The organism is Streptomyces sp. NPDC006134, from assembly GCF_040628835.1.
Taxonomy (GTDB): domain Bacteria; phylum Actinomycetota; class Actinomycetes; order Streptomycetales; family Streptomycetaceae; genus Streptomyces.
Map to the genome: position 1 here is coordinate 115,343 of NZ_JBEXTV010000010.1, position 49,653 is coordinate 164,995.

44 protein-coding genes (1 of these 44 running past the window's edge) are annotated in these 49,653 nt (G+C 71.8%); 37 read left to right on the top strand and 7 right to left on the bottom strand.

Features of this window, described 5'->3' with window-relative positions; translation table 11 throughout:
* Positions 1–400, bottom strand: the 5' portion of a protein-coding gene (locus ABZ340_RS09260) for a 3'-5' exonuclease (protein WP_358781122.1). The gene continues 326 nt to the left of window position 1, outside the view; the window shows 400 of its 726 coding nt (coding positions 1–400); the start codon lies at positions 398–400; its stop codon lies beyond the left edge, outside the window.
* A 179-nt stretch (positions 401–579) separates the two neighbouring features.
* Here ABZ340_RS09260 and ABZ340_RS09265 point away from each other — a divergent pair, with 179 nt between their 5' ends.
* The 4 genes from ABZ340_RS09265 to ABZ340_RS09280 all read left to right on the top strand — a co-directional run bounded on the left by ABZ340_RS09265 (position 580) and on the right by ABZ340_RS09280 (position 5,165).
* Positions 580–1,146 (top strand): DUF4365 domain-containing protein, encoded by a 567-nt coding sequence (locus tag ABZ340_RS09265; RefSeq protein ID WP_358781123.1) that lies wholly within the window; start codon positions 580–582, stop codon positions 1,144–1,146.
* Positions 1,143–2,396 carry a hypothetical protein gene (locus ABZ340_RS09270; protein ID WP_358781124.1) on the top strand — a complete coding sequence of 418 codons (1,254 nt, stop codon included), beginning with the start codon at positions 1,143–1,145 and terminating at the stop codon, positions 2,394–2,396. Before ABZ340_RS09265 ends, ABZ340_RS09270 begins: the two co-directional genes overlap by 4 nt.
* Positions 2,397–2,488: 92 nt before the next feature.
* A complete protein-coding gene (gene thrS, locus ABZ340_RS09275) occupies positions 2,489–4,468 on the top strand; it encodes a threonine--tRNA ligase (RefSeq protein WP_358781125.1) in 1,980 nt (659 codons plus the stop codon).
* Positions 4,469–4,607: 139 nt separating this feature from the next.
* Positions 4,608–5,165, top strand: a complete 558-nt coding sequence (locus ABZ340_RS09280; RefSeq protein ID WP_358781126.1) for an HIT domain-containing protein — start codon at positions 4,608–4,610, stop codon at positions 5,163–5,165.
* Between the two features lie 77 nt (positions 5,166–5,242).
* Here the strand turns inward: ABZ340_RS09280 and ABZ340_RS09285 are convergent, their stop codons facing one another.
* Complete coding sequence (locus tag ABZ340_RS09285) at positions 5,243–6,904, bottom strand: hypothetical protein (protein ID WP_358781127.1); 1,662 nt, start codon at positions 6,902–6,904, stop codon at positions 5,243–5,245.
* A gap of 376 nt (positions 6,905–7,280) precedes the next feature.
* Positions 7,281–9,479: an elongation factor G-like protein EF-G2 gene (locus tag ABZ340_RS09290; RefSeq protein WP_358781128.1), complete on the bottom strand. Its 2,199-nt coding sequence runs from the start codon at positions 9,477–9,479 to the stop codon at positions 7,281–7,283.
* 205 nt (positions 9,480–9,684) lie between these two features.
* Between ABZ340_RS09290 and pgsA the strand changes: the two genes are divergently transcribed.
* The 15 genes from pgsA to relA all read left to right on the top strand — a co-directional run bounded on the left by pgsA (position 9,685) and on the right by relA (position 25,318).
* Positions 9,685–10,419 carry a phosphatidylinositol phosphate synthase gene (pgsA, locus tag ABZ340_RS09295; protein ID WP_358781167.1) on the top strand — a complete coding sequence of 245 codons (735 nt, stop codon included), beginning with the start codon at positions 9,685–9,687 and terminating at the stop codon, positions 10,417–10,419.
* Complete coding sequence (locus ABZ340_RS09300; RefSeq protein ID WP_358781129.1) at positions 10,416–11,336, top strand: phosphatidylinositol mannoside acyltransferase; 921 nt, start codon at positions 10,416–10,418, stop codon at positions 11,334–11,336. The genes pgsA and ABZ340_RS09300 overlap by 4 nt, the downstream gene beginning before the upstream one ends.
* The gene (locus ABZ340_RS09305) at positions 11,333–12,496 is read left to right on the top strand and encodes a glycosyltransferase family 4 protein (RefSeq protein ID WP_358781130.1); all 1,164 of its coding nucleotides are present in this window, start codon (positions 11,333–11,335) and stop codon (positions 12,494–12,496) included. Before ABZ340_RS09300 ends, ABZ340_RS09305 begins: the two co-directional genes overlap by 4 nt.
* A 261-nt stretch (positions 12,497–12,757) precedes the next feature.
* Positions 12,758–13,300, top strand: coding sequence for a hypothetical protein (locus ABZ340_RS09310; protein ID WP_358781131.1), 543 nt, complete (start codon positions 12,758–12,760; stop codon positions 13,298–13,300).
* A 167-nt stretch (positions 13,301–13,467) separates the two neighbouring features.
* Positions 13,468–14,382 (top strand): pyridoxal 5'-phosphate synthase lyase subunit PdxS, encoded by a 915-nt coding sequence (pdxS, locus tag ABZ340_RS09315; RefSeq protein ID WP_029383096.1) that lies wholly within the window; start codon positions 13,468–13,470, stop codon positions 14,380–14,382.
* A 6-nt stretch (positions 14,383–14,388) separates the two neighbouring features.
* On the top strand, positions 14,389–15,000 hold the full coding sequence (pdxT, locus tag ABZ340_RS09320; protein ID WP_358781132.1) for a pyridoxal 5'-phosphate synthase glutaminase subunit PdxT: 612 nt from the start codon (positions 14,389–14,391) through the stop codon (positions 14,998–15,000).
* Between the two features lie 76 nt (positions 15,001–15,076).
* Positions 15,077–15,829, top strand: coding sequence for a YebC/PmpR family DNA-binding transcriptional regulator (locus ABZ340_RS09325; RefSeq protein ID WP_358781133.1), 753 nt, complete (start codon positions 15,077–15,079; stop codon positions 15,827–15,829).
* 114 nt (positions 15,830–15,943) lie between these two features.
* Positions 15,944–16,564 carry a crossover junction endodeoxyribonuclease RuvC gene (gene ruvC, locus ABZ340_RS09330; protein ID WP_358781134.1) on the top strand — a complete coding sequence of 207 codons (621 nt, stop codon included), beginning with the start codon at positions 15,944–15,946 and terminating at the stop codon, positions 16,562–16,564.
* Positions 16,561–17,166 (top strand): Holliday junction branch migration protein RuvA, encoded by a 606-nt coding sequence (gene ruvA / locus ABZ340_RS09335; RefSeq protein ID WP_358781135.1) that lies wholly within the window; start codon positions 16,561–16,563, stop codon positions 17,164–17,166. Before ruvC ends, ruvA begins: the two co-directional genes overlap by 4 nt.
* Before the next feature lie 27 nt (positions 17,167–17,193).
* On the top strand, positions 17,194–18,279 hold the full coding sequence (gene ruvB / locus ABZ340_RS09340) for a Holliday junction branch migration DNA helicase RuvB (RefSeq protein WP_358781136.1): 1,086 nt from the start codon (positions 17,194–17,196) through the stop codon (positions 18,277–18,279).
* A gap of 240 nt (positions 18,280–18,519) precedes the next feature.
* Positions 18,520–18,990 carry a preprotein translocase subunit YajC gene (gene yajC, locus ABZ340_RS09345; protein ID WP_358781137.1) on the top strand — a complete coding sequence of 157 codons (471 nt, stop codon included), beginning with the start codon at positions 18,520–18,522 and terminating at the stop codon, positions 18,988–18,990.
* A 132-nt stretch (positions 18,991–19,122) separates the two neighbouring features.
* On the top strand, positions 19,123–20,922 hold the full coding sequence (secD, locus tag ABZ340_RS09350; RefSeq protein ID WP_358781138.1) for a protein translocase subunit SecD: 1,800 nt from the start codon (positions 19,123–19,125) through the stop codon (positions 20,920–20,922).
* A 3-nt stretch (positions 20,923–20,925) separates the two neighbouring features.
* A complete protein-coding gene (secF, locus tag ABZ340_RS09355; RefSeq protein WP_358781139.1) occupies positions 20,926–22,062 on the top strand; it encodes a protein translocase subunit SecF in 1,137 nt (378 codons plus the stop codon).
* Positions 22,059–22,607 carry an adenine phosphoribosyltransferase gene (locus ABZ340_RS09360; RefSeq protein ID WP_358781140.1) on the top strand — a complete coding sequence of 183 codons (549 nt, stop codon included), beginning with the start codon at positions 22,059–22,061 and terminating at the stop codon, positions 22,605–22,607. The genes secF and ABZ340_RS09360 overlap by 4 nt, the downstream gene beginning before the upstream one ends.
* A 173-nt stretch (positions 22,608–22,780) precedes the next feature.
* On the top strand, positions 22,781–25,318 hold the full coding sequence (gene relA / locus ABZ340_RS09365; RefSeq protein ID WP_358781141.1) for a GTP pyrophosphokinase: 2,538 nt from the start codon (positions 22,781–22,783) through the stop codon (positions 25,316–25,318).
* Between the two features lie 76 nt (positions 25,319–25,394).
* On the opposite strand, the gene ABZ340_RS09370 is transcribed toward relA, so the two are convergent.
* Together ABZ340_RS09370 and ABZ340_RS09375 are read right to left on the bottom strand one after the other, a co-directional pair.
* Positions 25,395–26,624: a DUF349 domain-containing protein gene (locus ABZ340_RS09370; protein WP_358781142.1), complete on the bottom strand. Its 1,230-nt coding sequence runs from the start codon at positions 26,622–26,624 to the stop codon at positions 25,395–25,397.
* A gap of 134 nt (positions 26,625–26,758) precedes the next feature.
* On the bottom strand, positions 26,759–27,604 hold the full coding sequence (locus tag ABZ340_RS09375; RefSeq protein WP_358781143.1) for a peptidylprolyl isomerase: 846 nt from the start codon (positions 27,602–27,604) through the stop codon (positions 26,759–26,761).
* A gap of 181 nt (positions 27,605–27,785) precedes the next feature.
* Here ABZ340_RS09375 and ABZ340_RS09380 point away from each other — a divergent pair, with 181 nt between their 5' ends.
* From ABZ340_RS09380 to rpsD, 5 genes are all read left to right on the top strand, one after another.
* Complete coding sequence (locus ABZ340_RS09380; protein WP_358781144.1) at positions 27,786–28,499, top strand: MBL fold metallo-hydrolase; 714 nt, start codon at positions 27,786–27,788, stop codon at positions 28,497–28,499.
* A 13-nt stretch (positions 28,500–28,512) separates the two neighbouring features.
* Positions 28,513–29,775 (top strand): histidine--tRNA ligase, encoded by a 1,263-nt coding sequence (gene hisS, locus ABZ340_RS09385; RefSeq protein ID WP_358781145.1) that lies wholly within the window; start codon positions 28,513–28,515, stop codon positions 29,773–29,775.
* Between the two features lie 209 nt (positions 29,776–29,984).
* Entirely contained in the window at positions 29,985–30,647 is a 663-nt protein-coding gene (locus tag ABZ340_RS09390) for a vitamin K epoxide reductase family protein (protein ID WP_358781146.1), read from the top strand.
* Positions 30,648–30,690: 43 nt separating this feature from the next.
* Complete coding sequence (locus ABZ340_RS09395) at positions 30,691–32,049, top strand: replication-associated recombination protein A (RefSeq protein WP_358781147.1); 1,359 nt, start codon at positions 30,691–30,693, stop codon at positions 32,047–32,049.
* A gap of 334 nt (positions 32,050–32,383) precedes the next feature.
* A complete protein-coding gene (gene rpsD, locus ABZ340_RS09400) occupies positions 32,384–32,998 on the top strand; it encodes a 30S ribosomal protein S4 (protein WP_358781148.1) in 615 nt (204 codons plus the stop codon).
* Between the two features lie 34 nt (positions 32,999–33,032).
* Here the strand turns inward: rpsD and ABZ340_RS09405 are convergent, their stop codons facing one another.
* A complete protein-coding gene (locus ABZ340_RS09405; protein ID WP_358781149.1) occupies positions 33,033–35,240 on the bottom strand; it encodes a regulator in 2,208 nt (735 codons plus the stop codon).
* A gap of 163 nt (positions 35,241–35,403) precedes the next feature.
* Between ABZ340_RS09405 and ABZ340_RS09410 the strand changes: the two genes are divergently transcribed.
* The 6 genes from ABZ340_RS09410 (at position 35,404) to ABZ340_RS09435 (ending at position 42,138) form a co-directional block, all read left to right on the top strand.
* Positions 35,404–35,868 carry a DUF948 domain-containing protein gene (locus tag ABZ340_RS09410; protein WP_358781150.1) on the top strand — a complete coding sequence of 155 codons (465 nt, stop codon included), beginning with the start codon at positions 35,404–35,406 and terminating at the stop codon, positions 35,866–35,868.
* A gap of 7 nt (positions 35,869–35,875) precedes the next feature.
* Positions 35,876–36,268, top strand: a complete 393-nt coding sequence (locus tag ABZ340_RS09415; RefSeq protein WP_358781151.1) for a hypothetical protein — start codon at positions 35,876–35,878, stop codon at positions 36,266–36,268.
* Positions 36,268–38,940 carry an alanine--tRNA ligase gene (alaS, locus tag ABZ340_RS09420; protein ID WP_358781152.1) on the top strand — a complete coding sequence of 891 codons (2,673 nt, stop codon included), beginning with the start codon at positions 36,268–36,270 and terminating at the stop codon, positions 38,938–38,940. Before ABZ340_RS09415 ends, alaS begins: the two co-directional genes overlap by 1 nt.
* Positions 38,941–38,950: 10 nt before the next feature.
* Positions 38,951–39,415, top strand: a complete 465-nt coding sequence (ruvX, locus tag ABZ340_RS09425) for a Holliday junction resolvase RuvX (protein ID WP_358781153.1) — start codon at positions 38,951–38,953, stop codon at positions 39,413–39,415.
* A 123-nt stretch (positions 39,416–39,538) separates the two neighbouring features.
* On the top strand, positions 39,539–41,308 hold the full coding sequence (gene mltG / locus ABZ340_RS09430) for an endolytic transglycosylase MltG (protein ID WP_358781154.1): 1,770 nt from the start codon (positions 39,539–39,541) through the stop codon (positions 41,306–41,308).
* The gene (locus ABZ340_RS09435) at positions 41,308–42,138 is read left to right on the top strand and encodes a shikimate dehydrogenase (RefSeq protein WP_358781155.1); all 831 of its coding nucleotides are present in this window, start codon (positions 41,308–41,310) and stop codon (positions 42,136–42,138) included. Before mltG ends, ABZ340_RS09435 begins: the two co-directional genes overlap by 1 nt.
* Positions 42,139–42,220: 82 nt before the next feature.
* Here ABZ340_RS09435 and ABZ340_RS09440 read toward each other — a convergent pair whose 3' ends face one another.
* Positions 42,221–42,667: a serine/threonine protein kinase gene (locus ABZ340_RS09440; protein ID WP_358781156.1), complete on the bottom strand. Its 447-nt coding sequence runs from the start codon at positions 42,665–42,667 to the stop codon at positions 42,221–42,223.
* A 630-nt stretch (positions 42,668–43,297) separates the two neighbouring features.
* Here ABZ340_RS09440 and aroC point away from each other — a divergent pair.
* The 7 genes from aroC to nusB all read left to right on the top strand — a co-directional run bounded on the left by aroC (position 43,298) and on the right by nusB (position 49,550).
* A complete protein-coding gene (aroC, locus tag ABZ340_RS09445) occupies positions 43,298–44,482 on the top strand; it encodes a chorismate synthase (protein ID WP_358781157.1) in 1,185 nt (394 codons plus the stop codon).
* Positions 44,479–44,994 (top strand): shikimate kinase, encoded by a 516-nt coding sequence (locus ABZ340_RS09450; protein ID WP_358781158.1) that lies wholly within the window; start codon positions 44,479–44,481, stop codon positions 44,992–44,994. The genes aroC and ABZ340_RS09450 overlap by 4 nt, the downstream gene beginning before the upstream one ends.
* Positions 44,991–46,082, top strand: coding sequence for a 3-dehydroquinate synthase (gene aroB / locus ABZ340_RS09455; RefSeq protein ID WP_358781159.1), 1,092 nt, complete (start codon positions 44,991–44,993; stop codon positions 46,080–46,082). The genes ABZ340_RS09450 and aroB overlap by 4 nt, the downstream gene beginning before the upstream one ends.
* Before the next feature lie 160 nt (positions 46,083–46,242).
* On the top strand, positions 46,243–47,082 hold the full coding sequence (locus ABZ340_RS09460; RefSeq protein ID WP_358781160.1) for a Pro-rich N-terminal domain-containing protein: 840 nt from the start codon (positions 46,243–46,245) through the stop codon (positions 47,080–47,082).
* Positions 47,083–47,379: 297 nt separating this feature from the next.
* Positions 47,380–48,486 carry an aminopeptidase P family protein gene (locus tag ABZ340_RS09465; RefSeq protein WP_358781161.1) on the top strand — a complete coding sequence of 369 codons (1,107 nt, stop codon included), beginning with the start codon at positions 47,380–47,382 and terminating at the stop codon, positions 48,484–48,486.
* 60 nt (positions 48,487–48,546) lie between these two features.
* Complete coding sequence (gene efp, locus ABZ340_RS09470; RefSeq protein ID WP_358781162.1) at positions 48,547–49,113, top strand: elongation factor P; 567 nt, start codon at positions 48,547–48,549, stop codon at positions 49,111–49,113.
* Between the two features lie 2 nt (positions 49,114–49,115).
* Positions 49,116–49,550, top strand: a complete 435-nt coding sequence (gene nusB / locus ABZ340_RS09475) for a transcription antitermination factor NusB (protein WP_358781163.1) — start codon at positions 49,116–49,118, stop codon at positions 49,548–49,550.
* The last annotated feature ends 103 nt before the right edge of the window (positions 49,551–49,653 follow it).

Here is a 49,653-nt window from a genome sequence, read left to right on the forward strand (position 1 = left end):
CCAGGACGTGCAGCGGCGTCCGCTCGAACCAGCGGCTCAGCGGCGAGGCGCGGTGCCGGCGCAACTCCCGGTCCAGCAGCGTCAGATCGAACGGCGCGTTCATCACCACCAGCGGGCGGCCCGCCCCCGCCTGCTCGGCCAGCGTCTGCGCTATCTCGTACATCACCGGCGACGGCCAGCGGCCGTTGCGCTGCAGATGCTCCTCCGTCAGCCCGTGCACCGCCGTCGCCGCCTCCGGCACCGGCACGCCCGGGTTCACCAGCCACCGCGTCACCCGCGGCCGGATGCCCGGGGCGTCCTGGACGACGACGGCGGCCGACACGATCCGGTCCGTCTCGACGTCCACGCCCGTGGTCTCGGTGTCGAACGCGGCCAGGGGCCCCTCATACCAGCTCGCCATACCTGCACAACCCCTCGTTCACCTCTGGCAGTCGACGCCCCGTCCGCTGCCCGCTCCGGTGATACCCGGGCTGTTTGCGCCCTACGCCGGAAGGACACAACAGGAGTACGGGTTCCCGCAGTTCAGGGAACCGCGGCGCGTCCTCGCGCGTACTCACCTGTTGCGGAAGGCTGTTGGTCATGGCCATAGCGCAGCCCGAACGGGGCGGGCTGCTGCCCGAGCGCACGGCACTCACACGCGGCACCCTCGCCACCACCGCCTGCATGGAGACCCTGCAGGTCGGCTACCTGCACGCCGTCGCCGCGGCGGCCGGCTGCTCGCTCTCCCAGCCCTTCCCGGACAACGGCATCGACTGGCACGTCAGCCACAGCGCACCCGGGCACGAGATCGACGACGAGGTCACCATCAAGGTCCAGCTCAAGGCGACGTACCAGGTGGCGCCGGACCCGCCGGGCCCCTCCTTCTCCTTCACGCTCGACAACGAGCACCTGACCAAGCTCGCCCGCACCCCGGTGTCGGTGCACAAGATCCTCGTCGTGATGCTCGTACCGCGCTCGCGGGACGACTGGCTGCGCGCGAGCCACGACCGGCTCGACCTCAGGCACTGCTGCTACTGGACCAACCTCGCCGGACACCCGGTCACGGGCCGGCGGCGCACCACCGTGCGGATACCGACCTCACGCATCTTCGACGACCGGGCGCTGTGCGAGATCATGACGCGGGTCGGGACGGGAGGGAAACCGTGACGCACCGACCGCTGGAGGAGCCCGTACGGCCCGTCCGGCCGCACCCCGCCGACACCGCCTGGGACGGCCCCGAGCCCCGGCCCGGCGACGTCGACCCGGCCGTCCTCGCCGCCCTGCTGCACCGGCACGGCTGGCAGCGGCGCGGCGGCGCCGCCGGACGCTACGGCCGCTGGACCCCGCCCGGGCCGGGCGGCCGGGGCACCAGCCTGCTGGTGCCCGTCAGCCGCGCCTTCCCCGACAGCGACGACCTGCTCGGCGAGGCGCTGCACGCCCTGTCCCGCAGCGGCACACCCGGCGCGCGCGAGATCCTCCTCGCCCTGGCCCGGCCCAGCGACGAGGTCCGCTGGTGGCGGGAGGTGCCGACCGGACCCGGCGACGCCGCGCCCTGGAGCGTGGAGGAGCAGCTGCGCACCGCCGCGCGCCGGATGCTGCTCGCCGCGGCGCTCGCCACGCGCGCGCGGGCCGGCTACCACGGCGCCCGGCACCGCCGCGCCGCCGCCGCGCTGGCGGAGGACGTCCTGGTGGGGCACGCCCCCGGGGGCCGCCGCCTGACGGCGTTCGTGCCCGTCACCCCCGGCCGCCCCCTCGCCGTACGCCTCCACCAGGCGCTGTACGCCGCCCGCGAGGCCATCGACTACGAGCGGGCCACCGGCGGCATGGACGCCTTCGACGGGGCCGTCGAGGCGGGGGTGAGCCACGAGCTCACCGAGGCCCTCGTCGCCCTGGTCCAGGGAACCGAGGGCGCCCGCGTCGCCGTCGCCTGGGCACCGGCCGCCGGGGTCCCCGAGGGCTGCGCGCCCGGCGCCGAGCCCGTCGAGTTCTCGCCCGGCGACCTGCCCGTGCTGCGCGAGGCCGGGGCCCGCTACCTGCGGGCGGAACCGTCCGTGCCGGTGCGGATCACCGGCACGGTGGTACGGATGCGCCGGTCGGGGCCGGGCGGCGCGGGCACCGTACGGCTGCGGGTGCTCGCCGGCGCCGAGATCCCGCACGTACGGATGACGCTCGACGAGGAGGCGTACCGGATCGCCGGGCACGCGCACCTGGTGGGCCTGCCGGTGCGGGTGCACGGACGGCTGGAGAGCCGGGGCGGCTTCCGCCGGCTCACCGGGGCGAGCGGAGTGGTGCCGGTCCAGGTCGACGACGCCGAGCGGGACCGGCTGATGAAGGCGCTCCAGGAGAACCAGGAGAGCCTGGCCTTCTTCGAGGAGGCGTGCGAGGAGGAGGCCTGCGAGGAGGACCGGGGGGACTGATTTCGCCCAGGGGGGTCCGGGGTCGGTACGATCGCATGCGTGCGTGCGCTCCGGTATGGCGCCGCGAACCCACCTTCAGTCAGGAGAGACCGGTGTCAGACGTCCGTGTGATCATCCAACGCGATTCCGAGCGGGAAGAACGCGTGGTGACGACGGGCACTACGGCCGCCGAGCTCTTCGCCGGCGAGCGCTCGATCGTGGCCGCGCGCGTGGGCGGCGAGCTGAAGGACCTCTCCTACGAGGTCCGGGACGGCGAGACCGTCGAGGGCGTCGAGATCTCCTCCGAGGACGGTCTGAACATCCTGCGCCACTCCACCGCGCACGTCATGGCGCAGGCCGTGCAGGAGCTCTTCCCCGAGGCCAAGCTCGGCATCGGCCCGCCCATCAAGGACGGCTTCTACTACGACTTCGACGTCAAGGAGCCCTTCACCCCCGAGGACCTCAAGCGCATCGAGAAGAAGATGCAGGAGATCCAGAAGCGGGGCCAGCGCTTCTCCCGCCGCGTCACCACCGACGAGGCCGCCCGCGAGGAGCTGGCGGACGAGCCGTACAAGCTGGAGCTGATCGGCCTCAAGGGCAACGCCGCGCAGGCCGCCGACGGCGCCGACGCCGAGGTCGGTGCCGGTGAGCTGACGATCTACGACAACCTGGACGCCAAGACCGGCGAGCTGTGCTGGAAGGACCTGTGCCGCGGTCCGCACCTGCCGACCACCCGCGTCATCCCCGCCTTCAAGCTGATGCGCTCGGCCGCCGCCTACTGGCGCGGCAGCGAGAAGAACCCGCAGCTCCAGCGCATCTACGGCACCGCCTGGCCGTCCAAGGACGACCTGAAGGCGTACCTGGACTTCCTCGCCGAGGCCGAGAAGCGCGACCACCGCAAGCTCGGCGCCGAGCTGGATCTGTTCTCCTTCCCCGACGAGCTGGGCCCCGGCCTCGCGGTCTTCCACCCCAAGGGCGGGGTGATCCGCAAGGTCATGGAGGACTACTCGCGCCGTCGGCACGAGGTCTCCGGCTACGAGTTCGTGAACACCCCGCACATCTCGAAGGAGCACCTCTTCGAGATCTCCGGGCACCTGCCGCACTACGCGGAGGGCATGTTCCCGCCCATCCAGTTCGACGAGCAGAACTACCGCCTCAAGGCGATGAACTGCCCGATGCACAACCTGATCTTCAAGTCGCGCGGGCGTTCCTACCGTGAACTGCCGCTGCGCCTCTTCGAGTTCGGGACCGTGTACCGGTACGAGAAGTCGGGTGTCGTGCACGGCCTGACCCGCTCGCGCGGCTTCACCCAGGACGACTCGCACATCTACTGCACCAAGGAGCAGATGCCCGAGGAGCTGGACACGCTCCTCACCTTCGTCCTCGACCTGCTGCGCGACTACGGCCTGACCGAGTTCGAGCTGGAGCTGTCCACCCGCGACGACTCCGACAAGTTCATCGGCTCCGACGAGGACTGGGCGGAGGCCACCGAGGCGCTGCGCCAGGCCGCCGAGAAGCAGAACCTGCCGCTGGTCCCGGACCCGGGCGGCGCCGCCTACTACGGTCCGAAGATCTCCGTGCAGGCCAAGGACGCCATCGGCCGCTCCTGGCAGATGTCGACCATCCAGGTCGACTTCAACCAGCCCAAGCGGTTCAACCTGGAGTACACCGCCGCCGACGGCTCCCGGCAGCAGCCGGTCATGATCCACCGGGCGCTGTTCGGCTCCATCGAGCGGTTCTTCGGTGTGCTGCTGGAGCACTACGCGGGCGCCTTCCCGGCGTGGCTGGCGCCGGTCCAGGCGGTCGGCATCCCGATCGGGGACGCGCATGTCGAGTACCTGGAGAAGTGGGCCGCCGCCGCGAAGGAGAAGGGCCTGCGGGTCGAGGTCGACTCGTCCTCCGACCGGATGCAGAAGAAGATCAGGACGGCTCAGAAGCAGAAAATCCCGTTCATGATCATCGTGGGTGACGACGACATGAAGGCGGGTACGGTGTCGTTCCGCTACCGCGACGGTTCGCAGAAGAACGGCATTCCCCGTGACGAAGCGATCGCCGAGATCGTTGACGTGGTGGAGCGCCGCGTACAGGTGTGATGTGCTCCCCGCCGACGCGGGGGTGGTCCGAAGATCCGCAATGCCCACAGGCACAAGGTGCCGTGCTCCCCGCCGCTGCGGGGCAAGGCCCCCGAGAGTCACCTCGGGGGCCTTGCTCTGTCCCTCACCCGGACGCCATATGCTGCATGGCATGACGAGTGAGCCGGAGCAGCAGTTGGGAGTGGGGACGCAGGACGCGTTCCAGCGCCTGTGGACGCCCCACCGGATGGCCTACATCCAGGGGGAGAACAAGCCGAGCGGCCCCGGCGCCGACGACGGATGCCCTTTCTGCTCGATCCCGGCCAAGTCCGACGAGGACGGGCTGATCGTCAAGCGCGGCGAGCAGGTCTACGCGGTGCTCAACCTGTATCCGTACAACGGCGGACACCTGATGACCGTGCCCTACCGGCACGTCGCCGACTACACCGACCTGACCGCCGCGGAGACCGCCGAGCTCGCGGAGCTGACCAAGCAGGCGATGACGGCCCTGCGCACCGCTTCCGGCGCGCACGGCTTCAACATCGGCATGAACCAGGGCTCGGTGGCCGGCGCCGGTATCGCCGCCCATCTGCACCAGCACGTCGTCCCCCGCTGGGGCGGCGACACGAACTTCATGCCGGTCGTCGGTCACACGAAGGTGCTGCCGCAGCTGCTGGGGGACACCCGCACGATGCTGGCGCAGGCCTGGCCCTCCTGAACGGGCGGACGGTGCCCCCGCCGGTGATCACCGGCGGGGGCACCCTCCGTCCGTGATCGCCGGCGGAGACGCCGGGCTCACGCGTCGTACACGTCGGCCTTGCGCGGCGTCGGGTCCTGCACCGCCGTGCTGAGGGACGCCGACCGCGCCCCGAACTTCTCCGTGTCCACGCCGTTCTCCCGCAGCACCTTGATCGCCGCGGCGTGCACCACGCGCAGCACCGGCGTCGCGGCGCGCAGCGCGTCGTCGGCCATGAAGCGGTGCCGCCAGGGCTGGTCCGCCCAGGCGTGCCGCAGGCCGAACGGCTCGGGCAGGGCTATGGTGCCGCCGAGCCAGTTCAGCAGCGGGGGATACCAGGTGAGCGGGGCGCGCACGGCGAGCCGCACCACCTCGTTCGTGGGGACCAGGGGAAGCTTGACGGTACGGGTCTCCCAGGGCTTGAACGACTTGGTGACCTCCTTCGTCGGCGCCTCCGGCTTGGTGGTGAACAGCGAGTTCACCGGGCCCAGGGCGTGGCCGGTGACCTCGATGCGCAGCGTGGCGTGCAGCACGGTCACCGTGATCATCATGGTGATGACCAGCTGCCCGTCCCACAGGGTCCACTGCACGCCCAGGTAGTGCCGGTCACCGGCGCCGAACTGCTGCTTGTTGCAGATCTCCTGGATGGCGTGCGGCTTGACCTGGTACGCCTCGACGTCCGTGCCCTCCGGACGGGACACCGCCGACGCGTTCTCGCCGACCGGCGTCACGATCCAGTGCCGTATGGACGGGGCGGGGAAGCCGCCGGTGTTCAGCGGGCCGCGCTCCAGCATGCGCAGCTGGTCGTGGATGGACCGGATGACGTCCCAGCTGCGGAAGGGGTGGATCTCCCGGGTGGGGTCGGCCGGGACGAGCTCCTCGGCGAGCTGCCAGCTGCCCCAGCGCGTGCCCATGCCGAGTATGCCCTTGGGGCCGGCGTAGAAGACCGAGTTGGACTGCTGCTCGGCGCTCAGCTTGGCCAGGGACTGGCGCAGCTGCTCGGCCGAGGTCTCGCCGGGATTGCTGGGCACCGCCTCGGGGACCTTGGCGCCGACGCTGCTGCCGGACAGCAGGCCGTCCCAGCGCGCCCGCAGGTCCCTCGCCGTGCGTTCGCAGATCCACTTGGCCCAGAACCAGCCGACGACGGGCATGACGACCGCCGCGCGCCCGTACCAGCCCCAGAAGCCCGAGAAGGGCATGCGGAGCAGGAAGAGCACGGCGAGGGCGCCGACCGCGACGAGCAGGGCGGTGCCCAGGGCGCCGGCCCGCTTGTTGTCCGACTTGGACACGGTGGTGCGGATCTGGAACACCAGCAGCCACACCAGCAGCCCGGGCAGGAACAGCAGGCCGCACACCGCCATGACGGCGGTCAGCCGGTTGTCGCGTTCCCTGCGGATGCGGTTGGCGGCCAGGCAGTGCTCGACGACCACCTGCGGTTCGACGCCGAAGGACTGGATGAGGGGCTTGCGGCCGCCGCTCAGCATGCGGTCCGCGACCGCGCGGGAGAAGGCCTCACCGAGATTGGGACGGAAGATCGTGGCCCACTTGCGCCCCGGTTTGACGGCCGATTGGTGCCACTCGTTGTTCGCCTTGAGTATCTCCTCCACCGGGCTGTCCCGGTAGGCCGCCGACGCGAGGGCGAAGGTGGCCGCCTGCCCCTCGCCGCCCGTGCGCGGCACCTGAGGCCCGAAGAACTCCGCGTAACCGCTCTCAACGGTCATTCCCGCCCCCGATCGCCGCCATCTGTCGCTCTGCGGCCTTCCCGACTTCCTTGCTCCGCACACCTGTTGATCAGGTCATCAGGGTATCGGCAGTCACCGTCGCGCACCGGGGGACGGCCCAAGGCGCCCCTTTACGCGCGGGGCGCCTCCGGCGCGCGACGGCGGACGCGGTGGTCTGGTGGCGCCGGGGGCCGGGGGCCGGGGGCCGGGGTTCCGGGGCGCCGGTCCGGCGACGCCACGCCGGGCCGGCGGTGCCCCGCGGGTGCCGGGCCGGCGGTGCCCCGCGGGTGCCGGGCCGGCGGTGCCCCGCGGGTGCCGGGCCGGCGCACCTCGCTCGGTGCGCCGCCGGGCCCCGCCGCACAGGTCGAAGATCGCGCTAAGAGCCGCCGCGCGCCTCCCCGCGCACCCGTTCCGCGACCTGCGGCGGCATCGGTTCGTGCCGGGCGTAGCGCCGGATGAAGCGGGCGGTGCCGTGGGAGAGGGAGCGCAGATCGACGGCGTACCGGCCGATCTCGATCTCGGGGACCTCGGCCCGTACGAGGGTGCGCCCGCCCGCCACCTGTTCGGTGCCCAGCACCCGGCCGCGCCGCCCGGACAGGTCGCTCATGACGGCGCCCACGTAGTCGTCGCCGACCAGCACGCCCACCTCGGCCACGGGCTCCAGCAGATGGATCTTCGCGCCGGCCGCCGCCTCGCGCAGCGCCAGCGCCCCGGCCGTCTGGAAGGCGGCGTCGGAGGAGTCCACCGAGTGGGCCTTGCCGTCGAGCAGGGTCACGCGCACGTCGACGAGCGGGTGGCCCGCGGCGACGCCCTTGGCGGCCTGCGCCCGCACGCCCTTCTCGACGGACGGGATGAACTGGCGCGGCACCGCCCCGCCGACCACCTTGTCGACGAACTCGATGCCCGAGCCGCCCGGCAGCGGTTCCACCTCGATCTCGCAGATCGCGAACTGCCCGTGCCCGCCGGACTGCTTGACGTGCCGGCCGCGTCCGGCGGACCTGCCGGCGAACGTCTCCCGCAGGGACACCTTGTGCGGGACGACGTCGACCTGGACGCCGTACCGGGTGCGCAGCCGTTCCAGCGCGACGTCCGCGTGGGCCTCGCCCAGGCACCACAGCACGACCTGGTGGGTGTCCTGGTTCTGCTCCAGCCGCATCGTCGGGTCCTCGGCCACCAGGCGGGCCAGCCCCTGGGAGAGCTTGTCCTCGTCGGGTTTGCTGTGTGCCTGGATGGCCACCGGCAGCAGCGGGTCGGGCATCTCCCACGGCTCCATGAGCAGCGGCTCGTCCTTGGCCGACAGCGTGTCGCCGGTCTCCGCGCGGCTCAGCTTCGCGACGCAGGCAAGGTCGCCTGCGACGACGTGCGGCACCGGGTGCTGCTGCTTGCCGAACGGCATGGACAGCGCGCCGATCCGCTCGTCGACGTCGTGGTCCTCGTGGCCGCGGTCGGCCAGGCCGTGCCCGGAGACGTGGACCGTCTGGTCGGCGCGGAGCGTGCCGGAGAAGACGCGGATCAGGGACAGGCGGCCGACGTACGGGTCGGAGGAGGTCTTCACGACCTCGGCGACCAGCGTCTCGCCGGGGTCGCACGGCTTCAGCTCGCGCGGCCTGCCGTCCGGGGTGGTCACGCGGGGTGCCTCGCGCTCCAGCGGCGTCGGGAAGCCGCCGGTGATCAGCTCCAGCAGTTCCACCGTGCCGAGCCCCTGCCGGGCGCCCTCGGCGGCGGGGGCGGCGGCCAGGACGGGGAAGAACGCCCCGCGCGCGACGGCCCGCTCCAGGTCCCGGACCAGCGTCTCGAGGTCGACCTGCTCGCCGCCCAGGTACCGGTCCATGAGGGTCTCGTCCTCGCTCTCGGCGATGATCCCCTCGATCAGCCGGTTGCGGGCCTCCTCGATCAGCGGCAGCTGGTCCTCGCCCGGTTCGGACTCCTTGCGCTCCCCGGTCGAGTAGTCGAACAGCTTCTGCGTCAGCAGCCCGATCAGGCCCGTCACGGGCGCGTGCCCGTCGGGTCCCTGCGGGCCGCGCAGCGGCAGGTACAGCGGCAGGACGGCGTCGGGGTCGTCCGCGCCGAACGCCTCCGCGCAGATGCGGGTCATCTCCTCGAAATCCGCCCGCGCGGCCTCCAGGTGGGTGACGACGATCGCCCGGGGCATGCCGACGGCCGCGCACTCGTCCCACACCATGCGGGTCGGGCCGTCCACGCCGTCCGCGGCCGAGACGACGAACAGGGCCGCGTCCGCCGCGCGCAGACCGGCCCTGAGCTCCCCGACGAAGTCGGCGTACCCGGGGGTGTCGAGAATGTTGATCTTGATGCCGTCCCAGGCGACGGGCACCAGGGAGAGCTGCACCGAGCGGTGCTGGCGGTGCTCGATCTCGTCGTGGTCGGAGACGGTGCCGCCGTCCTCCACGCGGCCCGCCCGGTTCACCGCTCCCGCCGTGAGCGCGAGAGCCTCCACCAGGGTCGTCTTGCCCGCTCCGGAGTGGCCGACCAGCACCACGTTCCGTACGGACGCGGGGTGGTCGGCCGCCACTGCCCTGCCGGCGGCTCCGGGGTGGGTGTGCGCCTTGTCGCCCATAACCTTGCCTCCCGTGCACGGTGAGGTCGCTGGGGCGCGGACACGCGAGGGCCGCGTGCAGGGCGGCTCCGGCGACGCCCGCGGTTCTTCGAGCTTTCCACTCCCGTCACGCCCCGTCCATACGAACGACCCGGACCGGTCGCCCACCGGTGCCGTACCGGGGGTGCGGGTGCCCGGCCGTCGCCCACGCGCGCGCGTGGCTACGATGGGCCAGCCGGTGGCCAGCAAGGGCCACGCGGCCACACCGACCGTCGGGAAGGCCATGCTGAACAAGTACGCGCGTGCATTTTTCACGCGTGTCCTCACACCGTTCGCCGCGTTTCTCATCCGCCGGGGCGTGAGCCCGGACACGGTCACGCTCATCGGCACCGCCGGTGTGGTCGCGGGCGCGCTGGTCTTCTACCCCCGGGGCGAGTTCTTCTGGGGCACGGTCGTGATCACGCTCTTCGTCTTCTCCGACCTCGTCGACGGCAACATGGCGCGCCAGCTCGGCCGCTCCAGCCGCTGGGGCGCCTTCCTGGACTCCACGCTCGACCGGGTCGCCGACGGCGCGATCTTCGGCGGCTTCGCGCTCTGGTACGCCGGGGGCGGCGACGACGACGTGCTGTGCGCGGTGTCGATCTTCTGCCTGGCCAGCGGGCAGGTGGTGTCGTACACCAAGGCGCGCGGCGAGTCGATCGGCCTGCCGGTCGCCGTCAACGGGCTCGTGGAGCGTGCCGAGCGCCTGGTGATCTCGCTGGTCGCGGCGGGGCTCGCGGGTCTGCACGCGTTCGGCGTGCCGGGCATCCAGTACCTGCTGCCCGTCGCCCTGTGGATCGTCGCCGCCGGCAGCCTCGTCACGCTGGTCCAGCGGGTCGTCACGGTCCGCCGCGAGTCCGCCGAGGCGGAGGCCGCGGCCGCCGCGCAGCAGGAGAACCAGGGCAGCGAGGCGGCGAAGTGAAACCTCAGGAGCGGCTGACGGACGCGCTGTACGGCCTCGGCTGGAGCACGGTCAAGAAGCTCCCCGAGCCGGTCGCCGCGCGCCTGGGCCGCACCATCGCCGACCTCGCCTGGAAGCAGCGCGGCACGGGCGTGAGACGGCTGGAGAGCAACTACGCGCGCGTGGTGCCCGGCGCGAGCCCCGAGCAGCTCGCCGCGCTCTCGCGCGCGGGCATGCGCTCGTACCTGCGCTACTGGATGGAGTCCTTCCGGCTGCCCGTCTGGAGCGCCGAGCGCATCAAGGCGGGCTTCGCGCCGAAGGACGTGCACCACCTCACCGACGCCCTGGCCGAGGGGCGGGGCGTCGTCCTCGCCCTGCCGCACCTGGCCAACTGGGACCTCGCCGGAGCCTGGGTCACCACCGAGCTGGGCATCCCCTTCACCACCGTCGCCGAGCGGCTGAAGCCGGAGACGCTGTACGACCGGTTCGTCGCCTACCGCGAGGGCCTCGGCATGGAGGTCCTGCCGCACACCGGCGGCACCGCCTTCGGCGCGCTGGCCCGGCGGCTGCGCGGCGGCGGCCTGGTCTGCCTGGTGGCCGACCGCGACCTGTCCGCCTCCGGCGTGGAGGTGGAGTTCTTCGGCGAGACGGCCCGGATGCCCGCGGGGCCCGCGCTGCTCGCCCAGCAGACCGGGGCGGCGCTGCTCCCGGTCACCCTCTGGTACGACGACTCGCCCGTCATGCGGGGCCGCGTCCATCCGCCGGTCGAGGTGCCCGGATCGGGTACGCGGCGGGAGAAGACGTCCGTCATGACACAGGCGCTGGCCGACGCCTTCGCCACGGGGATCGCCGGGCATCCGCAGGACTGGCACATGCTGCAGCGCCTGTGGCTCGCGGACCTCGATCCCGCCGGGGCACCGGGGAAGGGCGCGTCGTGAGGATCGGCATCGTCTGCCCGTACTCCTGGGACGTGCCCGGAGGCGTCCAGTTCCACATCCGCGACCTCGCCGAGTACTTCATCCGCCTCGGCCACGAGGTCTCCGTCCTCGCCCCCGCCGACGACGACACCCCGCTGCCGCCGTACGTGGTCTCGGCCGGGCGCGCGGTGCCGGTGCCGTACAACGGCTCGGTGGCCCGGCTGAACTTCGGCTTCCTGTCGGCGGCCCGGGTGCGGCGCTGGCTGCACGACGGCGCCTTCGACGTCATCCACATCCACGAGCCGACCTCGCCGTCGCTGGGCCTGCTGACCTGCTGGGCCGCGCAGGGCCCGATCGTGGCGACCTTCCACACCTCCAACCCGCGCTCCCGCGCGATGATCGCCGCCTACGCGATCCTCCAGGCGGCGCTGGAGAAGATCAGCGCCCGCATCGCCGTGAGCGAGTACGCCCGCCGCACCCTCGTCGAGCACCTCGGCGGCGACGCGGTGGTGATCCCCAACGGCGTCGACGTCGACTTCTTCGCCAAGGCCGAGCCCAAGCCCGAGTGGCAGGGCGACACGATCGGCTTCATAGGCCGCATCGACGAGCCCCGCAAGGGCCTGCCCGTGCTGATGCGGGCCCTGCCGAAGATCCTCGCCGCCCGCCCGCAGACCCGGCTGCTGGTCGCCGGACGCGGGGACGAGGAGGAGGCCGTGGCAAGCCTGCCGAAGGAGCTGCGCCCGCGCGTGGAGTTCCTCGGCATGATCAGCGACGAGGACAAGGCCCGCCTGCTGCGCAGCATCGACCTGTACGTGGCCCCCAACACCGGCGGCGAGAGCTTCGGGATCATCCTGGTGGAGGCCATGTCCGCGGGCGCTCCCGTCCTCGCCTCCGACCTGGACGCCTTCGCCCAGGTCCTGGACCGGGGAGCGGCGGGCGAGCTGTTCCCCAACGAGGACGCCGACGCGCTGGCCGAGGCGGCCCTGCGGCTGCTGGAGGACCCGGTGCGGCGGGCCGAGCTGCGCGCGCGGGGCAGCGCCCACGTCCGGCGGTTCGACTGGTCGACCGTCGGCGCGGACATCCTGTCCGTGTACGAGACGGTGACGGCCGGCGCGGCGGCGGTGGCGACGGACGACCGGGCGACGGGGCTGCGGGCGCGGTTCGGCCTGGCGCGGGAGTGAGCCGAGGGGCCGTTCCGGCGGGACCGAGGTTTCCGGGTCGTCCGGCACCCGAGGACGGGGCCGTCGGGGCCGAAGCCGGGTCCGGGGGCGGCAATCCCCGGTGCCGGTCGTCTTGAGGGGCCTGGGTTCGTTTGGTGCCGGTCGTCCCGGGGGTTCTGGGCTCGTCCGGCGACGGTCGTCCCGAGGGGCCCGGGCTCGTCCCGCGACGGCCGCACCAGGGCCCCGCCGCCCCGGCGGAGCGCCCCGGTAGCCTTGCCGCCCGTGACCGCAACCCTGATCTGGACCTTCGTCGTCCTCGTCGCGATCGGCCTGTACCTGAGCTGGACGGCGGGCCGGCTGGACCGGCTGCACGCCCGGATCGACGCCGCCCGCGCCGCCCTCGACGCGCAGCTGCTGCGCCGGGCCTCCGTGGCCCAGGAGCTGGCCACCTCCGGGGTGCTCGACCCCGCCGCCTCGATCGTCCTGTACGAGGCCGCGCACGCGGCACGGCAGGCCGAGGAGGAGCAGCGGGAGGTCGCCGAGAGCGAGCTCAGCCAGGCCCTGCGGGCCGTGTTCGCCGACCTCCCGCAGGTGGAGGGCCTGCGCGAGGCGCCCGGGGGAGAGGAGGCGGCCCGCGAGCTGGCCGAGGCGGTACGGCGCGTGCCGATGGCGCGGCGCTTCCACAACGACGCCGTGGGGGCCGCCCGCAGGCTGCGCGAGCACCGCAAGGTGCGCTGGTTCCGGCTGGCCGGACACGCTCCCTTCCCGCTGGCCTTCGAGATGGACGACGAACCGCCGGCGGCCCTGGTGGACCGGGTGGCCTGATCACTTTCCACGGACGAGGCGTTCGCAGCCGCGGCTCCCGCAGGCACGGCTTTCCGCGGGGGCGACGCAAAAGGAGCCACCGGCTTCGCATTGGCCCTTGCTGTGGCCTGGTCCCCTCGCGTTTCCTCGGTGGTGCAGAAACCCTCTTCACTTCAGCGAGGTCATCCGTGTCCACCACGACCCCCAACTCCGCCCAGACCCCCGAGACCGGCACCGCACGCGTGAAGCGCGGCATGGCCGAGCAGCTCAAGGGCGGCGTGATCATGGACGTCGTCACGCCGGAGCAGGCGAAGATCGCCGAGGACGCGGGCGCCGTCGCCGTCATGGCCCTGGAGCGGGTCCCGGCCGACATCCGCAAGGACGGCGGTGTGGCCCGCATGTCCGACCCGGACATGATCGAGGGCATCATCGACGCGGTGTCGATCCCCGTGATGGCCAAGTCCCGCATCGGCCACTTCGTCGAGGCCCAGGTCCTGCAGTCCCTCGGCGTCGACTACATCGACGAGTCCGAGGTCCTCACCCCGGCCGACGAGGTCAACCACTCCGACAAGTGGGCCTTCACCACCCCCTTCGTCTGCGGCGCCACCAACCTCGGCGAGGCCCTGCGCCGCATCGCCGAGGGCGCGGCCATGATCCGCTCCAAGGGCGAGGCCGGCACCGGCAACGTCGTCGAGGCCGTGCGCCACCTGCGCCAGATCAAGAACGAGATCGCCCGCCTGCGCGGCTACGACAACAACGAGCTGTACGCCGCCGCCAAGGAGCTGCGCGCCCCGTACGAGCTGGTCAAGGAGGTCGCCGAGCTCGGCAAGCTCCCCGTGGTGCTCTTCTCCGCGGGCGGCGTGGCCACCCCGGCCGACGCCGCGCTGATGCGCCAGCTCGGCGCCGAGGGCGTCTTCGTCGGCTCCGGCATCTTCAAGTCCGGTGACCCGGCCAAGCGCGCCGCCGCCATCGTGAAGGCGACCACCTTCTACGACGACCCGAAGATCATCGCCGACGCCTCCCGCAACCTCGGCGAGGCCATGGTCGGCATCAACTGCGACACCCTGCCCGAGACCGAGCGCTACGCCAACCGCGGCTGGTAATCACCCATGTCCCACGAAGCCCCTGTCATCGGCGTCCTGGCCCTCCAGGGCGACGTACGGGAGCACCTCGTCGCCCTGGCCGCGGCCGACGCCGTGGCCAGGCCGGTGCGGCGCCCCGAAGAGCTCGCCGGGGTCGACGGCCTCGTCCTGCCCGGCGGCGAGTCCACCACCATCTCCAAGCTGGCCGTCCTCTTCGGCGTGATGGAGCCCCTCCGCGCGCGCGTGCGTGACGGCATGCCCGTCTACGGCACCTGCGCCGGCATGATCCTGCTCGCCGACAAGATCCTCGACCCGCGCGCGGGCCAGGAGACCGTCGGCGGCATCGACATGATCGTGCGGCGCAACGCCTTCGGCCGGCAGAACGAGTCCTTCGAGGCCGCGGTCGACGTCAAGGGCGTCGAGGGCGATCCTGTAGAGGGCGTCTTCATCCGGGCTCCGTGGGTCGAGTCCGTCGGCGCCGGGGCCGAGGTGCTCGCCGAGCACGACGGCCACATCGTCGCCGTCCGCCAGGGAAACGCGCTCGCCACGTCCTTCCACCCGGAGCTGACCGGCGACCACCGCGTGCACTCCCTGTTCGTCGACATGGTGCGCGCCGACCGCGCGGCGGAGTCCTTGTAGGATCTCCGGGGATGTCTCCCAGGCTCGACGCTGGGGGAGTTCGTACAGAGACGGGTAACGCGAAGGAGACAGGCAGATGTCCGGCCACTCTAAATGGGCCACGACGAAGCACAAGAAGGCCGTCATCGATGCCAAGCGCGGCAAGCTCTTCGCGAAGCTGATCAAGAACATCGAGGTCGCGGCCCGCATGGGCGGCCCCGACCCCGACGGCAACCCGACGCTGTACGACGCCATCCAGAAGGCGAAGAAGAGCTCGGTCCCGAACAAGAACATCGACTCCGCCGTCAAGCGCGGCGCGGGCCTGGAGGCCGGCGGCGCCGACTACGAGACGATCATGTACGAGGGCTACGGCCCGAACGGCGTCGCGGTGCTCATCGAGTGCCTCACCGACAACCGCAACCGTGCCGCCTCCGAGGTCCGCGTCGCCATGACCCGCAACGGCGGCTCCATGGCCGACCCGGGCTCGGTGTCGTACCTGTTCAACCGCAAGGGCGTGGTGATCGTCCCCAAGGGCGAGCTGACCGAGGACGACGTCCTCGCCGCCGTCCTGGACGCGGGCGCCGAGGAGGTCAACGACCTCGGCGAGACCTTCGAGGTCATCAGCGAGCCGACCGACCTGGTCGCGGTCCGCACCGCCCTGCAGGACGCCGGCATCGACTACGAGTCCGCCGACGCCAACTTCGTCCCGACCATGCAGGTCGAGCTGGACGAGGAGGGCGCCAAGAAGATCTTCAAGCTGATCGACGCGCTGGAGGACAGCGACGACGTGCAGAACGTCTTCGCCAACTTCGACGTCAGCGACGAGATCATGGAGAAGGTCGACGCCTGAGCCGACGACCGCCGCGACGGGCCGACGGGACACCCCCCGTCGGCCCGTCGCTTTGCGGGCGTTGTCGGTGGCACCCGATAGCCTGCAGGAACAGGCGATCGAAGGGAGGGGCGCGTGCGCGTACTGGGGGTGGACCCCGGGCTGACCCGCTGCGGGGTCGGCGTCGTCGAGGGCGTCGCGGGCCGGCCGCTCACCATGCTGGGCGTCGGCGTCGTGCGCACGCCCGCGGACGCGGACCTCGGCCACCGCCTCGTCGCCATAGAGCAGGGCATCGAGGAGTGGCTCGACGCGTACCGGCCGGAATTCGTCGCCGTGGAGCGCGTCTTCAGCCAGCACAACGTCCGCACGGTCATGGGCACCGCCCAGGCCAGCGCCGTCGCCCTGCTGTGCGCCTCCCGCCGCGGCATCCCCGTCGCCCTGCACACCCCCAGCGAGGTCAAGGCCGCCGTCACCGGCTCCGGGCGGGCCGACAAGGCCCAGGTCGGCGCCATGGTCACCCGTCTGCTGCGGCTCGCCGCGCCCCCGAAGCCCGCCGACGCCGCCGACGCCCTCGCGCTCGCCATCTGCCACATCTGGCGGGCCCCCGCCCAGAACCGGCTCCAGCAGGCCGTCGCCCGGCACACGGCCAAGGGCCCGGGGGTCTCCCGGGCCCCGCAGACCCCCTCCGCAACACGAGCCCCGGCAGCCCCGGCAGCATCGCAAGCCCCGCAAGCATCGAAAGGCCGTACGACATGATCGCCTTCGTCAGCGGCACGGTCGCCGCACTCGCCCCCGACGCCGCGGTGATCGAGGTCGGCGGCGTCGGCATGGCCCTCCAGTGCACGCCGAACACGCTCTCCGCCCTCCGGGTCGGCCGGCCCGCCAAGCTCGCCACCTCCCTCGTCGTACGGGAGGACTCCCTCACCCTGTACGGCTTCGCCGACGACGACGAGCGCCAGGTCTTCGAGCTGCTCCAGACCGCCAGCGGCGTCGGTCCCCGCCTCGCCCAGGCCATGCTGGCCGTCCACACCCCGGACGCCCTGCGCCGCGCCGTCGCCACCGGCGACGAGAAGGCGCTCACCGCCGTGCCCGGCATCGGCAAGAAGGGCGCCCAGAAGCTGCTGCTGGAGCTGAAGGACCGCCTGGGCGAGCCCGTCGGCGCCCCCGCCGTCGGCACCCCGGTCACCTCCGGCTGGCGCGACCAGCTGCACGCCGCCCTCATCGGCCTCGGGTACGCCACCCGCGAGGCCGACGAGGCCGTGGCCGCCGTGGCCCCGCAGGCCGAGGCCGCCGGGGGCACGCCCCAGGTGGGCCGGCTGCTGAAGGCGGCCCTGCAGACGCTCAACCGCGCCCGATAGCCGTACCGAGACCCCGAGGCATACGCAATGAACTGGGACGACACGACGGACACCGCCGCCGAGCGGCTGGTGGGCCCTGTCGCCGACCGCGAGGACCAGGCCGTCGAGGCCGCCCTGCGCCCCAAGGACCTGGACGAGTTCATCGGCCAGGAGAAGGTCCGCGAACAGCTCGACCTCGTCCTGCGCGCCGCACGCGCGCGCGGTGCCACCGCCGACCACGTGCTGCTCTCCGGCGCCCCCGGCCTCGGCAAGACCACCCTGTCCATGATCATCGCGGCCGAGATGGGTGCCCCCATCCGCATCACCTCCGGCCCCGCCATCCAGCACGCCGGCGACCTCGCCGCGATCCTGTCCTCCCTCCAGGAGGGCGAGGTCCTCTTCCTCGACGAGATCCACCGCATGTCCCGGCCCGCCGAGGAGATGCTGTACATGGCGATGGAGGACTTCCGCGTCGACGTCATCGTCGGCAAGGGCCCGGGCGCCACCGCCATCCCCCTCGAACTGCCGCCGTTCACCCTGGTCGGCGCCACCACCCGCGCGGGCCTGCTGCCGCCCCCGCTGCGCGACCGCTTCGGCTTCACCGCCCACATGGAGTTCTACGAGCCCGCCGAGCTGGAGCGGGTGGTCCACCGCTCCGCGAGCCTGCTCGACGTCGAGATCGACCCGGACGGCGCCGCCGAGATCGCCGGCCGCTCCCGCGGCACCCCCCGCATCGCCAACCGCCTGCTGCGCCGCGTCCGCGACTACGCCCAGGTCAAGGCCGACGGTGTGATCACCAAGGAGATCGCGGCGGCGGCCCTCGCGGTCTACGAGGTCGACGCGCGCGGCCTCGACCGCCTGGACCGCGCCGTGCTCCAGGCCCTGCTCAAGCTGTTCGGCGGCGGCCCGGTCGGCCTGTCGACCCTCGCCGTCGCGGTGGGGGAGGAGCGGGAGACCGTCGAGGAAGTGGCCGAACCCTTCCTCGTCCGGGAGGGCCTGCTGGCCCGCACCCCCCGCGGCCGGATCGCCACCCCGGCGGCGTGGGCGCATCTCGGCCTCACCCCGCCCGGCCCGCAGACCGGGGGCCCCGGGGGAACCGGAGGAAACGGACAACAGGACCTGTTCGGGACGTGAGGGCCGGGCAGGGCGACACGAGGACGCGGGCAGGACACCGCGAGGACGTCGTGAACGCGCCATGACGGCGCCGCGACGGCGAGCGCTTCGGCCGCAGCAGGAACTCCGGTGTCATGCTGAGCGTTGTTCCCTGCGCGCGGACTCGCTTAGACTCCGCCGATGCCGCCTCTGTCGGCAGCACACATACCCCCAACCATCAGGCCGCCCACCATCGCGGTCGTGTGAAGGAAGTACCGACCCGTGAGTCTCGTGACCCTCCTCCCGTTCATCGTGCTCATCGGGGCCATGTTCCTGATGACCCGGTCGGCCAAGAAGAAGCAGCAGCAGGCCATCGAGATGCGGAACCAGATGCAGCCCGGTTCCGGCGTCCGCACCATCGGGGGCATGTACGCCACGGTCAAGGAGGTCAACGAGGACACCGTCCTCCTCGACGCCGGCCCCGGCGTCGAGCTGCTCTTCGCCAAGAACTCGATCGGCGCCGTCCTGTCGGACGACGAGTACAACCGCATCGTCCACGGCATCGAGCACGACCTGAAGACCGATGCCGACATCGTCCCGGACGACGCTTCCTCCCTCACCGAGCCCGACGCCTCCGACGCCTCCGACGACAAGCCCGTCGACCTCGGCAAGAAGGACGCGGACGACGAGCCCGCCGAGGTGAAGACGGACGACGAGCCGAAGAAGACCGACGGCGACACCGAGGCGAAGTAACGGTGCCCCGGGGCGCGCGGACGTCGACCGCGCGCCCTCGGGCATGCACGGCTTCCACGGGATCCCGACACCATGCCATGGCCGCCCGCACACCGACCCGGCGTGCGGCGGCCCGAGAGGGAGTACGAGAAGGTGCCAGCACCTAGAAAGGGCCGGAGCGCGAGCGCCCAGAGCAAGCCGGGACGCTCGCTGGCCCTGATCCTGATCGCCATCGTGGCGCTCACCGGCGGTATGTTCGCCTCCGGGCACACCACTCCGCGTCTCGGCATCGACCTGGCCGGCGGTACGAGCATCACGCTCCGGGCGGTCCCCGAGGCCGGCCAGGAGTCCGCGATCAACAAGACCAACATGGACACCGCGGTCTCCATCATGGAGCGCCGTGTCAACGGTCTTGGCGTCTCGGAGGCCGAGGTCCAGACGCAGGGCGAAGACAACATCATCGTCAACATCCCCAAGGGCACGAACTCCGAGCAGGCCCGGGAACAGGTCGGCACCACCGCCAAGCTCTACTTCCGCCCGGTCCTCGCCACCGAGCTCTCCGGCCCCGCCCCGACGGCCAGCCCTTCGCCGAGCGCCTCCGAGAGCGCCGGGGACAAGGCGACGGACACGTCGGACAAGCCGGGCAAGGAGACGGCGACCTCGTCGCCGTCCGCCCCGGCCAGTCCCTCGGCGAGCCCCACCACCCAGGGCCGCGCGGTCACCGACGCCCTGAAGGCCGACCCGACCCCGTCCGGCAGCGGCTCCGCGAGCGCCGCCTCGTCCCCGTCCGGCAGCGCCTCCCCGTCCCCGAGCGGCAGCGCCTCCGGTGACGCGGACAGCAAGCTCCAGGCCGCGTACGCCGCCCTCGACTGCACCGACCCCGAGGCCCGCGCCAAGGCCGGCGACGGCTCCAAGCCGACCGACTCCATCGTGGCCTGCGGCAACTCGCAGGGCCAGTGGCAGAAGTACCTCCTCGGCCCCGCCGAGGTCGACGGCACGGACGTCGACAAGGCCCAGGCCGTCTTCAACACGCAGACCGCCGCCGGCTGGACCGTGACGATGGAGTTCACGGGCGACGGCACCAAGAAGTTCGCGAGCATCACCGGCAAGCTGGCGCAGAACCAGTCCCCGCAGAACCAGTTCGCCATCGTCCTGGACAACGACGTCGTCTCCAGCCCCTACGTCAACGAGGCGCTGACCGGCGGCAACGCCGAGATCTCGGGCAGCTTCACCCAGGAAGAGGCCCAGAGCCTGGCCAACATGCTGTCCTACGGCGCCCTGCCGCTGACCTTCAAGGAGGACAGCGTCACCACCGTCACCGCCGCCCTCGGCGGGGACCAGCTGCGGGCCGGCCTGATCGCGGGCGCCATCGGCCTCGCCCTCGTCGTGCTCTACCTGCTGGTCTACTACCGCGGCCTGTCCTTCATCGCCGTCGCCTCGCTGCTGGTCTCCGCGGCCCTCACCTACGTGATCATGTCGCTGCTCGGCCCGGCCATCGGCTTCGCGCTGAACCTCCCGGCCGTCTGCGGCGCCATCGTCGCCATCGGCATCACCGCGGACTCGTTCATCGTGTACTTCGAACGCGTCCGCGACGAGATCCGCGAGGGCCGCTCGCTGCGCCCCGCCGTCGAGCGGGCCTGGCCGCGCGCCCGGCGCACCATCCTGGTCTCCGACTTCGTGTCGTTCCTCGCCGCCGCGGTCCTCTTCATCGTCACCGTCGGCAAGGTGCAGGGCTTCGCGTTCACGCTCGGCCTGACCACCCTCCTCGACGTCGTGGTGGTGTTCCTCTTCACCAAGCCGCTGCTGACGCTGATGGCCCGCCGGAAGTTCTTCGCGAGCGGCCACAAGTGGTCCGGCCTCGATCCGAAGAGCCTCGGCGCCAAGCCGCCGCTGCGCCGCACCCGCCGTCCCGCCCGCCCGGCCGCCGGCCCCGTCGACCCGAAGGAGGCGTGAGAGATGTCGAAGCTCGGCAACCTCGGCGCCCGGCTCCACCGTGGCGAGATCGGCTACGACTTCGTCAAGAACCGCAAGATCTGGTACGGCATCTCGATCCTGATCACCATCACGGCCATCGTCGGCCTGACGGTGCGCGGCCTGAACATGGGCATCGAGTTCCAGGGCGGCGCCGTCTTCACCACGCCGAAGAACACCGGCGTCTCCGTGGCGCAGGCGGAGGAGCACGCGGAGGAGGCGTCCGGCCACGACGCCATCGTCCAGAAGCTCGGCGACGGCAGCCTGCGCATCCAGGTCGCGGGCATCGACACCGACAAGTCGGACCAGATCAAGAAAGACCTCGCCGCGGACCTGAAGGTCGACGCGGAGGAGATCAACGCCGACCTGGTCGGTCCCAGCTGGGGCGACCAGATCGCCAACAAGGCCTGGCAGGGCCTCGGGATCTTCCTGATCCTCGTGGTGATCTACCTGGCGATCGCGTTCGAGTGGCGCATGGCGCTCGCCGCGTTCGTCGCGCTGATCCACGACATCACCATCACCGTCGGCATCTACGCCCTCGTCGGCTTCGAGGTCACGCCGGGCACGGTGATCGGTCTGCTGACCATCCTCGGTTACTCGCTCTACGACACGGTCGTCGTCTTCGACAGCCTCAAGGAGCAGACGAAGGACATCGGCAAGCAGACCCGCTGGACCTACAGCGACATCGCCAACCGCTCGATCAACAGCACCCTGGTCCGGTCCGTCAACACCACGGTGGTCGCGCTGCTGCCGGTCGCGGGCCTGCTGTTCATCGGCGGCGGTGTCCTCGGCGCCGGCATGCTCAACGACATCTCGCTGTCGCTGTTCGTGGGCCTCGCGGCCGGCGCGTACTCCTCGATCTTCATCGCCACGCCGCTCGTCGCCGACCTCAAGGAGCGCGAGCCGCAGATGAAGGCCCTCAAGAAGCGCGTCCTGGCCAAGCGGGCCCAGGCCGCGGCCAAGGGCGAGCCCACCGAGGCCGACCTCGCCGAAGAAGCCTTCGACGAAGAGGCCGAGGACATCGAGGACGCCGAGGACGCGGCCCCCGCCGTCGTCGGCCCCCGCAACCAGCCCGCGTCCCGCAACCGGGGCCGCGGCCGTCCTTCGGGGAAGCGCCGATGACCGACCTCACCGACGTCAGGGCACTCCTGCTCAGCCGCATCCGCGACGTGGCCGACTACCCGGAGCCGGGCGTGATGTTCAAGGACATCACCCCGCTCCTGGCCGACCCGGCGGCGTTCACCGCGCTCACCGACGCGCTGGCGGCGATCGCCGAGCGGCACGGCGCCACCAAGATCGTCGGCCTGGAGGCGCGCGGTTTCATCCTCGGCGCCCCGGTCGCGGTCCGCGCGGGCCTCGGCTTCATCCCCGTCCGCAAGGCCGGCAAGCTCCCCGGTGCCACGCTCCGGCAGGCGTACGACCTGGAGTACGGCTCCGCCGAGATCGAGGTGCACGCCGAGGACCTGACCGCCGGGGACCGCGTCCTCGTGGTCGACGACGTCCTCGCCACCGGCGGCACCGCCGAGGCGTCCCTGCGGCTGATCCGCCGGGCGGGAGCCGAGGTCGCGGGCGTCGCCGTCCTGATGGAGCTGGGCTTCCTCGGCGGGCGGGCCCGCCTGGAGCCGGCGCTGGACGGCGCCCCGCTGGAGGCACTGCTCACGGTCTGACCGCGCTCACCGCACGCACGAGGCGGGCCCCGGAGGAATCCGGCGCCCGCCTCGTGCGTTTCTCCCGTAAGCGATCCTCACACCGGCCGGCAGGCGATCCCGGGGCCCAGGATCGCTACCATGGGTTGTCCGGAGCCTGACCGGGGGACCCGGACCGCGCACGAGGAGTCCTCTTGCCAGACGAGGCCCAGCACCTGACCGCCGCCAAGCCCGAGCCCGCCTCGGCGCCCGCGGCGAAACCCGCGCCGAGCGAGCCGCACGCGAAGAACGACACCCGCGGGCCGATCCGGCACGCCCAGCCGGCACCCGTCGACAAGCCCGCCGGGCAGCCCCGCCCCAAGCCCGCGCCCCCCGAGCGCCCGCAGAACGCGCCCGTCGTCCGCACCCCCGCGGGCCCGCCCGCCCGCTCCGGCTCCTCCAACCGCGTCCGCGCCCGCCTCGCCCGCCTCGGCGTCCAGCGCGCCAACCCCTACAACCCGGTGCTGGAGCCGCTGCTGCGGATAGTCCGCAGCAACGACCCCAAGATCGAGACGTCGACGCTCCGCCAGATCGAGCGCGCCTACCAGGTCGCCGAGCGCTGGCACCGCGGCCAGAAGCGCAAGAGCGGCGACCCGTACATCACGCACCCCCTCGCCGTCACCACCATCCTCGCCGAGCTCGGCATGGACCCGGCCACGCTGATGGCCGGCCTGCTGCACGACACGGTCGAGGACACCGAGTACGGCCTGGAGGACCTGCGCCGCGACTTCGGCGACGTCGTCGCCCTGCTCGTCGACGGCGTCACCAAGCTGGACAAGGTCAAGTTCGGCGAGGCCGCCCAGGCCGAGACCGTGCGCAAGATGGTCGTCGCCATGGCCAAGGACCCCCGCGTCCTGGTCATCAAGCTCGCCGACCGCCTGCACAACATGCGCACCATGCGCTACCTCAAGCGCGAGAAGCAGGAGAAGAAGGCGCGCGAGACCCTGGAGATCTACGCGCCGCTCGCCCACCGGCTGGGCATGAACACCATCAAGTGGGAGCTGGAGGACCTCGCCTTCGCGATCCTCTACCCCAAGATGTACGACGAGATCGTCCGGCTGGTCGCCGAGCGCGCCCCCAAGCGCGACGAGTACCTCGCCATCGTCACCGACGAGGTCCAGCAGGACCTGCGGGCGGCCCGCATCAAGGCGACCGTCACCGGCCGCCCCAAGCACTACTACAGCGTCTACCAGAAGATGATCGTCCGCGGCCGTGACTTCGCGGAGATCTACGACCTGGTGGGCATCCGCGTCCTCGTGGACACCGTCCGCGACTGCTACGCGGCCCTCGGCACGGTGCACGCGCGATGGAACCCGGTCCCCGGCCGGTTCAAGGACTACATCGCGATGCCCAAGTTCAACATGTACCAGTCGCTGCACACGACGGTCATCGGCCCCGGCGGCAAGCCGGTCGAGCTGCAGATCCGCACGTTCGACATGCACCGCCGCGCCGAGTACGGCATCGCCGCGCACTGGAAGTACAAGCAGGAGGCCGTCGCCGGAGCTTCCAAGATCCGTACCGACGCGCCTAAGACGTCCGGTAAGGACAAGGACGCCATCAACGACATGGCGTGGCTGCGGCAGCTCCTGGACTGGCAGAAGGAGACCGAGGACCCCAGCGAGTTCCTGGAGTCGCTGCGCTTCGACCTCTCCCGCAACGAGGTCTTCGTCTTCACCCCCAAGGGCGACGTCATCGCGCTCCCGGCCGGGGCGACCCCGGTCGACTTCGCGTACGCCGTCCACACCGAGGTCGGCCACCGCACCATAGGAGCGCGCGTCAACGGCCGCCTCGTCCCGCTGGAGTCCACGCTGGACAACGGCGACCTGGTGGAGGTCTTCACCTCCAAGGCGCCCGGCGCGGGCCCCTCCCGGGACTGGCTCGGCTTCGTGAAGTCGCCGCGCGCCCGCAACAAGATCCGGGCGTGGTTCTCCAAGGAGCGCCGCGACGAGGCGATCGAGCAGGGCAAGGACGCCATCGTCCGCGCCATGCGCAAGCAGAACCTGCCGATCCAGCGCATCCTCACCGGCGACTCCCTGGTGACGCTCGCCCACGAGATGCGCTACGCGGACATCTCCGCGCTGTACGCGGCGATCGGCGAGGGCCACGTCTCCGCGCAGAACATCGTGCAGAAACTGGTCCAGGCGCTCGGCGGCGAGGAGGCCGCCACCGAGGAGATCGACGAGGCGGTCCCGCCCTCCCGCGGCCGCGGCCGCAAACGCCGCACCAGCTCCGACCCGGGCGTCGTCGTCAAGGGCGTCGAGGACGTGTGGGTCAAGCTCGCCCGCTGCTGCACGCCCGTGCCCGGCGACCCGATCATCGGCTTCGTCACGCGCGGCAGCGGCGTATCGGTTCACCGCAGCGACTGCGTGAACGTCGAGTCGCTCTCCCGCGAGCCGGAGCGCATCCTCGACGTCGAGTGGGCGCCCACCCAGTCGTCGGTCTTCCTGGTCGCCATCCAGGTCGAGGCCCTGGACCGCTCCCGGCTGCTGTCGGACGTCACGCGCGTGCTGTCCGACCAGCACGTCAACATCCTCTCCGCGGCCGTCCAGACCTCCCGCGACCGCGTCGCCACCTCCCGCTTCACCTTCGAGATGGGCGACCCCAAGCACCTCGGGCACGTCCTCAAGGCGGTCCGGGGCGTGGAGGGCGTCTACGACGTGTACCGGGTGACGTCGGCGCGCAGGCCGTCGTAGGAGCGGAAAGCGGCAGCGGGAAGGCCCCCGTACCGAGCGGTACGGGGGCCTTCCCGCGTCAGCGGGCGGGGCCGGGTCAGCCGCCGAACTCCTGCAGACCCTTCAACGCCTGGTCCAGCAGCGCCTGACGGCCCTCCAGCTCCTTCTGGAGCTTGTCGGCCTTGGCGTCGTTGCCCTGGGCACGCGCCTGCTCGATCTGGCGCTGGAGCTTGTCCACGGCGGCCTGGAGCTGTCCGGTCAGCCCTTCGGCACGCGCGCGTGCCTCCGGGTTGGTCCGGCGCCACTCGGCCTCCTCGGCCTCCTGGATGGCCCGCTCCACCGTGTGCATCCGGCCCTCGACCTTCGGCCGGGCGTCGCGCGGCACATGGCCGATCGCCTCCCAGCGCTCGTTGATCGAACGGAACGCGGCCCGCGCCGCCTTCAGGTCCGTGATCGGCAGGAGCTTCTCGGCCTCCTCGGCCAGCTCCTCCTTGAGCTTGAGGTTCTCCGCCTGCTCGGCGTCACGCTCGGCGAACACCGAGCTGCGGGCGGCGAAGAAGACGTCCTGGGCGCCGCGGAAGCGGTTCCACAGGTCCTCCTCGTGCTCGCGCTGGGCGCGGCCCGCGGCCTTCCACTCGGCCATCAGCTCGCGGTAGCGCGCGGCCGTCGGACCCCAGTCCGTCGAGCCCGACAGCGCCTCCGCCTCGGCCACCAGCCGCTCCTTGATCCGGCGGGCGTCCTCACGCTGCGCGTCCAGCTGCGCGAAGTGCTGCTTGCGCCGCTTGGAGAACGCCGACCGGGCATGCGAGAAGCGGTGCCACAGCTCGTCGTCGGACTTGCGGTCCAGCCGCGGCAGCCCCTTCCAGGTGTCCACCAGGGCGCGCAGCCGCTCACCGGCCGCCCGCCACTGGTCGGACTGCGCCAGCTCCTCCGCCTCGGCGACCAGCGCCTCCTTGGCGTGACGGGCCTCGTCGGCCTGCCGCGCCCGCTGCGCCTTGCGCTGCTCGCGGCGCGCCTCCACCAGCTCCACGAGCTTGTCCAGCCGCGCCCGCAGCGCGTCCAGGTCGCCGACGGCGTGGTGCGCGTCCACCTGCTCCCGCAGGTGCTCGATGGCGGCCAGGGCGTCCTTCGCCGACAGGTCGGTGGTCTTCACTCGCTTCTCGAGGAGGCCGATCTCGACAACCAGGCCCTCGTACTTGCGCTCGAAGTAGGCCAGCGCCTCGTCAGGAGAGCCGGCCTGCCAGGAACCGACGACCTTCTCGCCGTCGGCCGTACGCACGTACACGGTCCCCGTCTCGTCGACGCGGCCCCACGGGTCGCTGCTCACAGCGCCTCCTCCACATGATGCCTGCTGAGGGGCTGAGACCCCCGGGCATCGTCCACAGTTTCGTCACGGCCAACATAGGCGACCGGCGGGTGGCCTGTCCGCATCCCGCGCGACCGAAATTCCGCAGATGGCGGTCAGGATTTGGTGACCGTCGCCTTGTCGATGACGACGGTCGCGTTCGGCGCGGTGTTGCCCGTCTGGGGGTCGGGCGCCTGCGCTCCGGCGGAGGCGATCTTCTTGAGGACCTTCATGCCCGCCTCGGACACCGTACCGAACGGCGTGTAGTCGGGCGGCAGCTGACTGTCCTGGTAGACCAGGAAGAACTGGCTGCCCCCGGTGTCGCGCCCCTGCTGCGTCTGCGCGTTGTACTGGTTGGCCATCGCCACCGTGCCCGCCGGGTACACCCCGCCCTCGAGGCTCTTGTCCTTGAGGTTCTCGTCCGGGATCGTGTAGCCGGGGCCGCCCGCCCCGGTGCCCTGCGGGTCGCCGCACTGCAGGACGTAGATGCTCTGGTCGGTGAGCCGGTGGCACTTGGTGTGGTCGAAGTAGCCCTTGCCGGCGAGGAAGTGGAACGAGTTGACCGTGCGCGGTGCCGCCGACGCCTTCAGGTCGATGTCTATCGTCCCGCAGGTCGTGTCGAGCCTCATCGTGTACTTCGCCGACTTGTCGATGGTCATGGCCGGCTCCTTCTTCCAGGTCGCCGTCTTGACCTCGCCCGCGGCCGGCTTCCCGCACGGGTCCGGGGCCTTGCTGGTCGCGCTCGGGGTGACCTCGGCGTTCGCGTTGGCCTTGTCGTCGCCGTCGTCCTTGAAGGCGCCGCTCGCGTACAGTCCGGCGCTGCCCACCAGGACCACGCCGAGCACCGATGCGATCACCGCGTTGCGCATGCGGGCCTTGCGCCTGGCGGCGGTGCGCCGCTGCTGCTGCCGCAAGAACTTCTCCCGGGCGAGCTGACGCCGCCGCTGTTCCTGGCTGACCACCGGGTTCTCTCCTCATGCGTCTACGTGTGCCGACCGGTACGCGTGCGTGCCCGTGGCCGGGCGTGCGCGTGTAGCCCCGTACCGTATATGGGTTCGCTGAGGAATCGGCACCGCCGGTAGGCTCTGACCTGGGCGCAGCCCGCTCGCAAGCCCACCCGTATCCACACAACGAAGGACGATCGTGCTCATTGCCGGGTTCCCCGCCGGGGCCTGGGGGACGAACTGCTACCTCGTCGCCCCCGCCGCCGGTGAGGAGTGCGTGATCATCGACCCCGGCCACCAGGCCGCCCAGGGCGTCGAGGAGGCACTGAAGAAGCATCGGCTCAAGCCCGTCGCCGTCGTCCTGACCCACGGCCACATCGACCACGTGGCCTCGGTCGTCCCGGTGTGCGGCGCGCACGACGTGCCGGCCTGGATCCACCCCTCGGACCGCTACATGATGAGCGACCCCGAGAAGGCGCTCGGCCGCTCCATCGGGCAGCCGCTGATGGGCGAGCTGACCGTGGGGGAGCCCGACGACGTCAAGGAGCTGGCCGACGGCGCGAGGCTGGAGCTGGCGGGGCTGGAGTTCTCCGTCGCGCACGCGCCGGGCCATACCAAGGGGTCGGTGACCTTCGGCCTGCCCGAGGCGGCGGACATCCCGCCGATCCTGTTCTCGGGCGACCTGCTGTTCGCCGGCTCCATCGGACGCACCGACCTGCCCGGCGGCGACATGGCCGAGATGCTCGACTCGCTGGCCCGCGTGTGCCTGCCGCTCGACGACTCGACCGTGGTGCTGTCCGGCCACGGCCCCCAGACGACCATCGGCCAGGAGCGCGCCACCAACCCCTATCTGCGGCAGGTGGCCGCCGGCCCGGGAGCGGACGTGGAGAACGCTCCCCGACGAGGAATGTGACGAGAGACCTCCCGTGAGCACCTTCAAGGCCCCCAAGGGCACGTACGACCTGATCCCGCCGGACTCCGCCAAGTACCTGGCCGTCCGCGAGGCGATCGCCGCCCCGCTGCGCAACTCCGGCTACGGCTACATCGAGACGCCCGGCTTCGAGAACGTCGAGCTGTTCGCGCGCGGTGTCGGCGAGTCCACCGACATCGTCACCAAGGAGATGTACGCCTTCGAGACCAAGGGCGGCGACAAGCTCGCCCTGCGCCCCGAGGGCACCGCCTCCGTGCTGCGCGCCGCCCTGGAGGCCGGCCTGCACAAGGCGGGCAACCTCCCGGTCAAGCTCTGGTACTCGGGTTCGTACTACCGCTACGAGCGCCCCCAGAAGGGCCGTTACCGCCACTTCTCCCAGGTCGGCGCCGAGGCGATCGGCGCGGAGGACCCGGCGCTGGACGCCGAGCTGATCATCCTCGCCGACCAGGCGTACCGCTCGCTGGGCCTGCGCGACTTCCGCATCCTGCTCAACAGCCTGGGCGACAAGGAGTGCCGCCCGGTGTACCGGGAGGCACTGCAGAACTTCCTGCGGAGCCTGGACCTCGACGAGGACACCCTGCGCCGCGCCGAGATCAACCCGCTGCGCGTCCTGGACGACAAGCGCCCGGACGTCCAGAAGCAGCTCGCCGACGCCCCGCTGCTGCGCGACTACCTCTGCGACGCCTGCAAGGCGTACCACGAGGAGGTCCGCGAGCTGATCACCGCGGCGGGCGTGGCCTTCGAGGACGACCCGAAGCTGGTGCGCGGCCTGGACTACTACACCCGCACCACCTTCGAGTTCGTCCACGACGGGCTGGGCTCGCAGTCCGCGGTGGGCGGCGGCGGCCGCTACGACGGCCTGTCCGAGATGATCGGCGGCCCCGCGCTGCCGTCCGTCGGCTGGGCCCTCGGCGTGGACCGCACGGTCCTCGCCCTTCAGGCGGAGGGCGTCGAGCTCGAACTGCCCGCCACCACCAGCGTCTTCGCGGTCCCGCTCGGCGAGGAGGCCCGCCGGGTGCTGTTCGCGAAGGTCACCGAGCTGCGCAGGAACGGCATCGCCGCCGACTTCTCCTACGGCGGCAAGGGCCTGAAGGCCGCGATGAAGGCCGCCAACCGCTCGGGCGCCCGCTACGCCCTGGTGCTCGGCGAGCGCGACCTGGCCGAGGGCGTCGTCCAGCTCAAGGACATGGAGTCCGGGGAGCAGACGGCGGTCGGCGTGAACGAGATCGTGGCGGAGCTGGAGTCGCGGCTCGGCTGAGGACACCCGCGAACGCGCCGGGTGCCGCCATCGGCACCCGGCGCGTTCGTTCACGCGTGCGCCCCTGGAACGGGCGTCGGCCGAAACCGCCCGCCCGGGCCGTCCGCCCGTCCCTCCTTACGCGCAGCGAACGGTGGACACACACGCGCGTGCGGCACAATGGCCGTGCCCGAAGCACCTCCGAACCCTCTAGTGACGGAATCGGCGTGATGAGCAAGACGACACTCAAGGACGTCTCCACCGAGCCCGAGCCCTCGTCGGCGCGCACCGCCGCCGCACCGCGCGCCGAGGGCGGCAGCCGTGCCTTCGCCCTGCTGCTGGTGATCACGGGCGCGGCCGGACTGCTCGCCGCGTGGGTCATCACGCTCGACAAGTTCAAGCTGCTCGAGGCCAAGGTCGAGGGCAAGACCTTCACGCCCGGCTGCAGCCTCAACCCGATCGTCTCCTGCGGCAGCGTCATGGAGAGCGAGCAGGCCGCCGCCTTCGGGTTCCCCAACCCGATGCTCGGCCTGGTCGCCTACGGCATCGTCGTCTGCGTCGGCATGAGTCTGCTGGCCCGCGCCCGCTTCCCGCGCTGGTACTGGCTCACCTTCAACGCGGGCACGCTCTTCGGCGTCGGCTTCTGCGCCTGGCTGATGTTCCAGTCGCTGTACCGGATCAACGCCCTGTGCCTGTGGTGCTGCCTGGCCTGGGTCGCCACCATCGTCATGTTCTGGTACGTGACGTCGTTCAACGTCCGCAAGGGCTTCCTGCCGGCGCCCGCCTGGCTCAGGGGCTTCTTCGGCGAGTTCACCTGGGTCCTGCCCGTGCTGCACATCGGCATCATCGGCATGCTGATCCTGACCCGCTGGTGGGACTTCTGGACCAGCTGACGGCCCCGCGGGGACTGTCGGTGCGGTGCTTTAGGGTTTCAGCGTGGAGCCCGACCTGTTCACCGCCGCAGCAGAAGAACGCCAGGAGAAGGAGCCGTCGAGCAGCCCGCTGGCGGTCCGGATGCGCCCGCGCACCCTCGACGAGGTGGTGGGCCAGCAGCACCTGCTCAAGCCCGGCTCACCCCTGCGCCGCCTGGTCGGCGAGGGCGCCTCGGGCAGCCCCGCTGGCCCCTCCTCGGTGATCCTGTGGGGCCCGCCCGGCACCGGCAAGACGACCCTGGCGTACGTCGTCTCCAAGGCCACCAACAAGCGCTTCGTGGAACTGTCGGCGATCACCGCGGGCGTCAAGGAGGTCCGCGCGGTCATCGACGGCGCCCGCCGCGCCTCGGGCGGGTACGGCAAGGAGACCGTCCTCTTCCTCGACGAGATCCACCGCTTCAGCAAGGCCCAGCAGGACTCCCTGCTCCCGGCCGTGGAGAACCGCTGGGTGACCCTGATCGCCGCCACCACCGAGAACCCGTACTTCTCGGTGATCTCCCCCCTCCTGTCCCGCTCCCTCCTGCTCACCCTCGAACCCCTCACCGACGACGACGTCCGGGGCCTGCTGCGGCGCGCCCTGGCCGACGAGCGCGGGCTGAACGGCGCCGTCGCCCTCCCCGAGGACACCGAGGACCACCTGCTGCGCATCGCCGGCGGCGACGCCCGCCGCGCCCTGACCGCCCTGGAGGCCGCCGCCGGGGCCGCCCTCGACAAGGGCGAGACGGAGATCGGTCTGACCACGCTGGAGGAGACGGTCGACCGGGCGGCGGTGAAGTACGACCGCGACGGCGACCAGCACTACGACGTCGCCAGCGCCCTGATCAAGTCCATCCGCGGCTCCGACGTCGACGCCGCCCTGCACTACCTGGCCCGGATGATCGAGGCCGGCGAGGACCCCCGCTTCATCGCCCGCCGCCTGATGATCTCCGCCAGCGAGGACATCGGCCTCGCCGACCCCACCGCGCTGCCGACCGCGGTCGCCGCCGCCCAGGCCGTCGCCATGATCGGCTTCCCCGAGGCCGCCCTCACCCTCAGCCACGCCACCATCGCCCTCGCCCTCGCCCCCAAGTCCAACGCCGCGACCACCGCGATCGGTGCCGCCCTGGACGACGTACGCAAGGGACTGGCCGGTCCCGTGCCGCCGCACCTGCGCGACAGCCACTACCAGGGCGCCGGGAAACTCGGGCACGGGCAGGGGTACGTCTACCCGCACGACCTGCCCGAGGGCATCGCCGCCCAGCAGTACGCCCCGGACGCCCTCAAGGACCGCGAGTACTACACGCCGACCCGGCACGGCGCCGAGGCGCGGTACGCGGACGCCGTCGAATGGACCAGGAAACACCTCGGTCGCAGGCGCTCGTGACCACCCTGTAGACTGCTGCGAAGTGCTGCGTCCCGTGTCCGGCCCTCATCCGAGGCGACCGGCACCACCAGAGCGGGACATCCAGCCGGAGGACCGGTCCGCCGGAACTCCAGGAGCGTCGCGCACCGGCGAACGGTGTCGCGGGCAGCCCACCACCACCCGAAGCTCCGGGAACGGTCGGTGGGCCACTCGCGTGCTGCACGTATGTGCCCAGACCAGGGGATCGGCTGCCTTGCAGGTCCCAGCGGACCCGCGGGGTTTCCCCGGCTGCGGATGCGACCTCCCCTAACCCTGGTGAAGCCGTATTCGCACAAGAACATGAGGTGTTTGGTTCATGGCGAACCAGTCCCGCCCCAAGGTCAAGAAGTCGCGTGCCCTCGGCATCGCGCTGACCCCGAAGGCCGTCAAGTACTTCGAGGCCCGCCCCTACCCGCCGGGCGAGCACGGCCGCGGCCGCAAGCAGAACTCGGACTACAAGGTCCGTCTGCTGGAGAAGCAGCGCCTGCGCGCTCAGTACGACATCTCCGAGCGCCAGCTGGTCCGCGCCTACGAGCGCGCGTCCAAGGTCCAGGGCAAGACCGGCGAGGCCCTGATCGTGGAGCTGGAGAAGCGCCTCGACGCGCTGGTCCTGCGTTCGGGCATCGCCCGCACGATCTACCAGGCCCGCCAGATGGTCGTCCACGGCCACATCCAGGTCAACGGCAAGAAGGTCGACAAGCCGTCCTTCGTCGTCCGCCCCGACGACGTGGTGCAGGTCCGCGACCGCTCCAAGGAGAAGACCCTCTTCACGATCGCTCGTGAGGGCGGCTTCGCCCCCGAGGGCGAGACCCCGCGCTACCTCCAGGTGAACCTCAAGGCCCTGGCGTTCCGCCTGGACCGCGAGCCGAACCGCAAGGAGATCCCGGTGATCTGCGACGAGCAGCTCGTCGTCGAGTACTACGCCCGCTGACCCCAGCCGGACGCAGTACCACCCCAGCGGTACCTCAGCCCGCCGTCTCCCCGCCCTTCCGGGTGGGCGAGGCGGCGGGCTTCGCCGTGCGCGCGGACGCCTCCGGGGGCTCAACGGGCCTGCGCGGCGCCGGCAGACCTCCGTCACGGGACCCCGGCCGCCGCAGCGCGCGGGCGACCGCCTCCTCACGGCCCAGCCGGGACCCCTCGCGCACGCACTCCTCGTACCGCTCGTCGCCCAGCCGCTCCCGGGCGGTCGCCTCGCACAGCTCGTGCGGCGCGTTGTAGTGCGCCGAGCCGAACAGCCGCAGCCCCACCGACGGCCACATCCGCTCCGCGGCACCCTGCAGCACCGCCGCCTCCACCGCGTCGCCCTCCGTCACCGTGACCAGGGCCAGCAGTTCCACCGACAGCACCGAGGCGAGCAGATCACGGAAGCCGTGCGAGCCGCCCAGGCACTCGGTCAGCAGCTCCCGCGCCCGCACCGGGTCGCCGTTGCTCCAGGCCGCGTACGCCAGCACGTACTGCGCATAGGAACGGGTCCACCGCTCGCCGTGGTCCTCGCACACCCGGTACACGTCCTCGCACAGCCGCACCGCCTCCGCCAGGTCGCCCTGGAACGCCCGCGCCATCGCCAGCTCCACCTGGCCCATCAGCACGTTGCTGTTGAGCTCGCCGGTCTCGTGGTAGCGCTCCAGCGCCGAGCGCAGCAGCGTCTCCGCGCGGGCCATGTCGTCCGTGACCAGCGCCAGACAGCCGGTGCGGTGCTCCGCGTACGCCAGCGCCGTCGCGTTCGCCGTCCGCTCCGCCTCCCGGCGGCACTCCTGGAGCGCCGCCCGCGCGGGCACCGTGTCGCCCTGCAGGACCGCCACGTACCCGAGCACCCACAGGGCCTTGAGCCGGGGCAGCTCGTGGGCGGGGCGTCCCGCCCGCGGCCGTGTCGCCTGCTCCAGCCAGTGCCGCCCCTCCGACAGCCGCCCGCAGCCGACCCAGAGGAACCACAGGGAGCCCGCCAGGTACTGGCCCAGATGCGCCTCCTGCGGATCGGCCAGGCCGTGTTCCAGGGCACCGCGCAGATTCGGCAGCTCCGCCTCGACGCGCGCGGCGACCTCCCGCTGGCGCGGCGAGAACCACTCCAGCTCGCACCAGGTCGCCAGGCCCAGGTACCAGTCCCGGTGCAGCCGCCGCACCCGCGCGGCGTCCCCCGTCGCCTCCAGCCATGCGGCGCCGTACGCCCGCACCGTGTCCAGCATCCGGTAGCGCAGCCCCGCCGGCGTCTCCTCGCGGCTCACCACGGACTGCCCGAGCAGGGCCGACAGGACGTCGAGCACCTCGTCGACGGGCAGGCCGCCGCCGCACACGTACTCGGCGGCCTCCAGGTCGAAGCTCCCCGCGAACACCGACAGCCGCGCCCACAGCAGCCGTTCCTCCGGCGTGCACAGTTCGTGGCTCCAGCCGATCGCCGTACGCAGCGTCCGGTGCCGGGGGAGGGCGGACCGGCCGCCGCCGGTCAGCAGGCGGAACCGGTCGTCCAGCCGCCGCAGCAGCTGCCCCGGCGACAGCACCCCCAGCCGCCCCGCGGCCAGCTCGATCGCCAGCGGGATCCCGTCCAGGCGCCGGCACAGCTCCCGCACCTCCTCCTCGTCCCGGGGCGTCACTCCCTGCTGACCCGCGCGCACCCGCAACAGCTCCGCCGCCTCGTCCACGCCCAGGGGCGCCAGCGGGAACAGCCGCTCCCCGGCCACCGACAGCGGTCTGCGCCCCACCGCCAGCACCCGCAGACCGGGCGCCCGGCCCAGCAGGTCCACCACCAGCGCGGCACACGCGTCCACCAGGTGCTCGACCCCGTCCAGGACCAGCAGCAGCTCCCGGTCGGCGAGATGCGCGAGCAGCGTCTCGCGGGGCAGCCGGGTGGTGTGGTCGGTGAGTCCCAGCGCCTCCACGACCGCGTAGCCGACGAACTCCGGATCGCGTACCGGCGCCAGGTCCACCTTCCCCCAGGCTCTCGGCCGCACCCGGACGGAGGGGTCCTCCGCCGCCCCGTCCCGGCGCGCCCACCGGGCCGCGGCACGCGCCGCCAGGCGCGACTTGCCGACCCCGCCCGTCCCGGTCACCGTCACCAGCCGCCCGGCGTCGAGCGCCCGGGCCAGTCCGGCCAGTTCCGCCGCGCGTCCCACGAACGCGTCGAGCTCCAGCGGCGGGCTCCCGTCCGGTGGCATGTCCTCGAGCCGATGATTCCGCATGGGACACGGAGCGTACTGAACCGTAATCACTCCGTACAATCGCTTCACGGAACCTCCCGGACGCGGCCGGTAATCCGGTACGGAGCCCCATTCCCGGCGCGATAGGCTCGTGTACACGACTTTTTTCGCTGTTCTCGATGTTCAGGCACGTTTCAGGGAGCGGGTGCACACAGTGTCCGGTGGAGAGGTGGCCGGGATCCTGGTGGCCGTCTTCTGGGCGATCCTGGTCTCGTTCCTCGCCGTCGCGCTGGCGAGGCTGGCCCAGACGCTCAAGGCGACCACCAAGCTCGTGGCGGACGTGACCGACCAGGCCGTCCCGCTGCTGGCCGACGCCTCCGCGGCGGTGCGCTCCGCGCAGACCCAGATCGACCGGGTCGACGCGATCGCCTCCGACGTCCAGGAGGTCACGTCGAACGCCTCCGCGCTGTCGACCACCGTCGCCTCCACCTTCGGCGGCCCCCTGGTCAAGGTCGCGGCCTTCGGCTACGGCGTGCGCCGGGCCATCGCCGGCCGCAAGGAGGACGCGCCCGCCGGGCCGTCGAGGCGCACCGTGATCGTGGGCCGCACCGTCCCGGCCTCGCGACGGACGAAGCGCACCGCACGGGACTCACGCGGAAAGAGGGACTGACCCAGCGATGTTCCGCCGTACGTTCTGGTTCACCACCGGCGTCGCCGCCGGCGTGTGGGCCACCACCAAGGTCAACCGGAAGCTGAAGCAGCTGACCCCCGAGAGCCTCGCCGCGACCGCGGCGAACAAGGCGATCGAGGCGGGCGAGCGGCTGAAGGACCGCGCGGTGGGCTTCGCCGTCGACGTCCGCGACAACATGGCCCGGCGCGAGGCCGAACTGGGCGACGCGCTCGGGCTGAACGCCCCCGTCGACCGTGAACTGCCCCCCTCGCGGCGCTTGGCCGCCATCGAGAACCACGACGGCCCGGCGTACGCCGAGGGCCCGGCGTACGCGAAGAACCCGCACCACCCCACCAACCCGTACAAGACCAACCCGTACAACCGGAATGAGGACCACTGATGGAGTCGGCTGAGATCCGCCGTCGCTGGCTGAGCTTCTTCGAGGAGCGCGGGCACACCGTCGTCCCTTCGGCGTCGCTCATCGCGGACGACCCGACTCTGCTCCTCGTCCCGGCCGGCATGGTGCCCTTCAAGCCCTACTTCCTGGGCGAGGTGAAGCCGCCGTTCCCGCGCGCCACCAGCGTGCAGAAGTGCGTGCGCACACCCGACATCGAAGAGGTCGGCAAGACCACGCGGCACGGCACGTTCTTCCAGATGTGCGGCAACTTCTCCTTCGGTGACTACTTCAAGGAAGGCGCCATCAAGCTCGCCTGGGAGCTGCTCACGAGCCCCCAGGACAAGGGCGGTTACGGCCTCGACCCCGAGCGCCTGTGGATCACCGTCTACCAGGACGACGACGAGGCCGAGCAGATCTGGCGCGACGTCGTCGGCGTCCCCGCCGAGCGCATCCAGCGCCTGGGCATGAAGGACAACTTCTGGTCCATGGGCGTGCCCGGCCCGTGCGGCCCCTGCTCCGAGATCAACTACGACCGCGGCCCCGAGTTCGGCGTCGAGGGCGGCCCCGCCGTCAACGACGAGCGGTACGTGGAGATCTGGAACCTCGTCTTCATGCAGTACGAGCGCGGCGAGGGCACCGGCAAGGACAACTTCGAGATCCTCGGCGACCTGCCGAGCAAGAACATCGACACGGGCCTCGGCCTGGAGCGGCTCGCCATGATTCTGCAGGGCGTGCAGAACATGTACGAGATCGACACCTCCATGGCCGTCATCAGGAAGGCCACCGAGCTGACCGGCGTCGAGTACGGCGCCGCCGCCTCCTCGGACGTGTCCCTGCGCGTGGTCACCGACCACATGCGCACCGCCACCATGCTCATCGGCGACGGCGTGACCCCGGGCAACGAGGGCCGCGGTTACGTGCTGCGCCGCATCATGCGCCGCGCCATCCGCAACATGCGCCTGCTCGGCGCCACCGGCCCGGTCGTCAAGGACCTGATCGACGTCGTGATCGGCATGATGGGGCAGCAGTACCCCGAGCTGATCACCGACCGCGAGCGCATCGAGAAGGTCGCCCTCGCGGAGGAGAACGCCTTCCTCAAGACGCTGAAGGCCGGCACCAACATCCTCGACACCGCCGTGTCCGAGACCAAGGCCGCCGGCGGCACGGTCCTGCCCGGCGACAAGGCCTTCCTGCTCCACGACACCTGGGGCTTCCCGATCGACCTCACCCTGGAGATGGCCGCCGAGCAGGGCCTGTCCGTGGACGAGGACGGCTTCCGCCGCCTGATGAAGGAGCAGCGGGAGCGCGCCAAGGCCGACGCCCAGGCCAAGAAGACCGGCCACGCCGACCTCGGCGCCTACCGCGAGATCGCCGACCGCGCCGGTGCCACCGACTTCATCGGCTACACCGACACCGAGGGCGAGTCCACGGTCGTCGGCATCCTCGTCGACGGCGTCTCCTCGCCGGCCGCCACCGAGGGCGACGAGGTCGAGATCGTCCTCGACCGCACCCCGTTCTACGCCGAGGGCGGCGGCCAGATCGGCGACACCGGCCGCATCAAGACCGACACCGGTGCCGTCGTCGAGGTCCGCGACTGCCAGAAGCCGGTCCCGGGCGTGTACGTCCACAAGGGCGTCGTCCAGGTCGGCGAGATCACCGTCGGCGCCAAGGGCCACGCCTCGATCGACGCCCGCCGCCGCAAGGCCATCGCCCGCGCCCACTCGGCCACCCACCTCACCCACCAGGCCCTGCGCGACGCCCTCGGCCCGACGGCCGCCCAGGCCGGTTCCGAGAACCAGCCCGGCCGCTTCCGCTTCGACTTCGGCTCCCCGTCCGCCGTTCCGCAGACGGTGATGACCGACGTCGAGCAGAAGATCAACGAGGTGCTCGCCCGCGACCTCGACGTGCGCGCCGACATCATGAGCATCGACGAGGCCAAGAAGCAGGGCGCCATCGCCGAGTTCGGCGAGAAGTACGGCGAGCGCGTCCGCGTCGTGACCATCGGCGACTTCTCCAAGGAGCTGTGCGGCGGCACGCACGTGCACAACACCGCCCAGCTCGGCCTGGTGAAGCTGCTCGGCGAGTCCTCCATCGGCTCGGGTGTCCGGCGTATCGAGGCCCTGGTCGGCGTGGACGCCTACCACTTCCTCGCCCGCGAGCACACGGTCGTCAACCAGCTCACCGAGCTGCTCAAGGGCCGCCCGGAGGAGCTGCCGGAGAAGGTCTCCACCATGCTCGGCAAGCTGAAGGACGCCGAGAAGGAGATCGAGAAGTTCCGCGCCGAGAAGGTGCTCCAGGCCGCCGCCGGCCTCGCCGAGTCCGCCAAGGACGTCCGGGGCGTCGCCCTGGTCACCGGCCAGGTCCCGGACGGCACCACCGCCGACGACCTGCGCAAGCTGGTCCTCGACGTGCGCGGCCGCATCCAGGGCGGGCGGGCCGCCGTGGTGGCCCTCTTCACCACGGTGAACGGCAAGCCGCTGACGGTCATCGCCACCAACGAGGCCGCCCGCGAGCGCGGCCTCAAGGCCGGTGACCTGGTCCGCACGGCCGCCAAGACGCTCGGCGGCGGCGGTGGCGGCAAGCCGGACGTCGCCCAGGGCGGCGGCCAGAACCCGGCCGCCATCGGCGAGGCCGTCGACGCCGTCGAGCGACTCGTCGCCGAGACGGCGAAGTAGGGCGGGGACGATGCGCCGCGGCCGACGCCTCGCCATCGACGTCGGGGACGCCCGGATCGGGGTCGCCTCGTGCGACCCCGACGGGATCCTCGCCACCCCGGTGGAGACCGTCCCCGGACGGGACGTCCCGGCGGCCCACCGCCGCCTGAAGCAGCTCGTCGAGGAGTACGAGCCGATCGAGGTCGTCGTCGGCCTCCCTCGCTCCCTCAAGGGGGGCGAGGGCCCGGCCGCGGCCAAGGTCCGCGGCTTCGCCCGGGAGCTGGCCCGGGGCATCGCACCGGTCCCCGTCCGGCTCGTCGACGAGCGGATGACGACGGTGACGGCCGGTCAGGGCCTGCGCGCCTCGGGCGTGAAGTCGAAGAAGGGACGCTCCGTCATCGACCAGGCCGCCGCTGTGATCATCCTCCAGCAGGCGCTCGAATCCGAACGGGTGTCAGGCAAAGCACCCGGTGAGGGCGTCGAAGTGGTCATCTGATCGCGATACGGTAACGTTCCGCGCGATGCGGCGGCATTCGAACAGCCGCCGCACAGCAAGAGGCGGAACGGAGCCGGACCCACCAGCCGCGCGCGCCGACCGCCTCGCGGCTCTAGGGGATCGATGACTGAGTATGGCCGGGGCCCAGGCTCCGAACCGTGGCATCCGGAGGACCCGTTGTACGGGGACGGCGGATGGGGAGGGCAGCAGGACCAGCAGGACCGGCAGCCTCCCTACGGCGGTCAGCCACAGCGTTATCCGGAGCAGCCGTCCCAGCAGCAGTACGGCGACTGGAACGACGGCGGGCAGTCCGCGTACGGCCAGGAGCAGCAGTACCAGCAGTACGGCCAGCAGCACGAACAGCCGTACGACCAGTCGTACGGCGGGCAGCAGTACGGAGCCGAGGGGCAGCACCAGCAGTACGGCGCCGAAGGGCAGCGGGGACAGCACCAGCAGCAGTACGGCGCCGAAGGGCAGCAGGGTCGGCACCAGCAGCAGTACGACGGCGGTGACTGGGGCACCGGCGGGCACCCGCAGGCGCCCTACGCCGCCGACCCTTCGGACCCCTACGCCCAGCAGGCCGCCGGCTACGGCGCGGAGCAGCCCGACCTGTACGGCACGCCGGACGCCTACCCGCCGCCGGAGCCGCCCGGCCGCCGGCGCAAGGAGCCCGAGCCGCCGCAGACCGACTGGGACCCGGGTCCCGACCAGGGAGAGCACGCCTTCTTCGCCGGTGGGGGCGAGGACGGTACGGCCGACGGCACCGGCGAGGGCCGCGGTCGCGGTGACCGCAGGGGCCGGGGCGGCAAGGGCAGGAAACGCCGGAACGGGCTGGCCTGCCTGGTGGTCTGCCTGGTGCTGGGCGGCGGTGTGGCAGGCGTCGGATACTTCGGCTACCAGTTCTACCAGGAACGTTTCGGCGAGGCTCCGGACTTCGCCGGGGACGGCAATGGCGAGCAGGTGACCATCACGGTGCCCAAGGGGGCCGGCGGTTACCAGATCGGGCAGTTGCTGAAGGACGCCGGTGTCGTCAAGAGCGTCGACGCCTTCGTCGCCGCCCAGCAGGGCAACCCGCAGGGCAAGAGTCTCCAGGACGGCGTCTACACGCTGGAGAAGGAGATGTCGGCCAAGAGCGCGGTCGAGCTCATGCTCAGTCCGAAGAGCCGTGACAACCTGGTCATCGCCGAGGGCAAGCGCAACGCCGACATCTACCAGCTGATCGACAAGCGCCTCCAGGTCAAGGCGGGTACCACGGCACAGGTCGCCCGGGACGAGTGGAAGAACCTGGGGCTGCCCGACTGGGCGCTGAACCACAAGGACGTCAAGGATCCGCTGGAAGGCTTCCTCTACCCCTCCAGCTACGGCGTCGCCAAGGGCCAGAAGCCCGAGGACGTCCTGAAGGAGATGGTCGCGCGGGCCACCGAGAAGTACGAGGAACTCGGCGTCGAGAAGAAGGCCGGGGAACTCGGGCTCGACGGACCGTGGCAGCTCATCACCGTCGCGAGCCTGGTGCAGGCCGAGGGCACGAGCCACGACGACTTCCGCAAGATGGCCGAGGTCGTCTACAACCGGCTCAAGCCGGGGAACACCGAGACCAACGGCATGCTGCAGTTCGACTCCACGTACAACTACATCAAGAACCAGAGCGAGACCGACCTCACGCTCAAGGAACTCCGCACCTACGACAATCCGTACAACACCTATTACTACAAGGGCCTGCCGCCCGGACCGATCGGCAACCCGGGTGAGGAGGCGCTGAAGGGCGCCCTCGACCCGACGCACGACGGCTGGTACTACTTCGTCTCGACCGACGGCAAGACGAGCAAATTCACCAAGACCAACGCCGATCACCAGAAGCTGGTCGACGAGTGGAAAGCCTCGAGGAACGACTGATGGCCGCACCCCGCCGAGCCGCCGTTCTCGGCTCACCCATCGCCCACTCCCTCTCCCCGGTGCTGCACCGCACCGCCTACGAGGAGCTGGGGCTGACCGGGTGGACGTACGACCGTTTCGAGGTCGACGAGGCCGCCCTGCCCGGCTTCCTCGACAGGCTCGGGCCCGAGTGGGCCGGCCTGTCGCTGACCATGCCGCTGAAGCGGGCCGTCATCCCGCTGCTCGACGAGATCAGCGAGACGGCTGCCTCGGTGGAGGCGGTCAACACGGTCGTGTTCACCGAGGACGGCCGCCGTATCGGCGACAACACCGACATCCCCGGCATGGTCGCCGCCCTGCGCGAGCACGGCATCGACAAGGTCGAGACCGCGGCGGTCCTCGGCGCCGGTGCCACCGCCTCCTCGGCGCTGGCCGCGCTGGCCCGGGTCTGCACGGGCGAGGTCGCCGTCTACGTGCGCAGCGAGGCCCGCGCCGCCGAGATGCGGCAGTGGGCCGAGCGGCTGGAGGTCGCGGTGCGGATCGCCGACTGGGCCGACGCCGAGGAGGCGCTGCGCGCCCCCCTGGTCATCGCCACCACCCCGGCCGGTACGACCGACGCCCTCGCCTCCGCCGTCCCGGAGATGCCCGCGACCCTGTTCGACGTGCTCTACGACCCGTGGCCGACCACACTCGCCGCCCGCTGGTCGGCGTACGGCGGGGCCGTCGTCGGCGGCCTCGACCTGCTGGTGCACCAGGCGGTGCTCCAGGTGGAGCAGATGACCGGCTGCGCCCCGGCCCCGCTCGCCGCCATGCGCAGGGCTGGTTCGGAGGCCCTGGCCAACCAGTCGTGAAATCCGCCCATTCAGAATGAACGACAGGGGCCCACCGCTCAGCGGTGGGCCCCTGTCGTTGTGGGCGCGAGTCGGATGAAGATCAGCCGCACCAGCCCAGGCCACTGGTGTACTCGGACGTCTGGGGGTTGCCACTCCCGGTCCACCAGCGGGTCGTGCCCCAGTACTGCACGCACTTGCCGGCAGCACGCAGGCGCACCGGGCCCGCGTAGTAGTTGTAGTTGCCCGTGTCCTTGACCCAGGAGCCCCCTTCGACGCGCAGTCCGGCGCCGACCGGGTTGCTGACCTGGTCACCGGTCACCACTGTCACCACGCAGTTGTAGCCGGTGGACGCGTTGTACAGGAGATAGACGATGGCCTGAGGGCCGCCGGTGTTCATCACCCAACCCAATTCCTTGGAGGACTGGATGTAGTAGCCCGACCCGCACACCGAGACCGGGTTGCTGGCCGCCTGTGCCGAAGAGGAGAAGGTGAAGGCGAGCCCGAACGCTGCGAGGACGACAGCAACGGACTTGACGAGCTTGCGCATGTTGATCCAATTGTTCGACGTGATGTGAAAGTTGAGTGGAGGGTATTGATCAAGCGCGCTGTGCGGGAGTGTCTTTCGAGACAGCTCCTGACTTGAATGTCAGGTCATGGCTCGGCTGCTCGGTCTCCCGGACGTCGCGGATCCGCGGTCTGGGCTACCTGCCCGTCTGGGCGCGGATCACGGCGCTCGCCGCCGTCGTGGGCTGGGGCGTCAAGCTGCGATGCAAGCTCGCCCATCGGCGTGTGATACGCAACGGACAGCCCGTGCACGCGACCATGCAGTACGAGCAGGGCCGCAGGACCGATCGCCCGGGCATACGTGCCGCAGCAGCAGACACAGCAGGGGAGTGGCGCGGACCACCCCGATCCGTACGCACGCCCCGCAGCGCGGCAGCGGAGTGGTACCGACTTCCTCGGTTCCTACGCACCGCAGCCACCTCAGCGGTGTCGGCAGAACGGCCTTCGGCTGGCCCTGCTCCCGTCCGTCTGATGGACCGGCGGCCGGACCGGGACGCGGACGTGGGAGGATCGGAGGTGGCGGACCGGGACCCGCGCACCTGGTCACGCCGTCGCCGTGCGCGAGGACACGCGTACGCAGGGCAGTACCGGGGCGCGAGACTGAGGAGCACCGTTGAGCAGGTTGCGCTGGCTGACCGCGGGGGAGTCCCACGGTCCCGCACTCGTCGCGACGCTGGAGGGCCTTCCCGCCGGCGTGCCGATCACCACGGACATGGTGGCGGACCACCTGGCGAGGCGGCGGCTGGGCTATGGGCGCGGTGCCCGCATGAAGTTCGAGCGGGACGAGGTCACCTTCCTCGGCGGCGTCCGGCACGGCCTGACCCTCGGCTCCCCGGTGGCGATCATGGTGGGGAACACCGAGTGGCCGAAGTGGGAGCAGGTCATGGCGGCCGACCCGGTCGACCCCGAGGTGCTGGACGGACTGGCCCGCAACGCGCCGCTGACCCGCCCGCGCCCCGGCCACGCCGACCTCGCCGGCATGCAGAAGTACGGCTTCGACGAGGCCCGGCCCGTCCTGGAGCGCGCCTCCGCCCGCGAGACCGCCGCCCGTGTGGCGCTCGGCGCGGTGGCCCGGTCGTACCTGAAGGAGACGGCCGGCATCGAGATCGTCAGCCACGTCGTCGAACTCGCCGCCGCCAAGGCCCCCTACGGCGTGTACCCGACCCCGGCGGACGTGGAGAAGCTGGACGCGGACCCGGTGCGCTGCCTGGACGCGGACGCGTCGAAGGCGATGGTCGCCGAGATCGACCAGGCCCACAAGGACGGCGACACCCTCGGCGGCGTGGTGGAGGTGCTGGCGTACGGCGTGCCGGTCGGCCTCGGCTCCCACGTGCACTGGGACCGCAGGCTGGACGCCCGCCTGGCGGCGGCGCTCATGGGCATCCAGGCGATCAAGGGCGTCGAGGTCGGCGACGGCTTCGACCTGGCCCGGGTGCCGGGCTCGAAGGCGCACGACGAGATCGTCACCACCGAGGAGGGCATCCGGCGGGCCTCCGGGCGTTCCGGCGGCACCGAGGGCGGCCTGACCACCGGCGAGCTGCTGCGCGTGCGCGCGGCCATGAAGCCGATCGCGACCGTGCCGCGCGCGCTGAAGACCGTGGACGTGGTGACGGGCGAGCCCGCGCAGGCCCACCACCAGCGCTCGGACGTGTGCGCGGTGCCGGCGGCCGGCATCGTCGCCGAGGCGATGGTCGCCCTCGTCCTCGCGGACGCGGTGGCGGAGAAGTTCGGCGGCGACAGCGTGCCGGAGACCCGCCGCAACGTCCGGAGCTACCTCGAGAACCTGGCGATCCGATGAGCGGTCCGCTGCTGGTCCTCGTCGGCCCCATGGGGGTCGGCAAGTCCACCGTGGGACAGCTGCTGGCCCAGCGGCTCGGTGTCGCCTACCGGGACACGGACGACGACATCGTGGCCGGGCAGGGCCGGGCGATCGCGGACATCTTCGTCGACGAGGGCGAGTCCGCCTTCCGCGCGATCGAGAAGCGGGCCGTGCACGCCGCGCTGGCCGAGCACGACGGCGTCCTCGCCCTCGGCGGCGGCGCCGTCCTGGACCCGGACACGCGCGCGCTGCTCGCCGGCCACCGGGTCCTCTACCTCTCGATGGACGTCGAGGAAGCGGTCCGGCGCACCGGGCTGAACACCGCCCGCCCGCTGCTCGCGGTCAACCCGCGCAGGCAGTGGCGCGAGCTGATGGAGGCCCGCCGCCACCTCTACGAGGAGGTCGCCACGGCCGTCGTGGCCACCGACGGCCGCACCCCCGACGAGGTCACCGAAGCCGCCCTGGACGCACTGGAGTTGAAGGAAGCATGAGCGAGGCAGTCACCCGGATCCAGGTCGCCGGCACCGCGGGCACCGACCCCTACGAGGTGCTGGTCGGCCGCCGGCTCCTCGGCGAACTCGCCGGGCTGATCGGGGACAAGGCCAAGCGGGTCGCCGTCATCCACCCCGAGGCACTCGCCGAGACCGGGGACGCGCTCCGCGCCGACCTGGCCGAGCAGGGCTACGAGGCCATCGCCATCCAGGTGCCCAACGCCGAGGAGGCCAAGACCGCCGAGGTCGCCGCCTACTGCTGGAAGGCGCTCGGCCAGTCGGGCTTCACCCGCACCGACGTCATCGTCGGCGTGGGCGGCGGAGCCACCACGGACGTCGCCGGGTTCGTGGCCGCGACCTGGCTGCGCGGCGTGCGCTGGATCGCCGTCCCCACCACCGTCCTGGCCATGGTGGACGCGGCCGTCGGCGGCAAGACCGGCATCAACACCGCCGAGGGCAAGAACCTGGTGGGCGCCTTCCACCCGCCCGCCGGCGTCCTGTGCGACCTCGCCGCCCTCGACTCCCTCCCGGTCAACGACTACGTCTCCGGGCTCGCCGAGGTCATCAAGGCCGGCTTCATCGCCGACCCGGTGATCCTCGACCTCATCGAGGCCGACCCCGAGGCCGCCCGCACCCCGGCCGGACCGCACACCGCCGAGCTGATCGAACGCTCGATCCGGGTCAAGGCCGACGTGGTCTCCTCCGACCTGAAGGAGTCGGGCCGCAGGGAGATCCTCAACTACGGCCACACCCTCGGCCACGCCATCGAGAAGAACGAGCGCTACAAGTGGCGCCACGGCGCCGCCGTCTCCGTCGGCATGCACTTCGCCGCCGAACTGGGCCGCCTCGCGGGCCGGCTGGACGACGCCACCGCCGACCGCCACCGCACCATCCTCGAAGCGGTCGGGCTTCCCCTCCACTACCGCTACGACCAGTGGCCCAAGCTGGTGGAGAACATGAAGGTCGACAAGAAGTCCCGCGGCGACCTGCTGCGCTTCATCGTCCTGGACGGCCTGGCCAAGCCCACCGTCCTGGAAGGCCCCGACCCGGCCGTCCTCCTCGCCGCCTACGGCGAAGTGGGCCAGTAAGTCCACCGGCACGCCTTCCGCCCGATTCACCTTCCACAGCGGGCACTTCGGACCGCCCCCGGCCGTTCACCAAACGACGGCCGGGGGCGGTACCGTTCCGTAGCAGGCGGGTACGCCCGCTGTCAGCGCCCATCGCCTGTACGAGACGGAGTGGCACCGGATGCAGCACGCAGTGGGTTCTCCGCTGCCGCCGCCCCACCAGCCGGGGCACGGACCGGCCCTCGGCTGGTCCCCGGCCGCACACCACCCGGGACCCCACCCGGGAGCGCCCCAGGGGCCCGCCCCCGTGCCCCCGCCCCCGCCGGCACCGGTCTACCCCGGCCCGCCGCCGCACCCGGCCCCGGCTCCTTCGCACGTCCCGGGCCCCGACGCCACGGGCCACATCCCGCCGCCGCCCGCCGGAGCCACCGCGCCCGGCGCACCGCCCGCCCCGGACCCGGCCACCACGACCCTCGCCGTGCTGCTCATCGGGCCCGCGGGCGCCGGCAAGACCAGCGTCGCCAAGTACTGGGCGGACCACCGCCGGGTCCCCACCGCCCACATCAGCCTCGACGACGTACGCGAGTGGGTCCGCTCGGGCTTCGCCGACCCCCAGTCGGGCTGGAACGACAACTCCGAGGCCCAGTACCGCCTGGCCCGCCGCACCTGCGGCTTCGCCGCGCGCAACTTCCTCGCCAACGGCATCTCGTGCATCCTCGACGACGCCGTCTTCCCCGACCGCCCCGTCGTCGGCCTCGGCGGCTGGAAACGGCATGTGGGCCCCGGCCTGCTGCCGGTCGTCATCCTCCCCGGCCTGGACATCGTCCTGGAGCGCAACGCCGAACGCACCGGCAACCGCCGCCTCACCGACGAGGAAGTGGCCCGCATCCACGGCCGTATGGCCGGCTGGTACGGCTCGGGCCTGCCGATCATCGACAACTCCCAGCTCGACATCCCCGAGACGGCCCGCGTCCTGGACGAGGTACTCGCCCGCTCGATAGCGAGCCCGCCGACGTGGTGACCGCACCCGCCGTCCACGGCGGCGCATGAGACCTCTCCCGCCGGCGGCCCGCAGCCGCGCGACGGCGGAAGGGGCCGTGGTGGTGCGGCGCAGCCCGCCGCTCAGCCGGCCGCAGCCGACGCGCACGGCCGGCCGGCGGAAGCCCGCGCGACCCGCGGCGGGCTCGCCGCACCACCGCGCCCCCGACCCACCCCGCCAGGCGTCCGTCATAAGGCGCCCGCCACCGAAACCCCCGCGTGACGCCCGGTCGGCCCTCCCCGACCGGCGGCGACCGCCCACCCCTCGTACGCTCGGCTCATGTCAGAGGTGTACGCGGCCCGCCGAACCCGCCTCCGCGAACGCTGCACCGCGGGCGGCAGCGCGGCGGCCCTGGTCTCCCGCCCCGCCAACGTGCGCTATCTCGCGGGCGCCGCCCCGCACGGCGCCGTCCTGCTGCTGGGCGCCACCGACGACCTGCTGCTGTGCGCGGGCCCCCCGGACGACCGCCCCACGGAGGGCCGCCCCGACGAGGCACTGCGCGTACGGACCCTGCCCGGTTCCGCGGGCGACCCGGCCGTCGCCGCCGCCGGCCTCGCCGCCGCGCAGGGTGCCGACTCCCTCGCCGTGGAGGAGCACCACCTCACGGTGGCCCGCCACCGGGCCCTCCGCTCCGCCGCCCCCGGCCTGCGCCTGACCGGCCTGGGCTGCGCGGTCGAACAGCTCAGGGTCGTCAAGGACGAGGAGGAGATCTCCTGCCTGCGCATCGGCGCCGAGATCGCCGACCAGGCCCTCGGCGAACTCCTGGAATCCATCCTGGTGGGCCGCACCGAGCGCCACCTCGCCCTGGAACTGGAGCGCCGCCTGGTCGACCACGGAGCCGACGGCCCCGCCTTCCCGACCTCGGTCGGCACCGGTCCCCACTCCGGCCGCCCCGGCCACCGCCCCACCGACCGCCGCGTGGAGGAGGGCGACTTCCTCTCCGTCTGCCTCGGCGCGACCTATCGCGGCTACCGCTGCGAGATCGGCCGTACGTTCGTCATCGGCAGCTCGCCCGCCGACTGGCAGATCGAGCTGTACGACCTGGTCTTCGCCGCCCAGCGGGCCGGCCGGGAGGCCCTCGTCCCCGGCGCCTCCTGCCGGGACGTCGACCGCGCCGCCCGCCAGGTGCTGGACTGTGCCGGGTACGCCGAGGGCCTGCCGAACCTCACCGGCCACGGTGTCGGACTCGAAATCGACGAGGACCCTCAGTTGACCCCGTCGGCCATGGGTAAACTGGACGCTTGCGTGCCGGTCACCGTCGAACCGGGGGTCCACCTCCCGGGCCGGGGCGGTGTCCGGATCGATGACACGCTCGTCGTGCGCCCCGAGGCGGACGGCGGACCCGAGCTACTCACCATCACGACCAAGGAGCTGCTCGCGCTCTAGCCCCCGCGCTGAGTGCCTGCCCCGGGGTCGTCCCACGTCAGTCCAGGAGATTCCGCAACCGTGGCTTCCACGAACGACCTCAAGAACGGCATGGTGCTCAAGCTCGAAGGCGGCCAGCTCTGGTCCGTCGTCGAGTTCCAGCACGTCAAGCCCGGCAAGGGCCCGGCCTTCGTGCGCACCAAGCTCAAGAACGTGCTCTCCGGCAAGGTCGTCGACAAGACCTTCAACGCCGGTGTCAAGGTCGAGACGGCCACTGTCGACAAGCGCGACATGCAGTTCTCGTACATGGACGGCGAGTACTTCGTCTTCATGGACATGGAGACCTACGACCAGCTCATGGTCGACCGCAAGGCCGTCGGCGACGCCGCCAACTTCCTCGTCGAGGGCTTCACCGCCACCGTCGCCCAGCACGAGGGCGAGGTGCTCTTCGTCGAGCTGCCGGCCGCCGTCGAGCTGACGGTCGCCGAGACCGAGCCGGGCGTCCAGGGCGACCGCTCCACCGGCGGCACCAAGCCCGCCACCCTGGAGACCGGCCACCAGATCCAGGTCCCGCTCTTCATCACCACCGGTGAGAAGATCAAGGTCGACACCCGCACGAGCGACTACCTCGGCCGGGTGAACAGCTAACCGTGGCTGCCCGCAACACGGCCCGCAAACGCGCCTTCCAGATCCTCTTCGAGGGGGACCAGCGCGGCGCCGACGTCCTGACCGTCCTCGCGGACTGGGTCCGGCACTCCCGGAACGACACCCGGCAGCCGCCGGTGAGCGAGTACACGATGGAGCTGGTCGAGGGCTACGCCGAGCACGCGCGGCGCATCGACGAGCTGATCGCCCAGTACTCGGTCGGCTGGACGCTCGACCGCATGCCGGTCGTCGACCGCAACATCCTGCGTCTCGGGGCCTACGAGCTGATCTGGGTCGACGAGACCCCGGACGCCGTCGTCCTCGACGAGATGGTGCAGCTGGCGAAGGAGTTCTCGACGGACGAGTCGCCCTCGTTCGTCAACGGCCTGCTGGGCCGTCTGAAGGAGCTGAAGCCCTCGCTGCGCCGCGAGGAGAGCTGACCGACGAAGACGCCGGGGGCTCCGCGGCACACGTGGCGCCGCCGCCCCCGCCTGTGGGGGACCCGGGGGGCCCGAAACCCCTCCCCCCCAGCGGCGACAAAGC

Excerpts from the sequence above, each read along its gene's own strand:
- pgsA (WP_358781167.1), top strand. The coding sequence starts at position 9,685 with ATGGGCCAGCCGGTGGCCAGCAAGGGCCACGCGGCCACACCGACCGTC.
- rpsD (WP_358781148.1), top strand. The coding sequence starts at position 32,384 with ATGGCGAACCAGTCCCGCCCCAAGGTCAAGAAGTCGCGTGCCCTCGGC.
- aroB (WP_358781159.1), top strand. The coding sequence starts at position 44,991 with ATGAGCGAGGCAGTCACCCGGATCCAGGTCGCCGGCACCGCGGGCACC.
- pdxT (WP_358781132.1), top strand. The coding sequence starts at position 14,389 with ATGTCCCACGAAGCCCCTGTCATCGGCGTCCTGGCCCTCCAGGGCGAC.
- ABZ340_RS09325 (WP_358781133.1), top strand. The coding sequence starts at position 15,077 with ATGTCCGGCCACTCTAAATGGGCCACGACGAAGCACAAGAAGGCCGTC.
- secF (WP_358781139.1), top strand. The coding sequence starts at position 20,926 with ATGTCGAAGCTCGGCAACCTCGGCGCCCGGCTCCACCGTGGCGAGATC.
- ABZ340_RS09415 (WP_358781151.1), top strand. The coding sequence starts at position 35,876 with ATGTTCCGCCGTACGTTCTGGTTCACCACCGGCGTCGCCGCCGGCGTG.
- ABZ340_RS09280 (WP_358781126.1), top strand. The coding sequence starts at position 4,608 with ATGCTGCATGGCATGACGAGTGAGCCGGAGCAGCAGTTGGGAGTGGGG.
- ABZ340_RS09360 (WP_358781140.1), top strand. The coding sequence starts at position 22,059 with ATGACCGACCTCACCGACGTCAGGGCACTCCTGCTCAGCCGCATCCGC.
- ABZ340_RS09405 (WP_358781149.1), bottom strand. The coding sequence starts at position 35,240 with ATGCGGAATCATCGGCTCGAGGACATGCCACCGGACGGGAGCCCGCCG.
- ABZ340_RS09285 (WP_358781127.1), bottom strand. The coding sequence starts at position 6,904 with ATGACCGTTGAGAGCGGTTACGCGGAGTTCTTCGGGCCTCAGGTGCCG.
- ABZ340_RS09390 (WP_358781146.1), top strand. The coding sequence starts at position 29,985 with ATGAGCAAGACGACACTCAAGGACGTCTCCACCGAGCCCGAGCCCTCG.
- ABZ340_RS09290 (WP_358781128.1), bottom strand. The coding sequence starts at position 9,479 with ATGGGCGACAAGGCGCACACCCACCCCGGAGCCGCCGGCAGGGCAGTG.
- ruvX (WP_358781153.1), top strand. The coding sequence starts at position 38,951 with ATGCGCCGCGGCCGACGCCTCGCCATCGACGTCGGGGACGCCCGGATC.
- ruvB (WP_358781136.1), top strand. The coding sequence starts at position 17,194 with ATGAACTGGGACGACACGACGGACACCGCCGCCGAGCGGCTGGTGGGC.
- mltG (WP_358781154.1), top strand. The coding sequence starts at position 39,539 with ATGACTGAGTATGGCCGGGGCCCAGGCTCCGAACCGTGGCATCCGGAG.
- ABZ340_RS09460 (WP_358781160.1), top strand. The coding sequence starts at position 46,243 with ATGCAGCACGCAGTGGGTTCTCCGCTGCCGCCGCCCCACCAGCCGGGG.
- ruvA (WP_358781135.1), top strand. The coding sequence starts at position 16,561 with ATGATCGCCTTCGTCAGCGGCACGGTCGCCGCACTCGCCCCCGACGCC.
- ABZ340_RS09465 (WP_358781161.1), top strand. The coding sequence starts at position 47,380 with ATGTCAGAGGTGTACGCGGCCCGCCGAACCCGCCTCCGCGAACGCTGC.
- ABZ340_RS09450 (WP_358781158.1), top strand. The coding sequence starts at position 44,479 with ATGAGCGGTCCGCTGCTGGTCCTCGTCGGCCCCATGGGGGTCGGCAAG.
- ABZ340_RS09265 (WP_358781123.1), top strand. The coding sequence starts at position 580 with ATGGCCATAGCGCAGCCCGAACGGGGCGGGCTGCTGCCCGAGCGCACG.
- ABZ340_RS09435 (WP_358781155.1), top strand. The coding sequence starts at position 41,308 with ATGGCCGCACCCCGCCGAGCCGCCGTTCTCGGCTCACCCATCGCCCAC.
- alaS (WP_358781152.1), top strand. The coding sequence starts at position 36,268 with ATGGAGTCGGCTGAGATCCGCCGTCGCTGGCTGAGCTTCTTCGAGGAG.
- ABZ340_RS09440 (WP_358781156.1), bottom strand. The coding sequence starts at position 42,667 with ATGCGCAAGCTCGTCAAGTCCGTTGCTGTCGTCCTCGCAGCGTTCGGG.